The 57671-nt window shown below is 49.4% G+C and carries 43 protein-coding genes and 1 pseudogene (1 of these 44 running past the window's edge); 27 read left to right on the top strand and 17 right to left on the bottom strand.

Features of this window, described 5'->3' with window-relative positions:
- Positions 1-909: the 5' portion of a hypothetical protein gene (locus ACO08I_RS08525; protein WP_421949055.1), read on the bottom strand. It extends 225 nt beyond the left edge of the window; only the first 909 of its 1134 coding nucleotides appear in the window; it begins with the start codon at positions 907-909; its stop codon lies beyond the left edge, outside the window.
- A gap of 92 nt (positions 910-1001) precedes the next feature.
- Between ACO08I_RS08525 and ACO08I_RS08520 the strand changes: the two genes are divergently transcribed.
- Both ACO08I_RS08520 and ACO08I_RS08515 read left to right on the top strand, forming a co-directional pair.
- Positions 1002-1616 (top strand): RNA polymerase sigma factor, encoded by a 615-nt coding sequence (locus ACO08I_RS08520; RefSeq protein WP_282774872.1) that lies wholly within the window; start codon positions 1002-1004, stop codon positions 1614-1616.
- A complete protein-coding gene (locus tag ACO08I_RS08515; protein ID WP_421949054.1) occupies positions 1594-2601 on the top strand; it encodes a hypothetical protein in 1008 nt (335 codons plus the stop codon). The genes ACO08I_RS08520 and ACO08I_RS08515 overlap by 23 nt, the downstream gene beginning before the upstream one ends.
- A gap of 3 nt (positions 2602-2604) precedes the next feature.
- Here the strand turns inward: ACO08I_RS08515 and ACO08I_RS08510 are convergent, their stop codons facing one another.
- On the bottom strand, positions 2605-5463 hold the full coding sequence (locus tag ACO08I_RS08510; RefSeq protein WP_421949053.1) for a CHAT domain-containing protein: 2859 nt from the start codon (positions 5461-5463) through the stop codon (positions 2605-2607).
- 133 nt (positions 5464-5596) lie between these two features.
- Between ACO08I_RS08510 and ACO08I_RS08505 the strand changes: the two genes are divergently transcribed.
- The 3 genes from ACO08I_RS08505 (at position 5597) to tnpC (ending at position 8354) form a co-directional block, all read left to right on the top strand.
- On the top strand, positions 5597-5824 hold the full coding sequence (locus tag ACO08I_RS08505; RefSeq protein WP_044220747.1) for a hypothetical protein: 228 nt from the start codon (positions 5597-5599) through the stop codon (positions 5822-5824).
- Positions 5821-6816 (top strand): UPF0236 family transposase-like protein, encoded by a 996-nt coding sequence (locus ACO08I_RS08500; protein WP_081969018.1) that lies wholly within the window; start codon positions 5821-5823, stop codon positions 6814-6816. Before ACO08I_RS08505 ends, ACO08I_RS08500 begins: the two co-directional genes overlap by 4 nt.
- 71 nt (positions 6817-6887) lie before the next feature.
- Complete coding sequence (gene tnpC / locus ACO08I_RS08495) at positions 6888-8354, top strand: IS66 family transposase (protein WP_421947457.1); 1467 nt, start codon at positions 6888-6890, stop codon at positions 8352-8354.
- 639 nt (positions 8355-8993) lie between these two features.
- Here the strand turns inward: tnpC and ACO08I_RS08490 are convergent.
- Entirely contained in the window at positions 8994-9341 is a 348-nt protein-coding gene (locus ACO08I_RS08490; protein ID WP_044230109.1) for a 4Fe-4S dicluster domain-containing protein, read from the bottom strand.
- A gap of 241 nt (positions 9342-9582) precedes the next feature.
- Between ACO08I_RS08490 and mutS the strand changes: the two genes are divergently transcribed.
- The 4 genes from mutS (at position 9583) to ACO08I_RS08470 (ending at position 14821) form a co-directional block, all read left to right on the top strand.
- Positions 9583-12183, top strand: a complete 2601-nt coding sequence (gene mutS, locus ACO08I_RS08485) for a DNA mismatch repair protein MutS (RefSeq protein WP_345894655.1) — start codon at positions 9583-9585, stop codon at positions 12181-12183.
- Between the two features lie 167 nt (positions 12184-12350).
- The gene (dapB, locus tag ACO08I_RS08480) at positions 12351-13070 is read left to right on the top strand and encodes a 4-hydroxy-tetrahydrodipicolinate reductase (RefSeq protein ID WP_421949052.1); all 720 of its coding nucleotides are present in this window, start codon (positions 12351-12353) and stop codon (positions 13068-13070) included.
- Positions 13071-13094: 24 nt separating this feature from the next.
- Positions 13095-14183 carry an endonuclease/exonuclease/phosphatase family protein gene (locus ACO08I_RS08475; RefSeq protein ID WP_282781644.1) on the top strand — a complete coding sequence of 363 codons (1089 nt, stop codon included), beginning with the start codon at positions 13095-13097 and terminating at the stop codon, positions 14181-14183.
- 26 nt (positions 14184-14209) lie between these two features.
- Positions 14210-14821, top strand: coding sequence for a toxin-antitoxin system YwqK family antitoxin (locus tag ACO08I_RS08470; protein ID WP_282781645.1), 612 nt, complete (start codon positions 14210-14212; stop codon positions 14819-14821).
- Positions 14822-14908: 87 nt separating this feature from the next.
- Here ACO08I_RS08470 and ACO08I_RS08465 read toward each other — a convergent pair whose 3' ends face one another.
- Positions 14909-15115: a hypothetical protein gene (locus ACO08I_RS08465; protein ID WP_282781647.1), complete on the bottom strand. Its 207-nt coding sequence runs from the start codon at positions 15113-15115 to the stop codon at positions 14909-14911.
- Between the two features lie 152 nt (positions 15116-15267).
- Entirely contained in the window at positions 15268-15999 is a 732-nt protein-coding gene (locus tag ACO08I_RS08460; protein WP_282781649.1) for a PAS domain-containing protein, read from the bottom strand.
- A gap of 285 nt (positions 16000-16284) precedes the next feature.
- On the opposite strand from ACO08I_RS08460, the gene ACO08I_RS08455 reads away from it, so the two are divergent.
- On the top strand, positions 16285-19992 hold the full coding sequence (locus ACO08I_RS08455) for a hypothetical protein (protein ID WP_282781650.1): 3708 nt from the start codon (positions 16285-16287) through the stop codon (positions 19990-19992).
- Between the two features lie 155 nt (positions 19993-20147).
- Positions 20148-22976 (top strand): serine hydrolase domain-containing protein, encoded by a 2829-nt coding sequence (locus ACO08I_RS08450; protein WP_421949051.1) that lies wholly within the window; start codon positions 20148-20150, stop codon positions 22974-22976.
- On the opposite strand, the gene ACO08I_RS08445 is transcribed toward ACO08I_RS08450, so the two are convergent.
- Positions 22956-24251 carry an N-acetylmuramoyl-L-alanine amidase family protein gene (locus tag ACO08I_RS08445; protein WP_052516521.1) on the bottom strand — a complete coding sequence of 432 codons (1296 nt, stop codon included), beginning with the start codon at positions 24249-24251 and terminating at the stop codon, positions 22956-22958. The two genes, ACO08I_RS08450 and ACO08I_RS08445, sit on opposite strands and share 21 nt — an antisense overlap.
- 244 nt (positions 24252-24495) lie before the next feature.
- On the opposite strand from ACO08I_RS08445, the gene ACO08I_RS08440 reads away from it, so the two are divergent.
- Positions 24496-25155 carry a heme exporter protein CcmB gene (locus ACO08I_RS08440; protein ID WP_044230094.1) on the top strand — a complete coding sequence of 220 codons (660 nt, stop codon included), beginning with the start codon at positions 24496-24498 and terminating at the stop codon, positions 25153-25155.
- Positions 25156-25157: 2 nt separating this feature from the next.
- Here ACO08I_RS08440 and ACO08I_RS08435 read toward each other — a convergent pair whose 3' ends face one another.
- Positions 25158-26444 carry a sulfatase-like hydrolase/transferase gene (locus ACO08I_RS08435; protein WP_282781655.1) on the bottom strand — a complete coding sequence of 429 codons (1287 nt, stop codon included), beginning with the start codon at positions 26442-26444 and terminating at the stop codon, positions 25158-25160.
- A gap of 152 nt (positions 26445-26596) precedes the next feature.
- The gene (locus ACO08I_RS08430; protein WP_421949050.1) at positions 26597-28258 is read right to left on the bottom strand and encodes a methyltransferase domain-containing protein; all 1662 of its coding nucleotides are present in this window, start codon (positions 28256-28258) and stop codon (positions 26597-26599) included.
- Between the two features lie 220 nt (positions 28259-28478).
- Between ACO08I_RS08430 and trxA the strand changes: the two genes are divergently transcribed.
- From trxA to ACO08I_RS08415, 3 genes are all read left to right on the top strand, one after another.
- Positions 28479-28787 (top strand): thioredoxin, encoded by a 309-nt coding sequence (trxA, locus tag ACO08I_RS08425; RefSeq protein WP_044230089.1) that lies wholly within the window; start codon positions 28479-28481, stop codon positions 28785-28787.
- A gap of 97 nt (positions 28788-28884) precedes the next feature.
- Positions 28885-29481: a YeeE/YedE family protein gene (locus tag ACO08I_RS08420; RefSeq protein WP_282781659.1), complete on the top strand. Its 597-nt coding sequence runs from the start codon at positions 28885-28887 to the stop codon at positions 29479-29481.
- Positions 29482-29517: 36 nt separating this feature from the next.
- A complete protein-coding gene (locus ACO08I_RS08415; RefSeq protein ID WP_044230085.1) occupies positions 29518-29931 on the top strand; it encodes a DUF6691 family protein in 414 nt (137 codons plus the stop codon).
- A 93-nt stretch (positions 29932-30024) separates the two neighbouring features.
- Here ACO08I_RS08415 and ACO08I_RS08410 read toward each other — a convergent pair whose 3' ends face one another.
- From ACO08I_RS08410 to ACO08I_RS08395, 4 genes and pseudogenes are all read right to left on the bottom strand, one after another.
- The gene (locus ACO08I_RS08410; RefSeq protein WP_282781662.1) at positions 30025-30252 is read right to left on the bottom strand and encodes a hypothetical protein; all 228 of its coding nucleotides are present in this window, start codon (positions 30250-30252) and stop codon (positions 30025-30027) included.
- A gap of 14 nt (positions 30253-30266) precedes the next feature.
- Positions 30267-30770, bottom strand: a complete 504-nt coding sequence (locus ACO08I_RS08405) for a hypothetical protein (protein ID WP_282781664.1) — start codon at positions 30768-30770, stop codon at positions 30267-30269.
- A gap of 63 nt (positions 30771-30833) precedes the next feature.
- Positions 30834-32972, bottom strand: a pseudogene (gene metG, locus ACO08I_RS08400) (methionine--tRNA ligase); the annotation flags it as partial.
- A gap of 59 nt (positions 32973-33031) precedes the next feature.
- A complete protein-coding gene (locus ACO08I_RS08395) occupies positions 33032-33319 on the bottom strand; it encodes a hypothetical protein (RefSeq protein ID WP_282781667.1) in 288 nt (95 codons plus the stop codon).
- A 369-nt stretch (positions 33320-33688) separates the two neighbouring features.
- Here ACO08I_RS08395 and ACO08I_RS08390 point away from each other — a divergent pair, with 369 nt between their 5' ends.
- Both ACO08I_RS08390 and ACO08I_RS08385 read left to right on the top strand, forming a co-directional pair.
- Complete coding sequence (locus tag ACO08I_RS08390; RefSeq protein WP_282781669.1) at positions 33689-34822, top strand: DUF1015 domain-containing protein; 1134 nt, start codon at positions 33689-33691, stop codon at positions 34820-34822.
- Positions 34823-34843: 21 nt separating this feature from the next.
- Positions 34844-36025 carry an amidohydrolase family protein gene (locus ACO08I_RS08385; RefSeq protein ID WP_282781670.1) on the top strand — a complete coding sequence of 394 codons (1182 nt, stop codon included), beginning with the start codon at positions 34844-34846 and terminating at the stop codon, positions 36023-36025.
- Here the strand turns inward: ACO08I_RS08385 and ACO08I_RS08380 are convergent.
- Positions 36010-36519 (bottom strand): hypothetical protein, encoded by a 510-nt coding sequence (locus ACO08I_RS08380; protein ID WP_421949049.1) that lies wholly within the window; start codon positions 36517-36519, stop codon positions 36010-36012. The two genes, ACO08I_RS08385 and ACO08I_RS08380, sit on opposite strands and share 16 nt — an antisense overlap.
- A 194-nt stretch (positions 36520-36713) precedes the next feature.
- Between ACO08I_RS08380 and der the strand changes: the two genes are divergently transcribed.
- On the top strand, positions 36714-38018 hold the full coding sequence (gene der / locus ACO08I_RS08375) for a ribosome biogenesis GTPase Der (protein ID WP_282781672.1): 1305 nt from the start codon (positions 36714-36716) through the stop codon (positions 38016-38018).
- A 69-nt stretch (positions 38019-38087) separates the two neighbouring features.
- A complete protein-coding gene (rfbC, locus tag ACO08I_RS08370) occupies positions 38088-38636 on the top strand; it encodes a dTDP-4-dehydrorhamnose 3,5-epimerase (RefSeq protein ID WP_282781673.1) in 549 nt (182 codons plus the stop codon).
- Between the two features lie 7 nt (positions 38637-38643).
- Here the strand turns inward: rfbC and ACO08I_RS08365 are convergent, their stop codons facing one another.
- Entirely contained in the window at positions 38644-40233 is a 1590-nt protein-coding gene (locus ACO08I_RS08365) for a sodium:solute symporter family protein (RefSeq protein ID WP_282781674.1), read from the bottom strand.
- 62 nt (positions 40234-40295) lie between these two features.
- On the opposite strand from ACO08I_RS08365, the gene ACO08I_RS08360 reads away from it, so the two are divergent.
- Together ACO08I_RS08360 and ACO08I_RS08355 are read left to right on the top strand one after the other, a co-directional pair.
- Positions 40296-41009, top strand: a complete 714-nt coding sequence (locus ACO08I_RS08360; protein ID WP_282781675.1) for a CDP-alcohol phosphatidyltransferase family protein — start codon at positions 40296-40298, stop codon at positions 41007-41009.
- Between the two features lie 154 nt (positions 41010-41163).
- Entirely contained in the window at positions 41164-41976 is an 813-nt protein-coding gene (locus ACO08I_RS08355; RefSeq protein ID WP_282781676.1) for a tetratricopeptide repeat protein, read from the top strand.
- 82 nt (positions 41977-42058) lie between these two features.
- Here the strand turns inward: ACO08I_RS08355 and ACO08I_RS08350 are convergent, their stop codons facing one another.
- From ACO08I_RS08350 to ACO08I_RS08340, 3 genes are all read right to left on the bottom strand, one after another.
- Positions 42059-44860: a gliding motility-associated C-terminal domain-containing protein gene (locus tag ACO08I_RS08350; RefSeq protein WP_421949048.1), complete on the bottom strand. Its 2802-nt coding sequence runs from the start codon at positions 44858-44860 to the stop codon at positions 42059-42061.
- 244 nt (positions 44861-45104) lie between these two features.
- Complete coding sequence (locus ACO08I_RS08345) at positions 45105-46871, bottom strand: hypothetical protein (RefSeq protein WP_421949047.1); 1767 nt, start codon at positions 46869-46871, stop codon at positions 45105-45107.
- Between the two features lie 36 nt (positions 46872-46907).
- On the bottom strand, positions 46908-47606 hold the full coding sequence (locus ACO08I_RS08340) for a hypothetical protein (RefSeq protein ID WP_421949046.1): 699 nt from the start codon (positions 47604-47606) through the stop codon (positions 46908-46910).
- A 655-nt stretch (positions 47607-48261) separates the two neighbouring features.
- Between ACO08I_RS08340 and ACO08I_RS08335 the strand changes: the two genes are divergently transcribed.
- From ACO08I_RS08335 to ACO08I_RS08310, 6 genes are all read left to right on the top strand, one after another.
- Positions 48262-49467: a serine hydrolase domain-containing protein gene (locus ACO08I_RS08335; RefSeq protein WP_282781680.1), complete on the top strand. Its 1206-nt coding sequence runs from the start codon at positions 48262-48264 to the stop codon at positions 49465-49467.
- The gene (locus tag ACO08I_RS08330) at positions 49467-50066 is read left to right on the top strand and encodes a nucleotidyltransferase family protein (protein WP_421949045.1); all 600 of its coding nucleotides are present in this window, start codon (positions 49467-49469) and stop codon (positions 50064-50066) included. The genes ACO08I_RS08335 and ACO08I_RS08330 overlap by 1 nt, the downstream gene beginning before the upstream one ends.
- A 282-nt stretch (positions 50067-50348) precedes the next feature.
- Positions 50349-50960: a TetR/AcrR family transcriptional regulator gene (locus ACO08I_RS08325; RefSeq protein WP_282781682.1), complete on the top strand. Its 612-nt coding sequence runs from the start codon at positions 50349-50351 to the stop codon at positions 50958-50960.
- Positions 50961-50984: 24 nt separating this feature from the next.
- Positions 50985-52397 carry a TolC family protein gene (locus tag ACO08I_RS08320; protein WP_282781684.1) on the top strand — a complete coding sequence of 471 codons (1413 nt, stop codon included), beginning with the start codon at positions 50985-50987 and terminating at the stop codon, positions 52395-52397.
- Positions 52398-52428: 31 nt separating this feature from the next.
- A complete protein-coding gene (locus ACO08I_RS08315; protein ID WP_282781685.1) occupies positions 52429-53595 on the top strand; it encodes an efflux RND transporter periplasmic adaptor subunit in 1167 nt (388 codons plus the stop codon).
- Positions 53596-53667: 72 nt separating this feature from the next.
- A complete protein-coding gene (locus ACO08I_RS08310) occupies positions 53668-57108 on the top strand; it encodes an efflux RND transporter permease subunit (RefSeq protein WP_282781687.1) in 3441 nt (1146 codons plus the stop codon).
- Positions 57109-57671: the final 563 nt, after the last annotated feature.

Below are 57671 nucleotides of genomic sequence, written 5' to 3'. Positions count from 1 at the left end.
AATTTCTTTTTCAGCTAATGGCAGCTCTCCTTTGTCGTATATCTGAACTCTTAGCTGCTCGGTAAAGTGTACCGTCCTTCCATTCACCTGATTGAAAATTTGAATTCCTCGGTTATTGTGCACCCGATGGGTTTTTGTGCGGTGTTCAAAAATAGTGTCGGGGCCTAATACGGCAAAGGAAAACCGGATATTATTGCTCCTGTTCAAATTGGAGTCCAGGAGGTATATGGCTGCTTGTTGGTAACGATTGTAAGGGTTGAAATCTACAATTTTTACTGTAATCTCACAGTGCGTACAATCCAGTTTTCTATAAACAAAGTTATGGACTGTGGAGTCAATCAGGTTGCTGGAGTAGTCTCCATATTGGGTGAATAAAGTTAAAGACCCATCTCTAATTTGATTCCAGTAAGTACTGTCAAAATCAATAATTTCCCAGCCGCGGTGCTGTAGCTCTGCAGGCGAATTGGTGTGAAACTCTTCCAGCCAGATATGCTTCTCTGATTTTTTGGGTTGCATTGAGAAAAGAACTGCTGCTAATATTGTGAAGCACACAGGCAGCAGGATAAAAACCAGCTTTTTCTTTCCCTGATCATCAGATAAAGCGCCCGATGGCGTTTGGTTTTCTGCAACGTTGGTTTCCCGCTGTTGGCAACGCTCCAGATAATCCTGAAAGGTAAAGGGGTTACCCTGAGAGCCGCCAAGCAGGAATGTAGCGTAAATATCCAGCGTTCTGGGGCTGGGCTTATTGCGGTCCTCAATCAGGTTGCGAATGGTGTCTTTAGACAGGAGGAAGCCGGTCTGTTCTTTGATGGCATAACAGATATCCCGGTAGTAGTGGTTATGTTTTACGATCGATTCGTTGCAGAAAACCTTTTTCCAGAGGTCTTTTTTGAGTTGTTCGTTTGGCATAGGTCAAGCCTGGAGTTTAGTTTTTCAGGGTAAAGTACCTGGTATCGTTTCTTCGGTGACCCCTTTTGGGCCTGTTTTTTTAAATTTACAGGATGAAAAACCCTCCGAGTACTACATCATGGGGCTGGTATACGGCGCTTAAACGCTCTGATAAGCGCGCTTCGGACTATTTGGTGGATCACCTTCTGCCAATTGTAATCAGAAAATTAAAACCCTTTGGTGCACAAAAGGCGGATGCTGAAGACGTATTCATGGATGTTGCGGAGTCCATTTTTCGAAGAGTCAGAAAGACGGAGCACGCCTTTTTTGACGAGGAAAAGTTCCAGGCTTATTTTGTTCAGGCTTGTGTTTGGTGTTGGCTCAAAAAATCCGGCAGGAAAAGCCTCTTTTCAGAGGTCACCAATCATGAAATGGAGGTACTATTCACAGAACAGGATATTGTACAGGAACTCATAGAGACGGAGCAGTCTAAGTTGTTTTGGTCGGTTTTTCATAAAATGGGAGAAGCTTGTCAGCAGGTACTTCGGCTTTTTTTTATTGAAGGGGCATCCCTTCAGGAAATTGCAACGGAAATGGGGTACAAATACCAATATGCCAAAAAGAAAAAGTACACATGTTATCATAAGTTGGTCGAGATGATTGAGCAAGACCCGCTATACACGGAGTTAACAGATAAAAAGGAATATGGCAAAACCGGAAGAAAATAGCCGTCGTATACAAGATTACCTTAATGGGGAAATGCCTGAAGCAGAGCAGCTGAGCTTTGAAAAGTCATGCGCTGAAGATAAATCCCTTGCTGATGCCCTGGCTTTGCATCAATCGGTAGCACAAACCTTGAAAGATAAAGAGGCATTAGCTTTTCGCCATCAGTTGGAGAGCCGTATAGCAGCCTCACGGCCATCAGGGGATACTTCAGGCGGTAAGCCTACTTCCTCCCAGCGTAACGTACTGCTGCTGTTGTTTATCCTGGCGGTTTTGACTGCAGCAGGCCTGGTCTTTTTTGGCGATAAGGAGCAGCCTCCCCTCCCGGAAACGATAGCGGAACCGGAGGTTGCCGCCCCGGCTCTACCCAATGATGCAGGAGAAAAGGTTCCTGATCCATCTACGCAGATAGTCGGCGAGGAGAGGATCCCACCCAATGCTCAGGATGCGTCTAATGTCAAAAAGCGTATAGCCGCAGGCTCTGCAAGCGGGGAGAAACAAGCTCAGGCTTTTGGCAATCCGGCTTACCAACAGTTAGCCCTTTCGGAATACAGGGCCACAACTTTCGTATTCCGTGGCATTAATGCAAACAAGGAGCCAACCGATACCGCACAGCAAGCCCTGCTCTTGTTTGCGCAGGCTAATGCAGCGAAAGATGCTAGCGAACAGGAAAACTACTTGGAACAGGCCCTTGAAATACTGAACGATAACCAGGTGGCCAAAGACCAAAGGCTACTGCTAACCCGCGCACAGGCTTACTTCCAAATGGGGCAGTACGCACAGGCTGCATCTGACTTCAAAGCCCTGCAAAACAGCTTCATCTACGGTGGGGATGCCGATTGGGGGCTTGCACTTTGCTATCTGGCACAAATGCCGGCTGAGGCCGCTGCTTTTCAGGATGCTATGTCCTTCATGCTGAAAGATGATTCCCATAGCTTTCATGCTAAAGCCTCACAGCTCAGCAAACAGGTGGAAGCTATAGAGGAATAGAAGTCAGTCAATTGGGCTCATATCCCCAATGGCGATGATGCCGCCCCAGAAGAAGGGGTGGGATTGGAAGCCGGGTGTTTCTGCCAGATAATTTAGCTTAGCGTTTCTAAGTGCTTCGCTTTTATTTACTCCCTGCTTCAGTTCCTTGTGGAAGTTTAACATTAGTCTGCTGGTTAGTTGATTCTCCATTGGCCAAATACTGGTTACCGCACTCTTCGTTCCTGCGTGGGTGAATGCGCGGGTGATTGAGATAATTCCTTCTCCTTTTAGAAACTGGCCATTTGCTGTTTCACAAGCGCTGAGAACCACCATTTCTGTATTCATACGCAGGGCTAATAGATCCTCCACATATAGCCTGTTGGTTTTACTTTTCGGTGAAGCTGTAAATGTAAGGTAGGACTTTTCCCCCCACAGTGTATCCGATTGTCCATGGGTGGCTATGTGAAGTAATTTGTAGGAAGGCATTAGGGAGCAGAATGCTTCTTTTGTTGCTTCCTTGCCTGTGATTACATCTCCTTTCCATAAACTGGCTATTGCATATGCCTCTTCTTCGTTATCAAGTAAAAAAGAAGATTCAGAAGTTAGTCCATCGCTAGTGCTATACTTCGAATAAGGTAAATTACTTAAGGGTACGGAAGGGGCTACAGCAAGCATACTTTTGGGGGATAAGGGGCCGTTTGCACGTAGCATCTGAGTTTCAAGTACTCGTAGACTAAAAGCATATCCAATTTTTTTGTCTTTTATCCAGTAGGGGTAACTGACAAAGTTTTTGATATTTTTTGGAGCTTCTGACAGCAGTAGGCCAAAAGGAATAAACTGTAGCTTTTCATCGGGTATGATGAGAGGTTCCTCGGTTATCCTGTCCTCAATTGGACGAATAAGCTGATTGTAGAGGACATGGGCACTATGAATATACTGTCTGGTAAGCGTTTCAATATCTGGTTTGCTGCTCTGTCCTCGGGCGGAAAGGAAGTAGGCATAGATTCCGTCTTGCATATTTGCTATGACTTTATCTATATCGCTTGTTAAAGGTATGGAAATAAGGTCAACCTCATCTTTACGGATAAGAAAGATGAATATTGAGGAATCCCCGATATAGTATTCTAGAATGGTCTGCGAAGACTGCTCTCTGATAAAGAGTAGCTTCTGGAACCGTTCCACCGCCATGTCCCGCCCCAGCTGAAACCGGTCTTCGTAATATTTGGCAAATTGGCTGGCATAGGTAGCCTTGAGGCTTCGAAGAGCTTCTTGTTGTGCGTATTGCTGATCGAGAAGGCCTGCCTTTATTTGCGGGTCGGTTGAAGCCTGAATTTCGCGATCGAGCATATTTAGCTGTCGTTTGATTTTCCATTCCAGCACCCTAAGACTATCGGGCACGCGATAGACTTCTTTTTGAGAAAGGTCTTTTAATTCGCTAAAGAGATTAACAGATTTGTTCCACTCACTAATGGACAATGCTATGTTATAAGCATCTAAATCACCGGTCTGCCGATAGAGAGACGCAGTTGTATTTACGCAAATATTTAGTGTTGGTTTTAGTTTAAGCCGCATAGCTCTTGATGCTTTGGCGTTGTAGGTGTTACGATGAAGGTATTCAATTGAAGCGGCTAAAGTCCCGCAAGGTTTACAGGAATGTTGAAGCATATCCTGCGATAACTCTTGCTCCGAGAGCAATCGGACTTCGGTTTCCAAAGCTTGAATGAGCAAAGGGAAGTAAGAAACATCAGCCAAGCTTAATTTGTCATCTGGATCGAAAAGTATAGCCTGATAGGTGGTGTCGATGTACTTTAGGGCCAGAGGTAGTTCCCCTTTTGCTGCATAGTATTCTGCCAGCCCCAGGTAGGCAAACCCTGTCATAAAGTGCTGCAGGCCCAGGCTAAAGAGCCGGCCGTTCCGTGCTTTTGTCAAATATGGCTCTGCAAGATCGTACTGGCCAAGCTGCGTGTAATTCCTGCCCAGCTCAAGATAATAAGTACAGGTAAAAGGGTGCAAGACACCCAGTTCTTCTTCTGATATCTTGGCCCCCTTTTTTAACAGAGGTATCGCTTCTGCGTGCCGTTGTTGATCGAAAAGCAAAGATGCCATGTTGTTAAGAACATTAGCTGTAGCGCTGCTCTTTGACCCCGATATTTTTAAGCTCAGTTCCAGGGCAGCCGAATAGTACTTTCCTGCCTGTAGGGTATCGCCCTCTTTTTGGTAGAGGTAGCCAATATTATTCATTGCATTAAGCACCCTTTTTGATTCGGGACCTTCCCATTTAATATACTCTTGCAAAGCCTTTTCTACGTATACTCTTGCAGAGCCTTGATCCCCCATAGCTGAATAGGTCACGGCTATGGTATTATACACCTCACTTATGTCAATGCTAAAGCCAATAGCTTCCCTCACCTCCAAAGCCTTAAAAGAATACTCAAGTGCCTGCTCATTGAATCGGAACCGTCCGTAAATTTTTCCTGCCTCCTGATAAGCCAGAGCCAATGGTTCGGAAACCGGCATCCTTTCAAAATAACGAACTGAGTTTTTAATCGCCTGGAGCGCATACTGAAGGTGGCTTTTCTCCTGCAAGCGAGAAGTAAAGTCAAATACAGTATTCCAGGCCTGCGACCAACAAACAGTATCAGAAGATTGGGTAGCTTGATCAAGGTATATATCAAGAACATTTAGCGCCGCCTGGAAATGTATGTCGGTGCTATCCGTACGTTGTGCCTCCCAATGGCACTGCCCTTGCTCAAAATGCAGAGTTAGGGCTGCGGTATCTGGTGATATGCAGGAGGGCGCCTTAGAGCCTGAGTTTTGCCCGTGGCCATAAAGTGGGAGTAAGATGAAGATGGCTATGATGGGGAGTAGGGTTGGGGTTGGCATGGTGGTTGGTTTTTTGATGGGGGGCTTTCTATATTGCTGTAGGGTTTTGGGTTGTAGCTGAACGTTAAAAGTATCGTAACTATTCAGCACGCCGTGTGTATAACAAATTGCACAAGTTAGCTATCTTTAAAGTATGAAGAAGCCAACCCCCACCCCGAGCGAGCTAGAACAAGTTGCCGACGAGATACTAAGTGGCATGCGTGCCGAGCTACTCGACTTTCTGCAATCTCAAGCCAACGCGACCTCATCGTCAGCTTATGAGAATAGCGTTTTAGATTTAGCCCGCCAATTTGCCCAAAAGGTAGCTACCCAACAAGATGGGCCACTGCCAAAGAGCCGCAACGCTAAAAAAAAGTCTTGACAAGTTTTGGGCAGCTTACGCTGTCTAAAAACCACGTGCTATGCCAAGGCACAAAACGCTTTGCCCTCAGTGAGCGCCTGCGGGAGCTGTGCTGCCTGCTAGGACAGGGCAGTGTTTACGAGCAGGCTAGCGAGACACTGGAAGAACTGCTTAGGCTAGACTTATCTGGTATGCAAATACAGCGTGTCTGTATGCACTATGGCAGTTTAGTAGGCCCATTGGTCAGCGCGGATGCGGAAGGGGCCATACCCAGTTTAGAAATTACTGATGAGCAAGCGCCTACTTATGTGATGATGGATGGCATGATGCTCCCTACACGAGAGGAAAAGAGCTGGAAAGAAATTAAGCTCGGCCGCATATTTCAACACCAAGATGTGGTACAACTGTCGGCCAAGCGCAGACAAATACGCCAATCCGTCTATGTGTCCCATTTTGGCAGTGTCGACCAGTTTTTCCCTAAACTGGAGCGCCATCTAGTACCCTATCAAAAAAAGGTCATTTTGGGAGATGGAGCCCCATGGATATGGCGTTGGGCCGAGGACAACTTCCCTGGGGCTCGTCAAATATTAGACTTCTATCACGCCAAAGAAAAACTGGTGCTCTTTGCAAAACATCAGTTTAGAGTAGATGAAAAACGCAAAGCCTGGGTGGCTGGCCAGTGTGAAGTACTCTCAGCCAATAGAGTGCACGAGGTAGTGGATAACGTAAGCTGCCTCAGAGCGAGAAATCACGAAGCCCGGGAAGCTAAGGCGAAACTGCTATCTTATTACGAAGAGCATGAAGACCGTATGCAGTACAAAACCTACAGGGATGAAGGGCTGCTCATCGGCTCTGGACCAGTAGAGGCCGCTCATCGTAGTGTCTTGCAGCAGCGGCTCAAATTATCCGGCCAACGCTGGACGGTTGATGGGGCGCAAGCCATCGCGGATTTGCGGTGCTATCGTAAAAGTGGAGCGTGGAGTACGATCCAGCAACTTGTCGCAGCGGCATAGCTGTGCAATTTGTTATACACACCAGCACGCCTGTGTGCTGAGGATTTAAAATAAAGTTATTATTTTTTGGGATGCTTCCAGAACCACTACAACAAGCCATCAAGAGATTGCCCGAAGAAGCCCGAGTGCTCGTCGAGGCTATAGTAGTGTTCTATGACCATCACTATAAATCGAAGATCGAGGAATTAGAAGCCAGGATCAAAGAACTGGAAGATCAGATATCCAAGAACAGCAGGAATAGCAGCAAGCCTCCTTCTTCGGATGAGTTTGACAAGCCTGCCCCCAAAAGCCAGCGCAAAACGACTGGCCGCAAGGCTGGCGGGCAAAAGGGCCACGAGGGGGCTAATCTAAAGATGGTGGATTCCCCAGGCGAAAAAGAGCTTCATAAAGTGGAGGTTTGTGCCTGTTGCCAAAAAAGCCTTTGCAGGCAAAAAGCCGATTCCATAGAATGCCGCCAGGTATATGACTTACCCCCGTTGGAGTTGGTCATAACCGAACACCAGGCTGAAGTTAAACGCTGTTCCTGCGGGCATGTCAACCGAGCCGATTTTCCGGCGGGTGTTAACCATTATGTGCAATACGGCCCCAACATAAAGAGCCTTTTGGTGTATATGCAAGATTACCAACTGCTGCCTTACGAACGGACCAAAGAGTTTGTCCAGGATATTTTCGGCCATCAGCTCAGTACTGGCACCTTATATAATATCCGTCATACGGCCTTTGGCCAACTGGACACTTTTGAAGAGCGGCTCAAGGCACTGTTGACAACAGCAGTTGTGGCCGGCTTTGATGAAACCGGTATCCGGATAATGGCCCAGCGGTTGTGGCTGCACAGCTGTTCGACTAGCCAGCATGCGTATTATAAGCCTCATGCCAAGCGGGGACAGGCTGCCATGGATGATATTGGCATTTTGCCCAAATTCGAAGGCATTGCCATTCATGACTTTTGGAAGAGCTATTACCGCTACGGCCGTGAACACGGCCTGTGCAATGCACACCTGCTAAGAGAACTAACCTTTGTCAAAGAACGCCATAAGCAAGCTTGGGCGGATGAACTTGCAGGCCTGCTCCTCAAAATGAAAGCTACTAAAGAAAGGGCTATTGCCAAAGGCAAGGAGTTCTTGTCCCCGGCAACTTTAAGCCGGTATCGAAGCCTCTATGAAAGCCTGGTACAAAAAGGGCTTAAAGCCAACCCCTACAAACCTCCTCCGAAAAAGAAAAGAGGCCGGGATAAAAAAACGAAGCCTCGAAACCTAATAGAACGCTTTAGAGACTACGCTGACGATATTTTGAGGTTCTTCTACGATTTTAAAGTGCCATTTGACAATAACTTCTCTGAACGGGACATCCGAATGATGAAAGTCAAACAAAAGATCTCGGGTTGTTTCAGAAGTTTTGACGGCGCCAGGTTCTTCGCAAGAATCCGCAGTTTTATCGTCACGGCTCGTAAACAAAATATCAATGTTTTCAAGGCATTGAAGAATTTGTTTATGGATAATTCTATCGTTTTTCAATTAACCAGCACGCAGGCGTGCTGAATAGTTACGAATTAAAAATCAAAAGTACAGAAGATTTAGAGGGAACTTTGAAGGAATTAAGAACTGAGATAAGTTTTACCTCAAGTTTGTTTAACGAATTCATTCTACTTTTCGGAAGATATAAGGACATCAAAAATCCGTCACACCCTCTTCATAAGTCGTTAATTTACTCTCATTAGAGTTTATTAAGGTAAGTTTTGTATAGGGTATGGATGAGTATTTTTTGCCAGATCAAAGAACGCCCGGAACCTCGTAGCCTAAGCTACGAAGGTGAGGACGAGATGCAGAGCTGGTGAAAAAAACCATTCAGAAACATACAAAATTTGCGTTAATAAACTCTATTAGTTGAAGAAGATTGACGTTCTTCTAAAGTCTCTCCCAAAAAATCTTCATACGTAATTTTAAATTCTTTAACCAAATCAAAAAATTGTTCTTTATTCAGGCCAGTTGAAGCTCTCTATTGTCGATCATTGCGGATATCTTTGTAGCTTATTTCCATTATTCCTTTTTTAGCCTAAATATACGATCTTTGATTTTCAATGAGTTAGCTTACAACAACTCTACTTAACACAAAATCAACAGAGCGCTAACAGCCATTCACCGTTAGCGCTCTACACTTTATTCTGTATGATGTAAGCATCAAAGGTGCAGCCGCTCTTTGCGCTCAAGCAGTTTCTCTTCAGACTCTCTGCGATCGGGGTCATCTACACAACAATCAACCGGGCAGACGGCAGCACACTGTGGTTCCTCGTGAAAACCTACGCACTCCGTACACTTATCTGGCACAATATAGTACAAGTCGTCAGAGATTGGATCATGTTGAGCATTTGCATCAACCTCTGAGCCATCTTCCAGCTTATAAGAACCATTTACTCCTGTACCGTCAGCAATAGCCCATTCCACACCGCCTTCATAAATGGCGTTATTAGGGCATTCCGGCTCGCAAGCGCCGCAGTTAATACATTCATCTGTGATTATAATAGCCATATCTGGATTGCTTTTGTTCTTCTGTTCTTAATTCCAACACGGGCAGTTCCGGTTGGTTGTCCAATGGGGCAAAAATAAGCCAAGGGGTTAGATTTTGCAAAGCCTTCTCTAGTAGTCTTATCTTTGGATAGCTTCCCTTTATGGCAACCCAAATGGAACAACTATATTTGTGGACTAACGAAAATGATCCACATTGGCAAAGGCAAAGAAAACAAAGGGCGATGGTAAGGTCACGCCTCTGATGCAGCAGTATTTTAAAGTCAAGTCTAAACACCCGGATGCAATCCTGCTTTTCCGGGTGGGGGACTTCTATGAGACCTTTGGGGAGGATGCTATCACCGCCTCTCAGGTGCTGGGTATCGTGCAGACCAAACGGAATAACGGCGGCAGTGACATCGAGCTGGCGGGGTTTCCCTATCACTCCATGGACCTTTATTTGCCACGCCTCGTCCGTGCAGGCTACCGGGTGGCAATTTGTGAACAACTGGAAAAGCCCAGCCCACAGAAAAAAATTGTCCGCCGTGGAGTAACTGAAATCGTCACGCCTGGCGTTGCCGTGGATGACAAACTGCTGGACCATAAGTCTAATAACTTCCTGGCTTCCCTGTACTTTGGTAAGAAAGACCAGGTCGGGGTCTCCTTCCTGGATGTTTCCACCGGGGAGTTCATGGTCTGTGAGGGCAGCCTGACCTATGCCGATAAGCTCATCCAAAGCTTCAAGCCATCGGAAGTCCTCTTCCCTAAAGATCGCCAAAAAGACTTCCTGAAGCAGTTTGGGGATAAGCTCTACACTTTTATGCTTGATGAGTGGGTCTACACTTTCGATTATGCCCGGGAAAAGCTGCTTGAACATTTCGAAGTCCAAAACCTCAAAGGCTTTGGGGTGGAAGAGATGGAGCTCGGGCAGATCGCTGCCGGTGCAACCCTTCACTACCTGGCTACGACTGAGAATAAAAATCTGCAACACATCAATGCCATCAGCCGCCTGCAGCCCGATCGATACGTGTGGCTCGACCGCTTCACCATCCGCAATCTGGAGCTGGTCTACAGCAACCACGAAACCGGAGTGGCGCTAATCGATGTCCTCGATCAGACCGTTTCGCCAATGGGGGCCCGCTTGCTGAAAAAATGGGTGGTCCTGCCCCTGACCATACCTTCTGCGATTGATAACCGCCTGAATATCGTTGACCACTTCTATAAGGATACTGAACTGGAAGGCGCCCTCACTCAGTATATCCAGCAAATTGGTGACCTGGAACGCCTGATTTCTAAAGTCCCGCTCGGAAAGATCAACCCACGGGAAATCAAGCAAGTGCAAAGGGCTCTCGAGCTTATCAGGCCCATCAAAGAGACTCTGCAAAACAGTAACCTGGAGCAACTGGCAAAAATAGGGGAGGGGCTAAACCCTTGTGCTCTGCTGAGGGATGAGATCGAAAAACGGCTGATTGATGACCCCCCCGTCAATTTATCCAAGGGGGGAGTCATGGCGGATGGCTTCAATGAAGAGTTGGATGAGTTGCGCAATATTGTCAACAACAGTAAGGACCTGCTACTGGGCATTCAGCAAAGAGAAGTTGAAAATACAAGCATATCGAGTCTTAAAATTGGGTTCAACAATGTGTTCGGCTACTACCTGGAGGTGACCAATAAACATAAAAACAAAGTACCGAAGGAGTGGATGCGTAAACAAACCCTGACCAATTCCGAGCGCTATATTACCGATGAGCTCAAACAACTGGAGTCTAAAATCCTCGGCGCAGAAGAAAAAATCCTCGCGTTGGAGGAAAAGCTGTTCTCAGAGCTGGTCTTCACCCTCGCAGACTATATTCAGCCTATTCAGCACAATGCAGCCCTGATCGCCCGCATCGACTGCCTGCTCGGGTTTGCTAAAGTAGCACGCAAACAAAATTACTGCCGCCCGGAAATTAATGATGGTACGGTTATCGACATCAAACAGGGGCGGCACCCGGTTATCGAGCAACAGTTGTCTATCGATGAGCCCTACGTGCCCAATGATGTCTACCTGGATACAGAAACCCAGCAAGTCATGATGATTACCGGGCCGAATATGGCGGGTAAGTCAGCTTTGCTCCGGCAAACGGCCCTGATCGGCCTTATGGCACAAATGGGTAGCTTTGTTCCTGCCGAAAAAGCTTCTATTGGCCTCATTGATAAAGTCTTTACCCGCGTTGGGGCTTCAGATAACATCTCCTCCGGAGAGTCGACCTTTATGGTGGAAATGAATGAAACGGCTTCCATCATGAATAACATCTCAGACCGCAGCCTCATTCTGCTGGACGAGATTGGGCGGGGCACTAGTACCTATGATGGGATTTCCATTGCCTGGTCCATTGCTGAATTTCTTCACAACAATGGCACCGCCCGGCCCAAAACGCTCTTCGCTACCCACTACCACGAGCTGAATGAGCTGGCCAATAAATTTGAGCGGATTAAAAACTTCAATATCGCTACCCGGGAAGTCGGCCAGAAGGTCATTTTCCTGCGCAAGCTCGTACCAGGGGGCAGTCAGCATAGCTTTGGTATACATGTGGCCAAAATGGCAGGTATGCCACGTACTATCGTGGAACGGGCTGCTCATATCCTCACTCAGCTGGAGCAAAAATCCATTAATAATGAAGATAACGGCAACGGTGCAATAACGGCAGCCAAACCAGACACGGGAAGGATTTCAACGGAGACCCTGCAACTCAGTATTTTCGAAACGGTGGACCCAACAGCGGGTAAAATCAAAGAGGCGCTTACCGACCTGAATATTAATAATATGACACCGATCGAATGCATGATGAAGCTAAATGAGCTAAAGGGCCTGTTGGAAGAATAAAAAAAGCCCCGGCGTTGTTACCAGGGCTCCTGTCAAACGTTTTTGGGATTCATTTGGCTATATAAAGCTGTGTTTATTTGCTTGATGTTTGCCTTTTAGACGAGTGCTCTTCGAAAAGTCACAACTTTGAATGAAGTTCTTTACCTTCGGTATTAAAAGGACCTGCGATGCCAAAGATTGCACTACTTGGTTATGGAAAGATGGGAAAAGCCATCGAGCAACTGGCGATCAGTGCTGGTGATGAAATTGTCATGCGGCTTAGTGCTGATAATGAAGCGGTATTGACCACAACTAATCTGAAACAAGCGGATGTCGCTATTGATTTTAGCCACCCAGATACCGGTTTCAGGCATATCGAGGCCTGTTTGAAGGCCAACGTACCGGTCGTTAGCGGCACTACAGGCTGGCTGCACCGTTTTGAGGAAGCTAAGGCGCTTTGCCTGGAAAAGGAGGGCGCTTTTTTCTATGCCTCCAACTTCAGCATTGGGGTCAACCTCTTCTTCGCTCTCAACCAAAAGCTGACAGAGCTGATGAATGACTGGCCAGCTTATCAGCCCTCCATGACAGAAATCCACCATACCCAAAAGCTGGATGCCCCAAGCGGCACAGCCATTACCCTTGCGGAGGATATGATCGAAAGGCTGGAGCGCGTAAAAGGCTGGCAGGAGGGTACAAATGCGGAAGCCGGGCACATCCCTATCGAAGCCATTCGGGAAGGGGACGTGAAAGGTACGCATGAAATCCGCTATGCCTCTGCTGTGGATACCCTCACTATCCGTCACGAAGCACACAGCCGGGAGGGGTTTGCCAGAGGCGCTCTGCAGGCAGCCCATTGGCTGATCGGTAAGAAAGGGGTGTTTGGAATGCGGGACATGCTGGGGCTGTAAAAATATAGACAAAGAGACAGGCTTATGAAAAAATTAATCGCCAGAGTTGCCATCACTTTTACTTTGCTTTTGGTGCTTTATGTGGGCGGGGTGTTGCTCTACGGCACGCTAAATGATTGGGTCCCTGAAGCAAAAGCTCCATTGGCTAATTCAGGAGCAGAGCCCACAGCGCTTATCGAAGACAGCTTACTGACCTTCGTGACCTGGAATCTGGGCTTCGGTGGGCTGGGAGAAGAGTCGGAGTTCTTTTTCGACCATGGGAACATGTACTTGTCCAAAGGGCGGATGGTGCGTGCCCCTAAGGAAGCCGTACAAAAAAACAACGAAGGCGTTGAGCAATTTGTAGGTTCCACCGCCTCAGACTTTTTCCTCTTCCAGGAAGTCGATTACCACTCCAAGCGCAGCTATTTTACCAATCAGCATGAGCTTGTTAAGGAGCAAAAGCCGGATTACAGTGCTTTTTTTGCGACCAATTATCGATCGCCACTCGTGCCGATCCCCGTTTTTGAGCCCTGGCATCTTTACGGAGAAGTAGAGAGCGGCCTGGGTACCTACAGCAAGTACCAGCCCTACGAGTCGGTCCGGTTGCAACTGCCGGGTGCATTTCCCTGGCCGGTCCGTCTTTTTCAGTTGGACCGCTGCGTGGCTTTGCACCGCTTCCGCGTAAAAGGCGACAAAGAGCTTGTGGTCATGAATGTACACAACTCAGCCTACGATGCTGATGGGTCGCTGAAACAACAACAGATGGCTTTTTTGAAGGAGTTATTCCTTAAAGAATATCAGGCGGGGCATTATGTAGTAGTCGGTGGCGACTGGAATCAGGTGCCGCCTTTTTTCCGCTTTGATGGCTATATGCCAGGCCGCACACAGGGGTACACTCAAATCAATATCGGCCCGGAATACCTGCCTGCGGACTGGCAGTGGGCGTATGACCCCAGGGTGCCCACCAACCGGAAGACCAAAACACCCTACCGCCCGGGCGAGACTTTCATTACCCTGATCGACTTCTTCCTGGTCAGCCCCAATGTGCAAATCAGGAAGGTAAAAGGGATGGATCAGAAATTCCGCTATTCAGACCATCAGCCCGTCTATTTAGAAGTAGAGTTGAAATAATTTTCGAAAACAAAAATCATAGTAGCATGTACAAATTCTTCATGATGCTTGCTTTGGCAGCATTTTTCACCGCTTGTGAGCAGCCCGCTAAAAGCCCTCAGTCCGGCGCTTTAACTGGCGACACCGCCAATAAAGCTGCGACAGAAGGGTATGAGGTCACTTACATCGAGAACTCTCCCGCACAGCGCCTGGTGAAGCGCAACGCAGAAGGTGCTATTATCGAAGAAGGAATGCTTTACGACGGCAAGAAGATTGGCGCCTGGATCGAATACGGCCCGGAGGGCAAATTCCCGGCCAAGCTCACCACCTATGCAGATGGGAATTACAATGGGACTTATCTGGAGTTCAATACCCGGGGGCATATCACCCTGAGGGCTACTTACAAGAATAACAAACTAGACGGCCCATGGGCAGCTTATAGCTTTGGACGGGTCGAAAAGCAGGCCAATTACAAGAACGGAGAACTCGATGGGACTTATCTCGAATACAATAAGAAGACCGGGGATCTGCAAAAGGAAGTCAATTACAAGGACGGCAGGCAGCATGGTGCCTACCGCTTTTATGACGAAGAGGGCAATGTTATGCTGGAGTACGAATACCGGGATGGTGAGAAGGTCGAAGGAGGTGTAGTGGAGTAGCTAACAATACAAAAGCCGAAGCCCAAGGGGCTTCGGCTAATGAAATGATGATAATTCTCCAATGCCTTAAAAAAAGACTTAGAGACCTCAATTGTAATGATTTACCTGAGAATCTCCAATTTTTTCTGTTGTCCTTTTAAGGATATTTCTAATATTTTCTTTCTCAAGGTCATGCATAATAGTAGTCCTTTCCTTGGAATAACCATTATGGCCGTTGAGCAGTGCTTCCATCGGTTCTCTCTTGGTGTTGTTCACCCAGAAAGCAAAGCCGATCATTTCTCTGATACCGCTCATAACTTAAACTTTAAATGATGAAGCTTGCACTTGAGCAAGCCATTTGCAATCTTGCTACACTCAAGGTGCTGTTTATTAAGCGGTAAGGCAAGTTTAAGCGGAAGGGAAGGGTCCGTATTCGCGAATATGGAACAAAGCACTCATTTTCAGAGCTATTGCTTAAGGTATTTGCGGGGCGTCATCCCGGTCACCTCCTTGAATACTTTATAAAACGTAGACTTGTTTTTGAAGCCACATTGCCGGGCGATCCCAAATAGCGTGAGGTTGTAAAATTTTGGGTCCTTAATTTTCTCTTTGACCTCTATTACCCGGTAGAAGTTGATAAACTGCTGGAAGTTGCATTTTGCATTGTGATTGACCACCTGAGAAAGGTATTTGGTATTTGTGCTCAGTCGGTCGGCAACACTGCGAAGGGAGAGGTTAGGGTCCAAAAACAAAGATTCTTCCTCTATTGTCTGTTTCATGCGCAGATAAAGCCGGAGTTCTTCCATGCCTTTAAGGCTGCTTGAGCTGTATTTCTCTTCCAGATTAAGCAGAGGAATCGGTAATTCTGTTTCCACCGCATTGCCGTCCACTTCAAATGCTATGAAGTTGGTCAGGTTTTGAGACTCATCGTACACCGGGTGGATGACCAGGCGGCACAGGTATTCCTCTCCGTTCTTGCGGTAGTTTGTAATTTCTCCCCGGAATGGAAGCTCATTGGCCAGACCCTGCCTGATTTGATTGACTGCTTCAGGTTCTGTCTTTGGCCCCTGCAATATCCCCCCGGGGCTTTTCCCAACCACCTCGGGCAAAGAATAGCCCGTGATGTGGGTAAAGTCATCATTGACCCAGAGAATGCGCTTTTGGGCATTGGTTAATATGACGGCGATGTTTGGAATCATGTTGTTTTTTGTCTGTTTTGTTTAACCTTTGATGGTGTTTGCCTCTAAAAGGTTAAACATTTGATAGCCAGTGGCTTATGAAGACAATATAGGCTATTGGCAGGCCTTTTCCAAGTTTTTTAGAAGCTTAGAAGACTCAGGTTTGTTTCAAATAGTGGACAAGGATACAAGATGACATTACCGTGACTAAAAAGGGGGCGTTTAAAAGACTTTCCAAAAAAGTTATTGGATTCGGGAAAATGGCGATAAATTAAGACCCTACTAACAGTAAAAAATACGATGAAGATGCAGGCGAGTGCCCAGGAAATGATTCAGTATGCCTGGAGTGAAAGCAGCACACACCTTAATACACATCCTGATTTTGAGGTTGCCCTTGATTTTGTCAGCCTACCGGATAAACAGGGCGAGTCTTTACTCCAGCAATTGATACAGGGCGATTTTCGAAGTATCATTGCCACAGGTGTGGACCAGGAGCCTGGATTAAGGCAGGTGTACTTTGAAAGCCGGGCCTGGGAGCGGTCCCGGGGCGGGGCAGCCGTTGGCATCGGCTATCCTTTCTTTCAGGATGAAGAAGCCGAATCCGGCAGAGTGGTTTTTGCTCCGCTGCTGATCTGGGAAGTACACCTGGAGCCGGGAAATCAGTACAATAGCCCCTGGCGCCTGTCCAGGACACCGACTCACCGCCTGCGGCCTAATGTCTATCTTATTTCGTACTGGAAAAATAAAACAGGGAAAGACCTCGCTCCTGTTTTTGACCGGTTTCTCAACCAGCAGTCCTTTGGATTAAAACATCTGCAGCAATTTTGTCAAAATGTAGCTACCGAGCTGGAATTGCCGTCACCTGCCCTGAAGGGTTTGCCCATAATGACTGACAGCCACGCCTTTGTTCGTACTGAAAGAGGCAATGGTGCTTTTGTGGAAGCTGCTATTCTGAGCTGTTTCCCGCATCAACCGCCCTGTACCATTGGCCTCCCACAGGCAACGCCTGCTCATAGAGAGGGTATGTCAGATACTTTTGGGCCCTATACCCTGGACCCCTTTCAGGCTACTGTAGCAGAACAATTACAGCAAAAGGGCTGCAGCTGGGCAGACGGCCACAGTGGGACAGGCAAATCGGCTCTGGGGGTCCACCTCCTGGTCAATCAGTTAGCTCATGGAAAACCCTGCCTTGTTGTTTCGCCCCGGACCGGTACCCTTAAGGAGTATGAAATGGCCATCGATCAGCAGGGGCTTTCAAGGCTGGCTTTCCTTCTCCGTGATACTGCAGCTGATAAGATGCTAATGCTCGATATTCTGCGTGCCTCTGCTTCAAACCGGGGCGCGCAACAGCCCGGGGATCACCGAAGGCTAAAGCAAATTATGAACAAGGGACAGCGCCTCCACGCCAAGCTCACGGAGAGCTATCGGGCTTACCGGGCTGTTACCGTTGCCGGGCAACCCTGGGCACAGACAGTGGGGCAGTACCTGGAGAGCGCTCAAACGGAAGGTAAAGAACTTTTGGGTACGCAGCTCAATGCGCAGGACTATACATTCAATTCAGAGGCCTACGATGCACTCTCCGAAGTAGTGGAGCGCTGCTATCAGCTGTTCAAAAAGACCCACACCATCCGCAGCCCGTTGGGAAAGCTTAGCCCGGGCCTGTTTTTGAGAATGGAGGAAGAAGATGCCAGGATGTTTGCAGAGACACAGGTCCGGCAACTCCTGGATAAAGCGACCCGGCTGCAATTGTGGTTCATCAACCGCATTGATGCCTACGCCGATCAGCTTTCAGCTCACTACGAACAATATTACCAAAAGTTTGCCCGACAGCTTATTGAGCTCAAAGATACGATGGCGGAGCAGGAGTCCGAGCATGGCAAAGAGTTTTGGAGTGCCGGAGCAGGTTCCCTTCGCCTCAGACAAGTCTTCTCAGACCGGGCTAAGGCGCTGCGTGCTGCCCGAAAAGAGATTCTGGAAGGATACCGCAAATTGAAGGTGGACTTTCAGCGGCAGTCCTACTTTGATGCTGAATTCCCCAGCTGGGATGAGGCAGAAATGCCCGGGCTGAACCAGTGGCTGAAAGCTTTTGAATCTAGATTGCAGCAATGGCGGATGAACCTGCGGGAGCAGGTTCAGGATGAAGTAACCCGCCTCAGCCGTAAGTCCGTGAATCCCCGTTTGGGCTTTGACAATCAGGTGGAGGAGTTAGAAAAAAGTCTCGACCGCCTACTCGATGATATTAATGAAACCGGGCTTTATCACTTGCCCCTAAGCCACAATACCCTCACGTTGCCCAAACGGCAGCGGTTTTTGGATGAGGTGGTGGAGCAACTTGAAGAAACCAAGCGCGCACTGCCTGAATTTGGCAACTTCTATGCCTGGCAGCGCAATTGGCTGCAATTGGATGAGCACGCCCGACGGATGGTCAAAGGCCTCCTCAGGGTGAAACCTGATAACTGGATGGCGGCCTTCCGGACCTGGTTCCTTGATAATGTGCTTAGCCAATCTTACGAAGCAGTATTGCCGCCAGATTTGGATGCGCTGGAAGAATATGCAAAGGTAACGGAAAGCCTAAAGGAAAACCTGCCCGCGCATATCCTGCAGCTTTGGCAGTCCAGAAAGGAGCAGGCCGTACAGGATTTGCGCCGCCGCCGTAAAATCGCCTACAAATGGCTGATGCAGGGCGGAACAGTTGAAGAGCGGATACAGTTTGCCCGTCATCTGCGCACCCTGGGAGACGTTCCCGTTGCCACCAGCCCGGCTTTGCTGACGGTGCCCCATTTAGCCGATGAGCTATTCTCAGAAAGCAAACAGCGCTTTGGCCTGGTAATCATCGAAGAAGCACATCTGGTGCCGGCAGCTATGCTGGAACGCTTATCCGCAATGGGGCACCGTACCCTTATGTTAAGCCCCAGAGGATGGGATGATCAGTCGCTGCAGCCGCAGGAGCTTCAGGGAGAAGTGCCGGCTTTTCAACTGCGGCACATGCACGGAACCAGCACTTTGCACTTTCGAAACGCAGCACAACCTGCTCCCGTATTGCCCACCAAAGAACAGGTGGCTTTCGAACAGGTAGATGGTATTTACGATGAAGCGCTTGAGCAGAACGACGCGGAAGCGCGCTCCGTATTAGCTATGCTTGCCAAAATTGAAAGGACCCCACAGCGTACCTACCCCTCGGTTGGCATCGTTTGTCTCACGACAGGGCAGCGGTTGTTGCTGGCCGACTACCTGCTGGGCATCAAGCAAAGGCGGAGCACCGGTGTGGAAACCATTCAGCAGCTCGACCGTAATGGCCTTACACTGATGGATTTGTCTGAAGTAGAAGGGCAGAAATTTGATATTTTGATTGTCTCTGCCACTTTCGGGCCAGTAGGGCCTAACGGGCCTGTCACAGGGCATGTACACCGGCTGGATCAGCCCGGTGTACAGCAACAATTAGAAGCACTGATGAGCGCAGCCCGGCAAAAAGCATGGGTAGTCAACTCCCTGCCTGTTGATTGGCTGGAGGAAGGAGAAAAACTGTTCGAAGCCGGACAGCGCCTGCCGGTTTATTTCGCATTTTTGAAAGCTTGCGCAAATAATGATGTATCTAAAATCGAACAGTTGTCCGCTCGTTTTGCAGGCCAATTGCAACAACCACCTGCTTTTCCGCCTCCCTACAATTTACTGCGGCAGGTACAGCATTATCTGAAGCCTTATTTGACCCCGGGGCGCCTGCACCTGGCCGAACGTACACCTGATGACCAGATAGCCTTAACCATTGATCCGGCACCCGGCTTTTCCAGGAGATTTGGCCTTTTGGTGGATGGCTTTAAGGCCCACACTCCGTACACTAGTTTTGCGTGGGAGGCTCAACAGCGGCAATGCTGGCAGGGACAAGGTTACGAACTCCACCAAATCTGGTCGCCGGAGTGGTGGCGCAACCCCGAGTTGCAGGCCCGGAAGCTGGCCAGTATTCTGATTCAGGAGGAACCCCCACTGCCGTTTTTAACAGCAGAAGAGGAAGAGTAGAGCTTAGCAGTATAAAATGCAACTTTAATCCTTTCTTAACGGCCGCAGGGTTTTATTTTGCGTTTTCTCTATTAGGTGAGCAACTCATTGCGGAGCTGCTTCGTATATTGGAATATAATCAGGTAGCGAGGATGATGAGGAATAAGTTAATTTTAGTGGTTGTAGGACTGAGTTTGGCATGGTCTTGCCAAAAGGAAGCCCCTTTGCCTGATGTAGAGCTGCCCGGGCTGTCACTCTTTTTACAGTCTGCTCCCCCGGGAATTGATCAGTACCTGAAAGAAAAAACAACGGATGAAAAGCTACAGCAGTTATTGGTCTTGAAAACGGATGCAGCTCAGGTAAGTGCTGCCCGCCTGGGTGCGGCTTCCGGTTGCTGGCTTACTGCAGCTGCTCCGGAGGATTTGGACCGTATAGACCGTCTTTGGGAAACCCGGACTTCCTTCCCGCCTTTAAAGGTGACTGAGCCTAATCGTTTGCCCGGTTATCTGTTTGGGGCGCAACAAGCCTTCCCTTCCTTAGAGGCCATCTCTTCAATTGGAGACGATAGTCTGCGCATCCGGTTGGAACAAGCCTATATTCATCAGGCGAATGCATTACAGCTGAGCTGGCTAAGTTTGCCTGGCTACGGTATGGAAGGAGGAGCAACCTTGCTGCCGGAAGCGGGTATCCAAAATCAGGCTCGCTGGATCAATCAAATGAACAAAGCCCATTTGCTTTCTGTCGCCGCTCCTTTTTCAGATACAGATTTACTTTCGGTAGACACCACCAAAGCTTTTCTGAAGTCCTTAGCCTACCATAAAACTTTAATTGAAGCAGGCTTGGGTGGTTTCTGGCTGCCGGTGGAACAACTCGGGCGGAGTGGTCGCCTGGCAGATCTTTTCCGCAACCGGCTTCAGTTTGGCGGGCTGCTCATCGCAGAGGTAACGACAGAAGCTCAAATCGCCAACTGGCTTGAACAGGATGTTGACTTGCTGGTGATTGAGGCCGGTCAATACACCCCTGCGCTGAAAGCGCTAAAGCAAGCCTACCGCAGAGGCGTACTTAGCGAAGAACAGCTCAATCAAAAGCTGACAAGAATTCTTAAAGCCCGCGCCTGGGCAGGGGATAAACCTGAGCCCGAGCCCCGTCCTGCTGCCTCAAAACCAGCGTTGGAGGCTTCTGTAGCGGGCGCAACAGTGGAAGCACAGCCCGAACGGCTTTCCAGAGAAGAATACTTCAGTGCCACAAGCTGGGCGGTATGGCAGCGCAAAGCCTATGCTTCTTCGATTGTCCTGGCTGCCAACCCCGAACAGCGGGTCCCTCTCGAAGCAGGGGAGAAAGACTGGACGATTCTGCACCTGCCAGGTACGGTCTACGACCGGCATTTTGAACAGCGCTTCGGGCACTATGCCAATTATCGGCTGGTGCGCTCATGGGCGGAAGCAGCAACTGCCGACCGCCTTATTGTGCTGCTGGATCAATACCTTTTACAAGCGCCTGACCTGGGCCAGCTGGACCGTATCAGGCAGCAGGCAGAAGTGGTGGTGGTCAACCTTGGGCACCCCGTTAACCTTCAACAGCTGAGCCGGAATGAAGTGGTGGTACAGGCTTTTGGCAATAGCGATCTTGAAAAAGAACTGGCAGCACAACTCCTATTCGGGGGGATTGCTGCAAGAGGGCGATTGCCATTGACCTACAGCCCCGATTTCCTGATCGGGCAGGGGGAGAAAACAGAGGCCGTACGCCTGGAGTATGCTTTGCCTCAGCAGGTGGGGGTATTGCCTCAACGCCTGGTTGGTATCGACGCGATTGTGCAGTCAGCCATTGACGAGGGGGCAACGCCCGGGGCACAGGTGCTGGTTGCGAAATCCGGGAAGGTCATTTATAATAAGGCTTTTGGCCACCATACCTATAAAAAGGAACAAAAGATACAGCACTCGGATCTGTACGATGTGGCCTCCATTACAAAAATTGCAGCGACTACCCTGATGGCGATGCAGCAATATGAAGCCGGTCAGTTGCAGCCCAAAGGCCAGCTCCGGGAATATTTAGACCTGCCATCCAACAGCCGCCTGCGCAACCTGACTCTTCAAAAAATAATGACCCATCGCAGCGGGTTGCAACCTCACCTGCCAGTAATCCCTTATTTGCTCGCCCGCGAAGCAGACAACGATAATTGCGCTGATTACTTTTGTAAAACCAGCTCACCTGATTTTGCCGTGCCGGTATCGAAGAACTTCTTCTTCTCTACACAGTTTCACGACAAGATTTGGGAAGACATGCAACGCCTGCGCGGCCGCCGTACCCGATACCGTTACAGCGACGCCAATTTTGTGCTGGCCCAACGAGTGGTGGAAGCCCTCGGCGGGCACCGCCTGGATACACTTGCAACCATGCACTTTTACGAGCCCCTCGGGTTACGCTTTACCCGCTTTACACCGCTTGCGCACTACCCTGCAGATCAGATTGTACCTACAGAAGATGATTATCGCTGGCGGCATCAGCTGGTACATGGATTCGTACACGATGAAACAGCGGCGCTTTTGGGAGGCGTGGCCGGTCATGCGGGCTTATTCAGTAACGCAGAGGACCTGGCGGTAATGTTTCAAATGCTGCTCAATGGCGGTACTTATGGCGGGAAGCAGTTCCTTAAGTCAGAGACGATTGAGTACTTCACTAGTGCCAGTCATGGTAACCACCGTGGGCTGGGCTTTGATAAACCAGAGGAAGATGATATCGAAGAGGGAGGTTACCCGGAAGCCATCAGTGAGCGGACTTATGGGCATACCGGTTTTACGGGCACTTGTGTCTGGGTAGACCCGGACGAAGAGCTGATTTATATATTCCTATCCAACCGGATTCACCCGGACCGCAGCAACCGCAAACTTTTCAAGGATAAAGTGAGAGAGCGTATCCATAATGTGATCTACGATGCCCTCGGTACGTTTGAACCGGAATGGCCGGAAATGGAGCGCCCGCTGGCCTCAGTCCAAAATCCCCTCTAGCAGCCAATCGGCAAGTGCCTGCCGGTTGCTTTCCAGAATGACCCGCTGTTGGTCGAACTTATTCCTGATATTAGCCAGCTCAACGTACACGGAAGGTGTTAGTGTTTCCCTCAGCATGTGCAGGTCGCGGGGAGTGACCGTACCATGGTACTGACCGTTGGCGCGGTATTTGCGGTACTTTTTGCGCAGTGCATGCTGTAGGTCCAAAGCCACTGTTTTACTCTCAGAGCTGGTCGGGTGATAGTAGAAAAAGACGTCTTTGCGCTCGCCTTTGTTTCTGGAATCTACGTGCACGATGATGGTCGTTTGTTCGGTAACTCCTGCGGCCTTGTTTTTTTCGTACAGTTCGTTAATGGCATTAGACCGCTGGAACAGCCGGGGCTTTTGTTGCCGCATTATTTTCTGACCGCCCCAGACCACTTCGTCATAGTCGCAGTCCAGGAATTTGTCGCTTCGTATCCCATCGTTGTCGTCGCGGATGATCATATAGGCGGTTGCACCATGGGCTACAAGGTTCCGGCAAAGGCGCAGCGCCACGTCATAGGCGTATTCATCTTCACAAAGGCTATACTCGCCACGCCGGCCTATGGCGCCGGGGTCCGGGCCGCCATGCCCACTTACAATGTAAAAAACCTTGCCTTTGAGCCGGGTGCTTTCCAGAGGAGTGTAGGCATATTTAGGGCCGAAAATAGGGAACCGGCGATTGCCGCTGCCGGACTTGTCAACAGCTTCCTCTGGCTGCCGCTCGGTTATAGGCTCCGGGATCTTGAGGTCTGGCTCCGGACAGTAAAGCTCATGGTAGGGCACCCAAAGGACCCGGTTGTCTTTAAAGGATTGATCGCGCTGTTTTTCTGCCAGCATACGCTCATTGTAGTCCTGAATCCGAACGGCAAGATTCCAGTCATCAATGCCAATGGTGGACCTGATCGTACGCCCGTTGAACTCATAGAGGAGGATGGGCAGCTCGTAGGTCCGCCCTACAATGAGATGCGAATTTTTCTTAAGACTGTTGAGGGTATAAAATTTGGTGAAGTTACAGGAATTGCCGTCGAGCCCGTATCGTCGCATAAGCGCGTAAATCCCATCACCGGACACGGCTTTGACCGTAAAATACCGGTTGCTTTCCGGTACAGTAGCTTTTGGGAGTTGAGCTTGTGCTGGCTGTATGGTCAGCCAGTAAGTCATTAGTATTGTCAGGGATATAATTTTCTGCATCATTGCAAACCCTTTGTAGTCCATATTAATGACTACCAGTTCATTTTGGTTTATATGCAATACGAAGTGGTTTGCAACATCGACCACTGACGAAGCGTAGCTTGTCAGGACAGGCCACTGACGAGGCATAGCTTGTCAGGGCAAGCGCAAGCCACTTCGTATTGCGTGAATGCTGACCCGCCTGCCTTAGTATTAAGTACGGCGGACAGGCATTCAGTAGGTTTGCTATGGCAAACCACTTAATCGTCAGTATAGTTGGGGGCAAAATATACTCATTAACCCCCAAATTCCCTACCTTCGCGCCATGGGATTGATGAAAGAAGTGGTTTTTCTGTTGCGCAAGGACCTCCGCCTGGAGCTCAGGTCGAGCTATGCCATCAGCGGTATATTGCTTTACGTGTTTTCCACCATTTTTATTGTCTACTCCTCTTTTCAGCGGGTACAGCCGGATGTTTGGAATGCCTTATTTTGGGTGATCGTGCTGTTTGCCTCCATTAGCGCTGTGGTCAAAAGCTTTGTGCAGGAGCATGGTGCCCGGGAATTGTACTACTACACCCTGGCAAACCCGACCTCCATTCTATTGTCCAAGATGCTCTACAATATCCTGCTCCTGAGCCTGCTGAGCCTGCTCACCTGGCTGGGCTTTAGCTTTGTGGCGGGCAATCCGGTCAAGGAAACGGCGCAGTTTTTTGGCATAATTTTTCTGGGGGCAACGGGGTTTTCTATTACATTCACCTTTGTTTCCGCTATCGCTTCCAAAGCAGACAGCAGCGCTACGCTTATGGCCATACTGGGTTTTCCGCTTGTCATCCCGGTCCTGCTGACCCTCATCAAGCTCTCGGCTAACGCCCTGCGGCTGATGCGGGATACCGGCATTGAGAAAGATGTGATGATCCTGGTGTCGATCGATTTGCTGTTGCTGGGTATTGCACTGGTCCTTTTTCCCTTCCTTTGGCGGGATTAGGTTTAATTTCTGATGGCTGATAATGCTGCCTCCAAAACGCTTTTGGCTTCAGCTGCCTCTGCGGGTAATACACCTAAGAGTAAATTATTGTTTTCGTAGGGGTCTTGCTCGAGCTGGTACAATTCTTCATTCCCATCAGCGCCGGTAATGAGCTTATACTTTCCGTTACTGATTGCCCAGGCATTGGTAGTGCCATTGTCCATTTCTGCATACTGAAATGTCCTGCTTCCCTGGCCCCCGGTGAGGAGGTTGGCAAAACTGTAGCTATCCTGATAAACAGCTTCGTTAATGCCCGTCAGGTTGGCAATAGTGCTGAACAGGTCTGTGCTGCATAAAAGACTGTTATCCTCCCCCTGACGTGTAACGCCTTTGCCGGAGACAAACATAGGGACATTCACTCCTCCCTGGTACAGACTGCCCTTGACGGTACTGCCAGAGTAAGGAGCTTGTGCCACCTGGGCAGGCGTACCGTTATCCGCTAAGAAAATGATGAGGGTGTTGTCCAGCACTTCTGTCGGAATGCCCTCGAGCAGGCGTCCGATTTGAAAGTCCATCGCTTCAATAGCTGCCATATAATAAGGTGTGGGGTCAAGCCCATCGGCATAGTCTGGAAGCGCCCCCTGAGTATGCATAGCAGCCGGTGGCGTATGAAAAGGCGTGTGAGGGGCATTGTACGCCAGCCATAAAAACCAGGGTTTAGACTGGCTGTTGACCCAATCTATTGAAAGGTCCGTGAATACCTGAGTGATGTATTCGGTTTGAAGGCTGCCGCTGCCATCCTCTGTCAGTTGCCATTGGTAATAGTTTTGGACTGCCCCACGGGCCAGGCCTGCATAGTAATCAATGCCAAAGCTTTCCGGGGTCGCCACCGCCCCTTCCTCTGATAAATGCCATTTGCCGATCAGTGCAGTAGCGTAGGCACCATCTGTACCGTCCTTTATATATTGGTGCAGTGATTTTTCAGTTATCGGTAAAGGGTCGCCGGCCCACTTAACACCTGTACGGTAGCCGTACCTGCCTGTCAGGATGGAAGCCCGGGTAGGAGAACAGGTTGGATTGACCCAAAGACGGTTGAAAGTGAGGCCTTCTGTGCGAAGACGGTCAAGATTGGGCGTGCCGGGCTTCGTGTTACCTTCCGTAAACCCGGAGGTGGCATCCTTGCCCATATCGTCTGCCAGGATCAAAAGGATGTTGGGCTGAGCTGTAGCCGTTGGGGTGGGGGCCTCCGGTTCGTCATTGCAGCCGAGTGTGAATGCCAGAGCAAATAGCAGTATTGTGAAGTACTTCATGTAAGCGCCGCTTTAAAGATAAAGGAAGATAAGCCAGGAATTGTACTCAGGCAGAGGGGACTTATTTAGGCTTTTTTAGACTCGATGCGTTGGAGAAAACGAGCGGGTTTAATCACAAGATATTCCTCCAAAACATCAAGTCTATCTAGCTACTAAAGCGCTTTCTGCGCCACCACAAAGTAGCGGGTACTCTTACAGCTGTCTGCCTCTTCGGGTATAAGCCCAAGGCTGTAGGCATCGTAGAGCAGTACATTACCTCCGAATGCGCGCTCAAAGTAGGTGCGTACCCGGTGCAAAGGAGGCAGGAAACGCTTGTGCCGGCCGGCGTAGTTGAGATCCATTTGGCCATTCCTGAATTCAATATTAAGAATTTCGCTTTCCTGGTACATGCGCCCTTCTTCTTCAATGAGCCTGGGCGTGCGCAGTGAGATGATGGACTGATCTTCGGCGTACATCACATTGGGGTACCAGCGGATGTGGTCGGGCGTGATAAAGTCGCCCAGGAAGTAGCCACCGGGCTTGACCAGCGCGGCGGTCTTCTCAATGGCTTCCTGCAGGTGGCTGCTTGGCAGATAGTGGAAGACATTCAGGCCTGTGAAGGCAATATCCCATTGTTTGCCATCTGCGTCAAAAGCAAGAATATCGCCCTGTTCGGCACGGATCCGCTGCCGGGCCTCCTGTACCATTGCCTCCGAAAGGTCCATGCCGAGGAGTTGATCGTAGGGCAGTCCCAGTTCATCAATGATATACCGTTCCACCAGGCCTGTGCCGGCACCAATGGACAGGAAGCGCTTGTCTGAAAAATCCGGGGCGAATTTTTGTTTGAAAAATTCGAGCCCGCCGGCAATGAAGCCTTTCAGGCAGGGACGGCAGATAAGTTCGTCGTAGAGCGCTGCATATTTGTGGAATTGGTCGCCCTGTGTTGCTGTTTCGGCGAGCTCGTTCTGTAGTAGAGCAGCCGCACGAAGTTCCTGATTAAGGATACGCCAAAATACGGAGTTGTCGGCATGATTGTCCGCGTTGGTATGTGCTTTAAGGTCTTTGAGTAGCTGAGACTGAGCAGCATCAGAAAACAGGCGTTGCGCAGCGGCATCCAATTGCTCGCGGGCACCCGGCAGTCCCGCCTCTGCCATTCGCTTTAAGCGCCGGGTCAGTTCCACCTGATAGCGCAGCAGGGTAGGAAAATCTGCTTTTGGGCCGGGCTCCTTCCATTTAACTTCACTTTCCGGCAGGGCGAAGAACACACCGCCGTCAACGCGCTGAATGGTTTGATTTTCCAAATCGTACACCCGGGCATCGCCGGTGACATTCTCAATGTCTTCTGGCCTGCCATAGACATGCAGTGTTTGGAAAGGCTCAGCGGTAGGGTTGCCCATTTGGTGAACCAGGGTGTGGCTTACGCCGACGACATCACCGGGCTCAAAGGGAAAGCGTGCCAAGGTTGAAATACGCCCTTCCTCAATTCGGAAGGTAGCATGCTCTGCGGGCCCGAAAACCTGCACGGCGCCCCATTCTGTATATCCATGGTCGTGGATGCCGGAAAAATCGCCAGGCTGCCAGCTCATAGCCATGATTTCAAAATGATCACCTTCGTAAATCAGTTTACGGCCGTAGCTGTCGGTAGCAGGATGGCCATAGTCGGCCCAGGGTGCTATATCTTCAGGTTGAACACCGGCTTCCAGGACGATCCTGCGCATATCCGCAGGTTTTAAGGCGCGTTTGGCTTCCAGTTGCCGGGCGATGTATTGTAAGGCTTTGGGGAGTGCTTCGATGGTCTTCGCTGGGGGGAGTGGATGGCTCACCGTTTTTTGCATAGCTTAAAAGTTTCGTTATTGACGCCTCAATATCTGAAATTCAGTATAAAGTTTTGGTGACTGTCGTCACAAATCAGTGAAAGCGAACAAATTTATACCAGATACCATTCCCTATCTGTTAAGTAGGTTTTAAATTTATGCAGAGTGTGACTGCCGTCACTGAATGGAGGTGGGCATCGTTGCATCTTTGCACTGTGATCGTCATAAAATACAACTGAACATGAGCAAGAAAATGTCTTTCAACGACTTGATCAACGGCGAAAAGCCAGTCCTTATTGATTTCTCAGCCGAGTGGTGCGGGCCTTGTAAGGCAATGGCGCCTATCTTGAAAGAGGTGGCAGGAGAAATTGATGGCAAAGCGTCCATCGTAAAAATAGATGTAGACCGCAACCGCGCGCTCGCTACTAAGATGCAAATTCAGGGCGTCCCTACATTCGTGCTGTTTAAAAACGGTGAAATCATGTGGCGGCAGTCGGGCATGCAGTCCGCGCATCAGCTGAAGCATGTGATCAATCAATTTGCCAATTAAAGACGCTGTTTGCCCGAGGTGTTGCCGTGCTGGCAAAATTGCGGCACCCTGACCGGAGCAATTAAGCTTTTTGATAATACCAACAAATAGAATAACTATGAATTTAGCGGTAAATGCTTCATCTCTCGTCCAGTTCATCAGCCAACCCTGGCACTGGGCGGTTTCCGGTACTGCCATAGCACTGGTGCTCGCTTTGATGACATGGATGGGACGCAGCTTTGGCGTTTCTACTACTTTTAAAGCCTTCTGCAGTGCTGCAGGTGCAGGAAAAGTGTCTGACTTTTTCAAAATGGATGTCAAAGAAGAAATGTGGCGGATCGCCTTCGTGATCGGTGGCCTGATCGGTGGCTATATTGCCACTCATTTCTTACAGAGTCCTGAGCCTGTCGCGATTAGCCCGGAAACAGTCGACTACCTGGCAACGATCGGGATCAATTACCCGGAGGCAGATGCCAAGGGTATTGGTTTTGTGCCGACTTCCCTGTTCAACTTTGAGAGCCTGAGTGGTATCCTCATGGCAGTGGGAGGGGGTTTTCTGGTTGGCTTTGGTGCCCGCTATGGCGATGGCTGTACTTCAGGGCATGCGATCTCAGGTCTGGCGCACTTTCAGTTGCCTTCACTCATTACGGTGATCGGCTTCTTTATCGGTGGGCTGGCAATGACCCATTTCATCTTCCCATTCCTGGTGGGATAATCATTTTTTAAGCAAAAAGTCGTAGAACACAACGATATGAAAAACTTATCATTCCTGACAGTGGGCGTCTTTTTTGGGATTGTAATGGCCAAATCAGAGGCTGTTTCCTGGTTCCGTATTCACGAGATGTTCCGCTTCGAGAGCTTCCATATGTATGGCATTATTGGTACCGCAGTGGTATTGGGTGCTGCCTCTATGTGGCTGATGAAGAAAACGAAAATGACCACCCTTCGGGGCACACTGGTCGGTTATAATCCTATGAATTTGAACATTAAGCGGCACTTGCTTGCCGGCACGATCTTTGGATTGGGCTGGGCGCTGGTAGGTTGCTGCCCCGGGCCTATGTATGTTTTGCTGGGCAGCGGCTACACCATTATGCTGCTGATACTAGCAGGCGCTACGCTGGGTACCTTTACCTACGGGCTGGTCATAAAGTACCTGCCGCACTAAAGATAATTTCAGTTGGGTGATTTATTGGGTTACGGATGGGCTGTGCTTATGGCTCATCCTCCATTAATTGGGCTCGCAAAGCAATTTGTGAGCCTAATTTTTTTGCTGCCGGTTCCGCCAGGCGCCAAAGAACAGCAAACCTGCTCCAACCAGACTGCTGACCAAACCTGCCCTCACAAAGGTGAGGCTGAGCGGCTCCTGCCCAAATTCACGCTCGATCTGCAAAATATCCTCAATGATCAACTGACTGAAGCATACGGCTGCAATGCCAAGGAGCAAGAGGAATAAGCCAAAGGCAAAAAAAACGGTATTGTTGCGCATGTATTTGATGAGTATCAGGCACCCTCCAAAGAAGCTTGAAGCCGGAAGCATTGCCACTTCAGCTGCTGAAGGACCAGCCAGCTGTCGCAGAAAGCGGTAAGCACAAGCTCAGGAGTACGGCCCATTTTTTCGTATGGGATTTCAGTGGCAGCATTGCCCTTCGTAGTTGATTTCAGTAGCTTGCCGGCACGATAGTAGAAATAATGTTTGAACTCGAATTGTTCATTCAGCGTGAAACAGAAAACATCAGTACCGGAAGTGCGGGTGAAGTCCTGCAGGGCTTCGTCCGTAGCATTTTTGCTTCCAGGCTCTGATTTCCGGATCAGCATAGGTTGTCCGTTATGTACGGTAGCGAGGAGGAAATGAGGTGTTGGCGACTTCGATAATTTCAGAAACCCTTCTTTGAGGGTCATTGTTTTTTCGGCAGGTTCGGCGTCTATGCGCACGTGGTCGAGAAACCCTTCAGCGTTGAGTACGATATTTTTACCGGCCAGGATCAACTCATAATGGTCAGTCATGTAGCTCCAAATGGTTTAGGATTGGGCAGGCCTGGAGGAGCCTGCCCAATCTGGGTCCGAAAATTAGCGGACAATCCAACCGTTTCCGAAACCATCCTGTGGCTGAATAAAGGCAAGTTCACCTTCCTGGTTTTCGGCCATCAGGACCATACCCTGAGATTCCACACCCCGTAGTTTGCGAGGGGCGAGATTAGCCACTAATACTACGGTTTGCCCGGGCAGATCCTCAGGTTTGAAAAACTTGGCGATACCGGAAACGACGGTCCGCTTTTCACTACCAATATCAACGGTAAGCTTCAGGAGCTTGTTCGCTTTTGGCATTTTCTCGGCTGCTACAATCGTTCCTGTACGTAAGTCCAGCTTAGTGAAGTCATCAAACTCGATATTGGGTTTGACCGGCTCGCGTTCCTGCGCCTGAGCGGCTGTTTCAATAGCTTCCAGTTTTTCCTTTTGCCGGTTCACGATTTGCAGGCGGCTGTCGTCTTTGCGGTCGTGGATTTTGGCAAAAAGCAGCTCCGGTTGTCCAATCTTGTGGCCCGCCGGGAGCAGAGGCTCTTTATTGGCCAGTTGCTCCAGCGCTTTTTGGAGGTCGCCGTTTTCCAATTCCGGTAAACCCGCCAGCCTGCGCAGTTTCGGGCTGGTAAACGGAATGAAGGGGGCGGTTAGCAGGCTGAGCAGGGCAACGACCTGCAGGCCTGTAAACATGATATCCCGTATGGCCGGGTCTTCCGGGTTTGCCTTGTAGAGGGCCCATGGTGCTGCATCTTGCAGGTAAGCATTGCCCCAGGCGGATAGTTCCATGACGCCCTGAGCTGCCGTGCGGAAGCTGAAGCGGTCCAGATCCTGTACGATACGGTCCACAATCTCAAGGGCAGGGGCCAGGATTGCCTGGGTATCGGTGTTTGGAGTAGGGACAGTTCCTTCAAAATACTTATTGGACAATACAATCACCCGGTTAACAAAGTTGCCAAGGTTGTCTGCCAGTTCTTTATCGTGAAAATCCACAAACTCGTCCCATTTGAAGTCGGCGTCCCGGTTTTCCGGCATATTGCGGGTCAGGGCGTAGCGCAGAGCATCCTCCTTATTAGGGAAGTCTTTAAACTCTTCCAGGTATTGGTGCTGTTCGAGTCCCCAGCCACGGGATTTGGAAAATTTCTCACCTTCGAAGTTGAGGAACTGATTGGCCGGCACATTGACCGGAAGGTTATAGTCTCCATAGGCTTTGAGCATGGCCGGGAAGACGATGCAGTGGAACACAATATTGTCCTTGCCGATGAAGTGGATCAGCTCGCTGTCTTCGCTTTTCCAGTAGTCTTCCCAGTTCTTACCATTTTGTTTGGCCCATTCGCGGGTAGCTGAGATATAGCCGATGGTGGCATCAAACCAAACGTAGAGTACTTTGCCTTCTGCATTTTCTACCGGTACAGGTATGCCCCAGTCAAGGTCGCGGGTGATAGCCCGGGGCTGCAGCCCGCCATCCAGCCAGCTCAGGCATTGCCCAACTACATGTCGTTTCCAGGCCTTGGGATCGTGGTGCGTTTTGCCATCCAGTACGCCTTTATCGATCCATTCCCGAAGCCAGTCTTCGTGTTTGTCGAGTTTGAAGTACCAGTGGGTGGTTTTGCGCAGAGTGGGTGCGTTTCCGCTAAGGGTGGATTTGGGGTCGATGAGCTCGGTAGGGGAGAGGTCGGACCCGCAGTTTTCGCATTGGTCACCGAAGGCAGCGCCGTGGCCGCACTTGGGGCAGGTACCTGTGATATACCGGTCAGCCAGGAACTGATCGTAGTCCTCATCGTAGTATTGTTCCTGCTCTCGCTCTTCAAATTCTCCGCCTTTATTATAAAGGGTGGTAAAAAAGTCCTGGGCGGTCTCGTGGTGTATGGGAGCGCTTGTTCGGTGATAGATGTCAAAGGAAATACCGAGTTGCTCAAAGGTCTGTTTGTTGAGCCCGTGGTATTTGTCGATAATAGCCTGAGGGGAGATGCCCTCTTTTTTGGCCCGGATGGTGATGGCAGCACCGTGCTCGTCGGAGCCACACACCCAGACTACATCTCTGCCAAGCAGGCGAAGGTAGCGGACATAAATGTCAGCGGGAAGGTATGCGCCTGCGAGGTGGCCAAGGTGTAGCGCACCGTTGGCGTAAGGTAATGCGGAAGTAACGATATATCTCTTGCTCATGCTTAGTCGGCTTTGTCGGCGAAGATAATATTTCTTTCACCGTTTATTAATGGCTAAAGCAAAAGCAGAGTTCCCGGAAAAGGCTACATAAAAGAGCAGGTGCTAATTTCCCAGCGGTTGCGCGGCAGAAAATTGGTCAGCTTTATAAGCAGGGCCTGACCTTCATAGAGCAGGACGTACTGGGCGGTTCGTATATCCTTGCCAATACTGCGCACACCGGTGCACCTCATTCCAAGAAAGGAGCCCAAAGGGATCGGGCTGCCGTTAATGGACTGCCGCAGCCGGTTGAGCACTTCTTCGGGGGTACGGCCGAAAGGGCTACGGTTCATCGTCAGGTGGGTGAGTTCTGTTTTCAGAGCTAAGGTGTTCATAGGTACTCTTTTTTGCAGATTAATCGGGTGACATCTTTAAATGTTACAGTAATGACATACGATGTATGCAGAGACGTTGGATCATTGAAGAGAATTTTTTTTCTTTGCGGCGCAATAAGATTTTTTGGATCGTCGTTTTTCTATTCCTCGGCGCCGGGATTGGGATTTAGCCAAAAAAATTTAACATTTGGCAGGCAACAATCCGAAAATTCCAGGCGTTACTAAGGCGAAACATGATTAAAACAGCGTAAATTCGCTGACAAGAATTATAACTGGGGTTTAGTTTTTTAGGAGTGTAGCGGCGTAATGCTGCTACACTTTCTTTTTTTTGTAATTTCCCGCCCGAATTACAGCCATATAAAACCATTTATGCAGCTGCTACCATTCAGGGCAACTTTCCCTAAACTTGAAAAAATACAGACTCCCGAACAATTCTTTGGGACTGTAAAGCAGGAGTATGATAAATACTTCGAGGAGGGCTTCTTTCACGAAATTGAAGAGCCTTCTATGTTTGTATACCAGATTACCAAGGGGGGCAGAAGCTTCACTGGTGTAATCTCGGGAGTGCACATGGCAGACTACCTGAATGACCGGGTCCGAAAGCATGAGGAGACCCTGGCCGAAAAGGAAGAAAAGCAGCTACAGTTGCTACTGCGCCGAAAAGCGGCAGTGAAGCCGGTATTACTGGCTCATCACCCGGTACCCCTCATCAGGAACTGGCTGGAGCAATACAAGCAGGACCACGTACCGCTTATGCAGTTCAAGCTCAGCAGGGATAAAGAGCACCACAAAATATGGCGTGTTTCAGCTCCCGATCAGTTATCCAGCTTACAGGGCCTCTTTCGGGATCACGTCCCGGTTACCTATATCGCTGATGGGCACCATCGCACTTCCACAGCATTAAGGCTGTTTGATCAGACGGGGGGCGACAAAGAAGACTACGCCAGTCTTTTTGCGGCATTCTTTCCCATTCATGATATTCAGATACAGGATTTCAACCGGGTAGTCAACAGCCTTAACGGGCACTCCCCTGCGCAATTTATAGCACGGTTATCCCAGGTTTTTGAAATTGAGCCACTTGTACAGGCTGCCAAGCCCAGCTGTAAATTTGAACTGACGATGTGCCTGCGCGGAGAATGGTACCGGTTGCGTTGGAAAGAGCGGATTATGCTGGAGTATGCGAGCCAGCCGGTAGTGCTTGATGCCATGCTGCTGAATCATAAAGTGATGAGCAAGCTACTGGGTATTGAGGATGTGCGTAACGACCAACGGGTTAAATACATTGAGGGGCCTAAAGGAATACAAGGCGTGATTAAACAAGCTGAAAAAGAGCCCGACAGTGTGGCTTTCTGCCTGTATCCGGTACAAATGGAAGAAGTGATTAAGGTGGCGGATATAGGACAGGTACTGCCACCCAAGTCAACCTGGTTCGAGCCCCGAATGAAAAATGGTCTGCTGGTCAAGCGGATCGGAAAACAGGTCGGTGCAGAAGTAAAAGGATAATAGATTGAAAAAAGTAATGCAATGCGAAAGCTAACTGCGGATTATATTTTCCCTGTGGTGGGAACTCCTGTCAAACAAGGTGTTGTGGTCCTTGACGACCAAGGTATCGTTCAGTCTGTTGATGCCCGCGAGGCACATGACCCGGTCACGCTTGAGGTGCACCGTGGCGTTATTGTGCCGGGCTTCGTTAATACCCACTGCCATCTGGAACTTTCCCATATGAAAGACCGCGTGGATACAGGGACGGGTTTGTTGCCTTTTCTGCAGCAGGTGGTCAAGTTCCGGGATATTCCCATGGAGGAGATACTCGACGCTATCGACCGGGCCGATAAGGAAATGCAAGAGGAAGGCATAGTTGCTGTAGGCGATATCTCCAATAAGACTGATACTGCGGCCCGCAAAGCTGAAAGCCCGATCCGGTATTATACTTTCGTTGAGATGTTCGACTTCCTGCAGGATACCATGGCCGGGCAAACTTTTGATAACTATAAAGAAGTCTACGACAGCCAGGCATCGGGCAATGGCAACAAGAAATCGGCCGTGCCTCATGCGCCCTATACCGTCTCTCCGACGCTTTTCGGAAAAATCAATGCCCTTAATAGCCCGGATACAGACAGCACTGTTAGCATACACAATCAGGAAACGGTGCACGAGAACCGGTTTTTCCTCTCTAAAAAAGGCGGTTTCGTGGATTTTTACAATGCCTTTGGCTTTTCAGTCGAGCAGTTGAAGCCTACCGGTCAGCCATCCATCTACTACGCGATGCAGCATATGAACCCCGCTTGCCGTACCCTTTTTGTACATAATACCATGACTACGGCAGAGGATATTCAGGCTGCACAAGCCTGGAGCGATAGGGTCTACTGGGCCACTTGCGCCAATGCCAATCTTTACATCGAGAACCGCCTGCCTAACTACAAAGCCTTCCTGGACAACGGTGCGCGCATGACTATTGGTACGGATAGCCTAACCTCTAACTGGCAGCTATCGGTTCTGGAGGAAATGAAGACCATTGCTAAATATCAATCCTATGTGCCCTTCGAGACCCTGCTGCAGTGGGCAACGCTCAACGGTGCAGAAGCATTGGGGTACGAAGCAGAACTGGGCAGCATCGAGCCGGGAAAAGCACCCGGGCTCAACTTGCTGAGTATGGATGAAAGCCTGAAGCTACAGGATTCCACTCAGGTTCAGCGGTTGGCCTGATCTGCCCCGGCTTGACTGAGTAGCTGCGGGTGGTCTTGTCTTTCAGAGCCTTCCGGCAGTTTTGATTGTAAAAACTCAAAAGCTACTTCCTGTAAGTTTTCCAACTGGCAATCACTGCACGAGATTTTAAAATGGATACGCTCTGCCAGCAGCGTCTGTGCAGCGATGCCCTCCTGTTCAGGAAAATCATCTGTTGACGGTAAAGGCCCAAAGTTGTAGGCGGTGAGTGGGCAGGGCGCGAGCGGCAGGTCCATCAGCTCAAGGACCCTGATCAGGGGCGCATTCTTAACGAAGATCGTTTGGGGCCCAATGGCCAGTGCTGAAGCCTGTTGCTCAAGGGCTAAACCAACCTGAATGTTCATCAGCCCGTACGCTGTATTGAGCTGGTGTGTGCCAAATAAGTCGGTAGACGTTGCGCTTAATCCGGGCTGCGCCATAGGGCATGCCGAAAGCAAGGCAATACTGATTGCCTTCACAATTGTTAGGGTGTACATGGTTTTTTTAGGGTTGTTTTCTACTTATATGTCGCGCAAATCGTCAAATTCCATAACCGGTCAGGGAAAAAAGTTGAATTTTAACATTTGGAGCGTGCCGGAAGGCCAACTTCTGTGCAGATATGCGAGCCAGTCCACCAAGTTCTCAGATTAACCCGTATCTTTGTGGGCTGTAAAAATTTGAATACAAAGCAATGAGTAATAATATTGTAGCGGTTGTCGGCCGGCCCAACGTAGGTAAATCGACGCTATACAACCGGTTGATCGGAGAGCGGCAGGCCATTATTGATGATATCAGTGGCGTCACGCGCGATCGGCAATACGGCACCAGCTACTGGAATGGGAAAACCTTCACGGTGGTCGATACCGGCGGTTTCGTAAAGCATTCTGAAGATATTTTTGAGGCAGCTATCCGCTCTCAGGTACAGATCGCTATCGAGGAAGCGAAGGTGATTATCTTCATGGTTGATGTGACCACGGGCATTACAGACCTCGACGAAGAGGTAGCGAGTATGCTTCGCCGTACCGACAAGCCAGTCTATCTCGCTGTGAATAAGGTAGACAACCACAACCGCATGATGGAAGCAAATGAATTCTGGAGCCTGGGCTTCGAGAATACCTACTTCCTGTCCTCGCTTACGGGTAGTGGCTCTGGTGACCTGCTGGATTCGGTAGTGGAGCATATTGAAGAAAAGGAAGAGGAGCCAAGTCAGCTGCCGCGCTTTGCCATCGTGGGCCAGCCTAATGTCGGGAAGTCTTCTCTGACAAATGCGCTATTGGGGGAAGATCGTAATATCGTTACTGATATTGCGGGGACCACCCGTGATTCTATCCATTCCAAATACTCCAAATTTGATAAGGAGTTTCTGCTTATTGATACAGCAGGAATACGTAAAAAGTCAAGGGTACACGAAGACCTTGAGTTTTATTCTGTCATGCGCGCCATTAAAGCCATTGAGGAGGCCGATGTGTGCCTGCTGATGATCGATGCACAAACGGGTATGGAGACGCAGGATATGAGTATTTTCCGCCTGGCACAGCGCCGCAATAAAGGTATTGTCATCCTGGTGAATAAGTGGGACCTGGTAGAAAAGGAAACCAATACTGCCCGCGACTATGAGAAAGAGCTACGCAGCCGGATCGCGCCATTTTCCGATGTGCCTGTTCTTTTTATTTCTGTTTCGGATAAGCAGCGGATTTTCCAGGCTGTGGAGGCGGGGCTGGAGGTTTATGAAAACCGTAGCCGGAAAATCAAAACCTCCACACTCAATGAAGTTATGCTGGAGGCCATTGAGCGCTATCCGCCACCTTCTCACCGTGGGCGTTTTGTCAAAATCAAGTACGTCACTCAGTTGCCTACCTACTATCCGGCATTTGCCTTTTTCTGCAACAACCCTAAACATGTGAAAGATAACTACCGGCACTATCTGGAGAATCAGCTTCGCAAGCAGTTTAATTTCTCCGGCGTGCCTATTGGTGTGTTTTTCCGTAAAAAATAGTGATTTACCGCTGTGCTTTGGGAAAACCCGCAGTCAGCAGCTATATTGCAGGCGTAAAGTCAAACTAATATGCCATTTCTGGATACGCCCATCGAGGGGTTGAAAATATTTGAGCCTCAGGTTTGGAAAGATGACCGGGGTTATTTTTACGAAGCTTTTAACCAGCAAAGGTTCGAGGAAGCAGGTATTACTGTGCCCTTCGTGCAGGACAATCAGGCACGCTCTACCCGAGGTGTACTGCGGGGTTTGCACTATCAGGTCGGTGATATGGCTCAGGCCAAGCTGGTCCGTGTACTCGAAGGGGAAGTCCTGGACATGGTGGTGGATATCCGCCCCGGGTCAGCAACCTATGGCAAGTGGTTCAGCCTTCGGCTAAGTGCTGAAAACAAAAGGCAGCTTTTCGTACCTCGTGGCTTCGCACATGGCTATCTTGTACTCAGCCCTACGGCTGAATTCTTCTATAAATGCGATAATTTCTACTCTAAAGCGCACGAAGGTGGTATCCTTTTTAATGATGCCGAACTGGGTATTGACTGGGAGTTTGACCTCAACGAGGTAATCCTGTCTGAAAAGGATAAAGTACAGCCTGAATTCGGGGAGCACCGTCCGGTTTGGTAGACCCGTATCAGTCGATCTTTTTCAATTGCTGCGGAGGGTTCCACCGCAGAGTTAGCCTTGAAACAATTACGATGGCCAGTAACCCTGATAACATCGCCGTAGTTCGGAAAGGAAATAGCGACACCCCATCTTCAACCATTGGATAAGGGAGCAGTAAAGGTATACCAAGGGTGGCATCTCCACCTCCAAATCTCAGAAAAGCTGCAACCAATAATCCGGCAATAGCCCCGGTTGAATTGGCTTTGGGGTCGAATAATGCGCACACCAGGGCCGGAAACAGCAGGCAGTACACAAAGTCACTGCATAGGAACCACAACTCATAGACACTCTGAATATTCAAAGCAATCAGGGTAGCTGCTATGCCAATGATCCAAATCATGCGCTGCACGACCTTGCCCAGTCTGCCCGGGGAGGCTTTGGGCTGAAGCAAAGGCCGGAAAATATTCCAACTTGCCATAGAGGACGCCGAAAGAATGGACGAATCAGCCGAGGACATGACGGCCGCTGCGATGGCACCCAGCCCAATAATGCCTACCCACGATGGTGTAAGATAACGGACTACCCACGGTAAAGTAGAGGCAGCGTCCGGAGGGGAGGGTAAACCCAGTGCCGTCCAGTCGGCGGCATGGGCAGCAATACCAATCATTACAGCCGGCACTGCAGCCAGGAGGCAAACCACTCCCGCAATCAGGGACAACCGGACAGCAGTATCTGCATCTTTAGAAGAGAGGACCCTTTGAAAGTATACCTGCCAGGGTATTCCGCCAAAAATGAGCAGCAACGCGTAATCCCACCAATTCCAGTAATAAACACCAAGTGCTTCCCGACTAGGCAGCAGGCTTGCAGCCGCACCGTAAGCTTGCTGATAATTGGCCCATGCGGTTGTCCAGCCGCCAGTTTGGGCCAGCGCATAGGGCGTGACCAGCCATAAACCACCGAAGAGGAGAAGCAGCTGTACCACATCGGTTAGCGCAACAGCCCACAGCCCCCCAAGGGCAGTATAAGCGATGGTAATTACTGCCGAAACCATAATAGCTGTAGGGGTGTCCAGCCCTGCAATGGCCCCGAAGGTCGTACCCAACGCGGTCAGAATAGCAGCAGTCCAAAAAAGCTCTCCGGATAAGGCAGGCAAAAACAGCAGGGCTGTGGTACGCTTGCCAAACCGCTGTTCCAGCGGGTCCAGTAAGGTGTGAAAACGGTAGGACCGCATCCGGCGGGCAAAAAAGAGGCCACCTATAACCAGGCTTAGCGCATAACCCCATGGAGCCTGCACCCATACGAGCCCTGCACTTGATGTATACTCAGCAGTACCGTTGATGTAGCCGCCGCCAACCCAGGTGGCACTCATAGTGAAAATAGCCAGGAAAAGTGGCAACTGACGGCCAGCGAGCATCAGGCTTTCACTATCGTTGTTTTGCCTCAGGCTGGCAGCATAGGCACCTATGCCAAAGATGAGTGCATAAAAAAGCATCATTGCAAGGTAGGCGGGCCAGCTCAGCGGCTGATCGGTAAAAAAGTGCAGGTAGGCTCCACCCAGTCCCAGGAGTAGTAACAGCAGGAATGGGGGGCGGAGTAAACGCCAGGTTTGTAAGGGCATAGACTGGTTATTCTGAAATGCCGAAAATTACTCATATTTTAGCGCTACAGCAAGATCAATCTATGGGGAAACCGTACACCACTGGTCAGCGGGCTCAGGCTTGGGCCGTCCACCTCTTTACCGCAAGTGGCATTATCACTGTGTTCATGGCAATGGTGGAGGGCACGCAGCACAACTACACCAACGCTATGTGGTGGCTACTGGCTGCTCAGGTCATTGATGGAGTGGATGGTACGCTGGCCCGGTACTTCAAAGTCACGGAAGTGTTGCCGGAAATGAGTGGCAAGAGCATAGATTTTGTCATCGACTTTGCCGGGTACGCCATTATCCCGGCATTCCTCATCTATCAGGCGGGAATTATTGCTGCCCCGTATGATTTGTGGGCCGCATTTCTCATTTTGGTCACTTCGGCCATTTATTATGGTAAATCAGGTATGATTTCGGAGGATTACTACTTCATTGGCTTTCCGGTGATGTGGAATATGGTGGCTTTTTACCTGCTCTTCGTATTTGAATGGGAAAGTGCCATTAACCTTTTGTTTATAATAATGCTGGCCGTGCTGCAGTTTGTACCGGTGAAGTTTGCTTACCCAAGCCGGACAGAACGCTGGCGGGCAGGCAATTTGACAGCCACGGTGGTTTTTATCGTTTCTATGACAGGGCTGCTGTGGTATCAGCCCCGGGAGGTGCCGGTTTTTTGGTGGGGCAGTGTGTTGTCTCTGCTTTATTTCGGCATTTTTGCTGTAGTAGCTACTTTTTGGTTTGAGCGCCGATAATAATTGGGGGCAAATGGGCTTAGAGGCGCAGTTCCTAAACCCAGAACCGGAATACGACGTTACAAATTCGGCATTTATGCGTCTTAAGGGCAAATAAATGTTGAAGTCGATACCATTGTATATATTTTTAAACTAACAAAACGTGTTTGTTATCGTGAAAAGAACAATCATTTTAACGGGTGTTTTTGCAATTTTTGGACTGTTTGCCAATACGCTCAACGCACAGGAAGAAGAACAAACGGCTTCGGCTGCCAGCCTCTACAACGATGGCCTGGCCAAGCTCAAAGCGAAAGAGTATGATGCAGCGTTCGAGCTTATGGGCCAGGCGCTGGAGGCAGCAGATTCTTCCTCAGAGACCGATATCAAGGTCATGCAACTGGCCAAGAAAAATGGGGCCATTGCAGCTTACTACGTGGGCAATAGTGCACGTAAAGCCGATGACCACGAAAAGGCGCTCGAAGCTTATCAGCAGGGCGTAGACTATAACCCTGGCTTCTATGCTAATTATATTGGCAAGGCACAGGCGCTTGAAGGTATGGAGATGATGGCGAAGGCTGTTGGTGCTTACCAAACTGCTGGCGCGGCTTGCGAAAAGGCAGGCAAAGCGGACAAGGCTGAGCAAATGATCAGTAAAGCCGAGAACATGGTTGCTGTGGCCTGGGGCGACAAGGACTGGGCTTTGGTCAAGGATATGGCTGCTGCTTATCTCGAAGGTGGCGAGAGTGCAGATGTCCACTACTACCTTAGCGATGCACTGCTAAGCGATGGTAGCAAGGATGATGCGCTCATGCATGCCGAAAAAGCGATTGAGCTGGCAGTTGATGGCGCAGATAAGTACCTGATGCAGAAGGCCGAAATCCTGAAGTCTAAAGGTGATACAGCTGGCGCTATTGAAGCCTATAAGATGATCACAGACAGTAAGTACGTTGAACGCGCCAAGTACGAAATCGGACAGCTGGGCGGCTAATTCAAATTTGCCTGCTGAAAAAAAGCCCCGGACTGCCTGATTGGCGGTTCCGGGGCTTCTGTTTTTAGCTTATATCTTATGGTCAACGGTTGTTCGTAATCAGCTCAATGTAGCCTTTAAGGATTTCAGGGCCGGGCTGAATGCCGGTAACTCGTTGTTCAAAGTAGCGGCAATTGTAGAAGTAGGTCCCGTCCTCAAGTGCCTGTCCTTGCAAGTTGGTGCCGTCCCAGTTGAGATCAGGGTCATTGGTGGTGAATACGACTTGCCCCCAGCGGTTGAACACGGTGAATTCCACGCGGTCAATGAAGCAGTAGGGGTAAGGGCGGAAGATGTCATTTTGGCCGTCCCCGTTGGGCGTAAAGGCGTTCGGGAGCTGGTAGAACGGGCAGTTGTCGACGCAAATGATATTGCTGAATTCACTTTCGTTGGCAAAGGTGTCCACCGCAGTGACGGCGTAGCAGCCTGCAATGCCTATTTCTGGTTTATGGTCATAAACGGTGAGCCTGGAATCGTCAATGGAAGCGATAAACTCAAAGTCACTGCCTTCGAATGGGGCATAGTAAATCCGGTAGCCAACCACATCGTCGGTTTCCTCGCAAATATCCATCGGGTTGACCCAATCCAGCGTATTGGCAAGGGCTTCTTCATCCGAACAGTCGGTTTGGGTATCACAGCCATTTGTCACCTCGAGGGTAGGAGGGCAGGGCGCGATATTATCGATGGGAATACTGCAATTCCGTTGGGAGTTGTTCAGCAGTGGCCCTGGGATGCCCTCTATGCCATAGGTGCCGGCCGAGCGGACGTAGTAGCAGTATTCGGTGCCGTTGATGAGGCCTTCGTCCCGGTAAGGGGGCTCTGTTACGGTGGTCAGGGAATCGTAGCTCCCGCTGTCGTTTTCTCTGAAAATCGTGTATTCAAAGTTGTTCCATGGCACATTTTCTGACCAGGAAAGGATGTTGGTGTTGTCCGTTGGCTCAATGCTCAGGAATACGGAAGATGCGGGGTTGGTCAGGCCAAGCGGCTCACTCTCGTTATTCACGTAGAAAGCAACGATATAGCTGTAAGATTGCTCAGCGGTATTTAGACCAGTATCCACAAAGCAAGTGTCATTAGCCCCGGCAAAAGTCGGACTGCTGAAAATGATCCCGATCGGCTGGAAGGCATCCTCAGGAGGGTTTTGGCCCTCAGCACGTAGTACTTCGTAGACGTACGGGCCTGGGTTGAGCAAGGTGTCCAAATCCTCCGCTACCGGTTTAGACCAACAGACCTCCATTTCTCCGCCACCGGTATCGGTCGTGAGCACGCTCACATTGGTAATCAATGGGATATCCCGGTTAAGCTGCACACAGATAGAATCCGAGGCGAGGCTTTCCACCGGGTTATAGGTGGTACTGCCGGTCGGAGTGGTAAGTGCGAACTCGGCCAGGATGCGGTAGCAATAGGTCCGGCCCCGCTCCACATCAGTATCGGTATAGACATACCTGCCGTCTTCCATGTCCATGATGGGCACATTGAAAAGCTTGGTATACCCGCTGCCGTCTAGTCCGGGGGTGCAGGTATCGCGCACGAAGTTGGCATTGCCTTCCCGCCTCCATACGGTGAAGCCGCGGAAGTAATTATTTTCGGTATCCTCGCAAGCGTAAGGCATTTGCCAGGAGACATTGACTTCATTAGACTGCGGCTCGGCTTGCACATCCTCGGGAGGCGGCCCCACTACTTTTATACGCACGGTTTTGAGGGTAGCCAGTCCCGTGGTGTCGCCAAAGCCATTATCGGTCGCTTTGAAGACGACCTGGTAGAATTGGGCACTGATGGCTTCGCAAGGGACATCCCAGCGGAAAGTCTTGACAACGGGGTCTTCTTCAAAAGTTTCGGTATTGGGCGTGAAGGTCGCCGGGCCGTAGGTGACCTCGAAAGGGCCGCCAAGCGCGGTCAGGCGGACCAGCTGTTCGTCTTCGGAGAGCGGTGCGGTAGCCCGCACATCAAACTCCAGCACATTGCCGGCGATGACGCAGACTTCATCGAAGGGGACCTCCACGACAGGAGGGAGGTTTTCGCATTCTTCTACCAGTATCTGCATATCCCGGACAATGGATCCGATCTGCTGCCCATTGCGGTATTCGCGGATGAGAATGGCGATGTTGTACTCGCCTGCCCGCTGTGGGGCATCCCAAACGATATCACCCGTAAACCGGTCAATGGTAATTTGATTGTTGGGCCCCGGGTTGATCGCGGTAACCTCCTGATAATTGGGTACCGGGAGGTTCACATCCTGCATGGGGGTTATAAACTCATAGGTCAGGCTATCATTGTCGGCATCGAAGGCATTAGGGTTGTGGGTGAATACCCGGCCTACGCAGCCGATATCAATCGGGGGCTGCAGGAGTATGGGGGAGTTGTTGCAGCCCTGTACCTGAGGATTGAGAAAGGTGTATTCTGTTTGTATGTGAAAACGGACCTGATCGGAATTGGGAAAGTTGACATTCAGGATGCCCCCGTTCCGGTTGGGGTCGGTCATGGAGATGGTGTAGGTTGTCCTTGCCGGATAAGTATGAGTGGCAATATAAAAGTTGCGCTTGGTATCATTTTCCAAAATGACTCCTTGCGGTGGGCTGCCGGGGCCATTGGAGCGTGCCACCCGCTCGCAGGTGCCATCTCCCCAACAGATAGTGAGTGTGTCCCGGTCGGCAGGAATACTGCTAGCCTTGGTGTAAGTGATCACAGTAGCGCGGACCGTCAGCCCGTTTGGGCCTGTGCAATCACCATCCACAAGTTCTACTCTGATTTCACCAGCCCGGTTGTGGGTGGCAAGCAGGGTGGAAGCCCCTGCCGTTAGAAACAGCAGGAAAAGCAGAAAGCGGAGTGTATAGGATCGGTAAGACATAGGCGTAGGTATTTGTACAGTTTTCTGATAAGGCGGCCCTGGCGTTAGGCGCTCACACTCATAGTCATTGTCAATTTACTGATTTACAAACTTTAAAACGGCCATTGAGAGGAAATAGTTTGTAAACTGTACGGCCTATGTGCTAATATTTCAAGGGAAAGGAGGCAGGTGATGAAATAAAAAAGTAACGCCCCAAAACGGAGCGTTACCTAAGAATAATACTACTTAAACCTGTCGAAAAAACTTAGTTGATCGGAGCGTTCAGGAAATCGATATACTCCTGGCACGCCTGATCAGGTACGTTGATATTAGTGTAGTTGAAGAAAACAGTTTCTTCTATGCCGTCGTTGTCCGTATCTACGTAGTCCACGTCAATGGTTTCCATAAAGGGCATTCCCGGACCGTAGTTGTATACAGAACTTTCGATGATTACAGTTGAGTCTGCGGTTGGCACCTGAAGGTTAAACACACAGCGTTCGAGTGTCCGGTAGGAAATTCGGAAATCATAGTACTCTCCTTTTTCAAGCGCCATCGTGGAGCCCTCACCTTCATCCAGCCATCCTAGCGGGTTCCAAGCTGTATTGCCGGAAGGACGGAATTGAATAGGTAAGGTCGGCCGAACAACCAGGTTACTGAACGTGGAGCTGCAAGTGCCTGCAACATCTACAAAGAAGGTAGTACCTAACCCCACAGGAGGAGCTAGCACATCATCCAGGTTGATCGTCAGCTGATCGCCACAGGGAGCGAATAAGGGAGAAGTGTACAATGGTGTAGCATCTCCTTCAAATTGGTATATTTCAAACTGCACGACTGCTGGTGCATTCTGGAAGTTTGCTGGCACGATGAGGGTGATGACTTCACCATCGTAAAAGCGGGTGTTGTTAAATGTGCCTACCACGTTGCCGTTAACGGTATTGATTACTTCTACGTAGTAAAATGTTTGAGGACCATTTTGTGGCTGATTGACGTTTTCAATCAGGAACCGGGTTGGTGGGTTACAGTAGAAACGGCCACCAAAGAACCAGGTGGATAAGTGGGTCTGCTCAAACTCAGCGATGAGCTTGCCACCATTTTCACTGATTACGGAAGCCCGGCCTTCTTCCTGCCAGTCACCGATGCTTTCGTTGAAACTCCAGGCTTCCAGTTCATCACCTGTTTTTATAGGGGCTCCGGTTTCAGGGTGAGGTGTGCCGGAAGGTATTTCGACCTGCACTTTAACCGGCTTGTCAAACTGCTTAACTTCTCCTTCTGCGCCGTACATATCAATGGAGTAGACCGCAACCGGGGCAAAGTTAAGCTGGCCTAAGCTTTCGCCGTTTTTAGCACGTGCGTTATTGGCAAACAAGCTGGCAGGCGCCACTTTATTGGTGATCCGGTTCGTGTAATCATAGCTCACAACGTATGCATCGACATTACCGGAAATGGTCTTGCCGTTGCTGTCCATCATGCGGGTGTTGGGCGCAACCTCAATGCTGACCCGCTGTTTGTTATTGGCAGAAGGCGTGCGGGCGCTATACCGTTCAGTTGTGCCGTTGCTGCCCTGCTGAATGGATACCGTTTCCTGGTTCAACCCATCGAGGTTTGCACCGATCGGTAACATCCGAATGTTGTGCATTCTTCGGTCCGTATTATTAGTCAGCCGGAAAGTGCGGAACAAAGGCATATACCCTTCGGCCTCAAACTTAAGCGTAAATTCGAGCGGGTCTTCTTCGTCGAATTCAACAATTCTGCGGACAGCCAGCGACAGGAATGCAGCTTTCTTATCCACATCAGAGTAGCTAAGAGTGAGTTCGCGCTCGCCCAGTACGGTGAAAATCTGGTCCTTGTCAGCACCATAAGCTGTTACGCTTATGTCTTTAGGGACTTCAGCGCCATCGTAGTTGAGCACCTGAATGGTGATTGGGTTGATGAGCAGGTCGGTTTGTACATTGACAAACGTCCCTTCAAGCAAATCTTCCGGCTTGGTACAAGAGAAGGCAACCCATGCCATGATGGCAAATAAGGTATACATTCTCAAATTTTGTAGATGTAATCTTTTCATGATTAATTAAGGATTATCTTTAGGATCAATGGAATAGCCAAAACGTAAATTAAAGACTGGAAACCAGCGGTAGCCAGACATATTATTAGTCAGGATTTCAGCATTGTGTTCGTTGTTGCGGATTAGTGCTGTCCCGTTAATGAAAACTTCAGGGGCGCCTTTATAAAAGGTACCCATATCAAGGCTTACGGTCAGGCGGCGGGCAGGGTGTACCAGACGCCCCAGCGCAATACCAAAATAAGGGTTGAACCTAAGGTTGTAACGCAAGCCTCCGTATACATAGCCCAATTCGTCAGGCTCGAAATAAATGTCGTTGATTTTCAGAGGGTCTCTTAGTTTGATGGAGCCGCTAAAATCATTCATTAGAAATAGCCCCAGACCAGTCACCAACCGCAAATTGAGTTTGGAAGCAATAAGATGATCAACCAGTAGGCTTAAAGAAGAATTCCTGACGTTAAGGTTGATGGAGGCATATTGCTCGTAACGATTGAAGTTTGTTTCCCAGTCTCTGACATTAAAGTCCATGTAGCTAAAACAGCTTCGCAGCCAGGTCTTTCTGCCAATTGGGCGAGCGTAGTCAATACCTATCAGAGCAGTAGAACCCGTGAAAATACCCAGTGAATGCCTGCCGGTATCCAGGGGGCGTAGTGCTTCAGATTGCGCATACCCCTCTGCCGCCGCTGTAAGGCACAGCAGCAAGATCATTGGTTTAATGAGGGATAATACTCTAATCATGGGGCAAATTATTTCTAATACGCTAAGTAACCGAATCAACGGATACGTATTCGTTTGTGGCTTTAGTTTTAATTGGTAGAGTTGGAATTGTCTGGTAAAACGCCCAACATAACCCTTAGCCTCTTTTATAGCTCCTGAACAGGCAAAAGGCTGACATTCAGGTATCCCTGCCTGCCGCTTTCTTTTTTGGTTTTGTTCCTGGCTTTTTAGCCTGAGTGTTTGCTTAACGTAGAAGATGCGAATTGCCTAAGTGAAATCAAGGATTTCGCAGACTTTTTGAAACGCTTATCCCAGTGTGGATAAGCGGATTTATAATCGGTGGATGGGATTACCTTTGGCTTTAAGCTTAGGCGATTATGTGGTATGTATTATAGCTTCCGGTACATCAAACGAATCATAAAACTTTAAGTTTGTACTGTCAATTTCGTTTGTGTGCCTGCTAAGTTTACGTCAAAGCTACAAAAAAGGTTACAATAACAAAAAGAGAATTTGTTTAATCAGATAAAATCATTTGGGGAGCTGCCTCCTTTTTGAAGCTAAACAATGTTGTGCCTTAGGTCATTAGATTCTTGGGATTCTCGATTAGGACGCTTAAAATTGCAGTTGCGGAAGAAAAAAAGAGGATATGTTATCAAAGCGGATTACCGTTTTTGGGATGCTGTTAGGTATAGTCAGCCTGTTCATGTCGGTGGACATTATGGTCGCTGAAGGCGGGAGTATGGTGGTGCGTTCAGTTGAAAGACGAGCTGCTGTAACGAATGAGCCATTCCGGTCTTTCCTCAGCGGGTATGAAAAGGCACTGAGGCAGCAGTTGGAACAGGAAGGCGTACCCGGGGCTGCATGGGCCATCGTTAAAGATGGTGTTGTGGCAGCCATAGGGACCTACGGGGTTAAATCCTCAGAAGCGGACGATGCTGTAACGCCCGGCACGCTGTTCAGAATCGCCTCTCTGTCAAAAGGAGTAACCGGCGTGATCGCCGGGCAGTTAGTGGACGCGGGGCTGATAGACTGGTCTTCACCTTTTTGCGCTTATGCTCCCCGGCAGGCAGGCCATGCAGTTGAAGGGCTGGAAACACTGGAGTTGCAGCACTTTCTAACCCACACCACCGGACTGCCAAGGCATACTTATTCCAACTTGTTGAATATGGGGCGGCCTTATTCCAATATTTTAAGCCTTCTCCCATTGGTGAAGCCGGTACACCCTCCCGGCAGCTTTCACAATTATCAGAATGTGCTCTTTAACCTTGGGGCCGATATGCTCCGGGAATCCACGGGGCAAACCTTTGGTGCACTGGCGGAGGAATGGCTGTTCAGCCCGTTAGGCATGTACAGGGCTTCTGTGGGGTATGCTGCTTTTGTTGAGGACAGGGACAAAGCGATGCCCCACCGGCGGCTGGCTGAAGGGTACGCGACAGCGGCGGTAGAGCCTAACTTTTATGAAGTGCCCGGGGCGGCGGGAGTCAATGCTAGTATTATTGACATGGCAAAATGGTTGGTTGCCGTTAGTGGGCATCGCCCGGGTGTGCTGCCGGAACGGGTGTTGTCTGACGTGCTTTGCCCGGCAATCCCTATCCCGGCTGCCCGTATTATGCACCGCAACTGGACCGGGCTACAAGCCGGCTATTACGCAATGGGCTGGCGTGTTTTTGAAATTGATGATCAGTGGATCGTTGGCCATAGCGGTTACGTCAATGGCTTCCGTGCAGAAATTGCTTTCCTTCCAGAGGAGGATATAGGCATAGTAATACTCACCAACGCACCTAACCAAACGGTAGGAAATGCAGTCCCTTTCTTTTTTGACTTGTACAAAGAGCAAATTGCAGAACCGTGATGCCATCTGAAACAGCAACAGTCGGTGTGGTGCTCGCTGCCGGGGCTTCTTCCCGTATGGGGAAAGCCAAGCAATTGCTGGAACTCAATGGCCAGCCGTTGGTAGAACGGGTGAGCCGTCTGGCGCTTGAGGCTGGCTTCGGAGCGGTTGTCGTGGTGACCGGAGCCCGGCGGGTGGCTGTTGAAAGAGCGCTCCCTGATTTTGTGCATACAGTTTACAATCCCGATTGGGCTTCAGGGATGGGCAGTTCGGTTCATGCCGGCCTGTCTGCCGCCATTAGTCTTTTCCCGGAGCTTCAATATTCAGGCTTTTTGCTCACAGACCAACCTTATCTTACATCGGGCTTACTCCGGGATATGCTAAGCCAGTTACAGCAGAGTAGTGCACCGGGTGTCGCTGCCTGTTACAATGGAGGATTAGGAGTGCCTGCTGTCTTTCGTGCTACGCTTTTTTCGGACCTTTTGGCGCTTAATGGACAAAAAGGGGCCAAATCTGTCTTGCACAAATACCACGATACCCTGCTCTCTGTGCCGTTTCCTGAGGGTGCACTTGACCTGGACCTCCCCGAAGACTGGGAGCGGTTCATCAGGCAAGAATAGCCTAGCCTGTTTAAATGTTGATTTGGTTTAGGCTGACAGGCGGGAATTCATATCTTGCGCCCCTGTTTGTCCCGAAATTATATTTTGATCTAGGGTTTTCTGCTTGAATATTTTAGAACTTTTGCGGGTGTTTTGGGTTTCGTCGGCGAGCAGCAGCTGTTTGTCGGATAAGAGAAGCGCCTGGGCATAAATTTTAAAAAACTCAGGAAACTTTTAAACTCCTGCTGGTTTCCTATGTTTTTTGCTTGTAATTTTGCCACGGGCTACAAAACAAGCGTGCAATTGAAACAAGACATTATTAAGGCTTCATTTGATTTGTTCATGCGCTACGGCATAAAAAGCGTGACGATGGATGATATTGCCCGCGAACTGGGGATCTCCAAAAAAACGCTTTATCAGTACGTGAGCAATAAAGCGGAGCTGATAGAGCAGATATTTCATGCACATATAAGCGAGGAGAAATGCATGACGGAGGAAATCCGTTCCACCTCTTCAGATGCACTGGAAGAGATGCTGAGGATTGGCCGGTACGTAGTGGAGAAGCTTCGGTCGATGTCACCGACTACAGTTTACGACCTGCGGAAATACTATGGTACGATTTGGAAGAGAATGGAGTCGCAGATGAAGCAGCATGTATACGGCGTGATTAGTGACAATATTGAGCGGGGTATCAGGCAAGGCATATACCGCTCAGAGCTTAATCCGGAAATTATCGCCCGGCTTTATGTGGGCAAATCTGTACTCGTTGCTGATGAAGACGTTTTTGAAAGTGGAAAATACGACCTGGCTACTTTGCATCAGGAGTACATCCGCTACCATATACACGGTATTGCCTCCGAAAAGGGGCGGCAGCTATTGGCCAAACACCTGGCTGCAGAAGAACAAGAACAATAAACATCCAAAACCATAGCATAAAGAATGAAAATAAGGATTCACTCGACCTTTATGATGTTGCTGCTGGCTCTGCCATTGCTGGCACAGCAACAGGCTGTACAAATGTCATTAGATGATGCTATTGACTATGCGCTGGAGAACAGCCTTACTATCAAGGATGCCCAGATTGCAATTGCGGACGCAGAGCAGCAAATCGTAGAACGGCGTTCCACAGGTTTGCCACAAGTCAATGGCTCTCTCAATTACCAGCATTACCTTGCAGTGCCCCGGCAGCCATTGCCGGAGGGCTTTGACATCTTCGGGCTTTTTGGCCAGGTGCTGGCGGTAGATCTTTACGATCAATTGTCAAACCAAACACAGATGGCCGTTGACGATTCGTTTTCCGGTAATGGTGGCGGTGGTGGTGATGAGGGCATTGCCTTTTTCCTGCGCAATAACTTCACGGCCGGTATTGACGTCAATGCCATGATTTTTGACGGATCTTTCTTCGTGGCGCTGAAAGCTGCACGTGCTTACCGTCAGTATACCCTGCGTGATTTTGCTACTACACAGCGCGAAGTAGAGAACGCTGTCATTGAGGCTTACCTGCCTGTGCTTCTGGTGCAGGAAAACATCGGGCTCCTCGAAAAAAATATAAAAAATCTGGAGCAACTGCTTTTTGAAACCCGGGAGCTGTATAAAGCCGGGTTTGCGGAACAACTGGATATTGACCGGCAGGAGCTTTCATTGTCAAACCTGCGCATCGAGCGCGAAAACCTGGTGCGCCAGAAAGAGGTATCTCTGACCAACCTGAAATACACTATTGGTTTCCCGATTGACCAGCCCCTTGTCATTTCTGATGACCTCAATGCCATGACGATTGAAGCAGAGGCCTTGCTAAGTGAAGAAGCCAGCCCGGGTTCCAGGCCGGAAGTAGCTCTAATTGATCAGGCTATCCGAATGAATGAGCTGAACATTAAGCTTAATCAGGCGGGGTATTTACCAAGCCTGAACGCTTTCGGTGCCGTGCAGCAACAGTATCAGGGCAACGACTTTGAAACCGGCTTTTGGGCGCCTGCTGCCTATGTAGGGCTAAACATGAGCGTGCCTATCTTTGACGGGCTCAACAAGAAAGCCAAAATTCAGCGGGCACGCCTCGACCTCGAGAAGGCGAGAAACCAACGGGAGGACCTGATCCGGGGCATCAGTCTGGAAGTGGCGAATGCACAGACCAATTTCCGCAATGCTTCCAACCGCCTGAGCAGCCAGCAAAAGAACCTCGATCTGGCAGAGCGGATATACGAAACCGCTCAGGTGAAATACCGTGAAGGTGTAGGCTCCAGCCTAGAAGTAACTCAGGCAGAACAGAGCCTCTACACCACACAAAGTAACTACATGCAGGCACTCTATGACGTACTGCAGTCCAAAGCGCGTCTGGAGATGGCGCTCGGCAAGTAAATTTTATCCACAAAAACACCAATATCACATCATGAAATACATCATCCCGATTGTCGCACTTTTGATGGCCCTGCTCGTAGGTTGTCAGCCTGCTGCCAATGAAGAAGGGGAACTGCCGGAATCGCTGGAAGAAAAGCGCACCCTGCTCAAGGAAAAGCGCAGTGAGCTCAGCAAGCTTACCCAGGAAGTGGAAAAACTTGAAAAAGCTATTGCCGTTCAGGACCCTACTATGGTGGCTAAAAACAGAAAGCTGGTCACCACCGCACCAGTGGAGCGTACGAACTTTGAGCACTTTGTGGAAATCCAGGCTTCAGTCGCTGCCGATGACTACATCAATGTCACAAGTGAAGTGGCCGGGCGCATTCTCAACCTGACCGTGGAAGAAGGAGATAATGTCCGCAAAGGGCAGTTGATTGCTGAGTTGGACCTGGAACAGCTGGATAAGCAAATGGCGGAGCTCGAAAAGTCGTTGGAGCTGGCAAGTACGGTCTTCGAGCGTCAAAAGCGCCTCTGGGACCAGAATATCGGTTCTGAAATACAGTACCTGGAAGCTAAAAACAGCAAGGAGCGCCTGGAGAAAAGTATGGAGACGCTGGAATTCCAGATGACTAAGTCTAAGGTGTACGCTCCTGTAAGCGGGGTAGTGGAAGAAGTTTACCTAAAGAGCGGCGAGCTGGCTTCTCCGGGTATGCCCATTGTTCAGTTGCTGAACCCCAACCGGCTGAAAGCCGTTGCTGATGTACCCGAATCTTACCTGCGCGCCGTTAAACAGGGTGAACAGGTGAAGGTGGCTTTCCCTGCTCTGGACGAGGAGCAGATGGCCATTATCACCATGATTGGCCGCACTATCGACCCTTCCAACCGGACCTTTGATGTGGAAGCCCGGATTTCGGCATCCAGCCCGCTGATTAAGCCTAATTTACTGGCAACGATGTTCATCAAGGACAAGGAAGCAGAGGATGTCGTAACTATCCCTCTGGAAATGGTTCAGCAGGAAGTAGGCGGAAAAGACTATGTCTATATTTTGGAAGACAGCAATTCTGGTGCCTTCGCCCGAAAGGTATATGTGAAAACCGGCGATGCTTACGATGGGCAGATTGTTATTAAATCTGGCCTGAAGGGTGGAGAAACCCTGATAATGGAAGGAGCACGTGGCCTGGCTAATAATGAGCCCGTTGAAGTAAAGCAGGAAGGTTAAGCACTCACTAAAAGCAGTACTTCAGTTGGGCGGCCTGCCCGCATAGCTGAATACTGGCACAAAATCACGCACATGGCTGAAGAAAATAAGCAAAAAGATAAATTACGGCAGTTTAGCCTGTCTTCACTGGCCGTAGATAATGGGACAAGTGTGTTCATCCTCACGCTAATGATCCTGATTTTCGGGATTCAGTCTTACCAGAATATGCCCAAAGAGCAATTTCCGGAAGTAGACTGGCCAACGGTATATGTCAATACGCCTTACTTTGGCAACTCTGCTGCGGATATTGAAAACCTGGTAACCCGGCCTATCGAAAAAGAGCTGCAGTCGATTACCGGCATTAAGGACATCAAATCCACCTCTATCCAGGATTATTCGGTGATTACGGCGGAATTCTCTGCTGATATGGATTTGGATGACGCCGTCCGTAAGGTTAAGGACGCTGTGGATAAAGCCAAAAGCGAATTGCCCAATGATCTGGACCAAGAGCCTACCGTCCTGGATATCAACCTGTCTGAAATTCCGATCGTCACGGTAAATATATCCGGTGACTATACCAACGATGAACTTCGCAGCTATGCCGAGTTCCTGCAGGATGAGATTGAAACCCTGGACGAAATCTCGGAAGTAGAGCTCAAGGGCGCCAGGGAGCGGGAGGTTAAGGTGGATATCGACCTGCCTAAGATGGAGTCTATGCAGGTCACTTTTCGGGATATTGAGAATGCAATCACTTCAGAGAACATTACGATGTCCGGAGGGGAATTGCTTAATGACGACTTCCGCCGTGCCATTCGGGTAAAGGGGGAGTTTGAGGACGTTTCTGAGCTGGAGGAGATGATCGTCAAGAGTGAGAATCAGCGCCCGATATACCTGCGGGAAATTGCTAATGTGACATTTGGCTACAAAGACCCCACCAGTATAGCCCGTTCGGATGGCTTTCCGGTCATTTCTCTGGATGTCATCAAGCGGCAGGGCGAAAACCTCCTCGATGCTTCTGATAAGATTAAGGTCATTGTGGATGATGCACGTGCAGAGTTGCCGGAAGACCTGAAAATCAGCCTGTTCAATGATCAGTCTGTCAATACCCGTGATCAGGTGAGCAACCTTGAAAACAGTATCATCTCCGGGGTGATCCTGGTGGTGGTGGTACTGTTGTTCTTCTTAGGTTTGCGCAATGCTTTGTTTGTCGGGCTTGCTATTCCGTTGTCTATGCTCATGGGGATACTGTTCCTGTCGCTGACCGGGGTTACCATGAATATTGTGGTACTCTTTGCCCTCATACTGGCATTAGGGCTTCTTGTAGACAATGCAATTGTAGTCGTGGAGAATATCTACCGATACATGCAGATTGGTTATAATGGCTGGGACGCTGCCAAATATGGGGCGGGCGAGGTAGCCATGCCAATTATCGCTTCTACAGCGACCACGCTGGCGGCTTTCCTGCCACTGGCGTTCTGGCCTGGTATTATGGGAGAATTCCTCAAGTACCTGCCCATCACTTTGATTATTGTGCTGACTTCCTCACTCATTGTGGCATTGGTGATCAATACTGTCTTTACCAGCCGTTTTATGAAAGTGGACGAGCGGGCGGATGACCCCGCAGTGCGTAAGCGCAGACAAACAAATGTGCTGATCGGGGCAGCTGTAATGCTCGTCCTGGCAGTGGTTTTTCACTTCACTGGGTTTGATGCTGGGCGCAATTTACTGGGCATTGCCCTCATTGTAACCCTGATCAACTGGTTCCTGCTAAGACCGGCAGCATTTAAGTTTCAGAATAACTTTTTGCCGGTATTGGAGAACTCGTACGACAAGTTTATCCGTGGCGCCCTGCGTGTGCCTGGGGTAATCTTCGGAGGCACCTTCGTGCTGTTGTTTGCAGCCCTTGCGCTATTGGCGGTGAATATGCCGAAGGTTGAGTTTTTCCCTTCCGCTGATCCCTTGTATGTCAATGTTTTTGTGGATATGCCGCTGGGTACAGATATCAATGCTACCTACGAATCGGTACAGGAAGTCGAGGCGCGGGTAAGCAAAGCAATTGAACCCTATCAGGGCATTGTTGAGGCTGTACTGACTCAGATAGGTGAGAATACAGCAGACCCCAATGGCCCACCAGAGCCCGGTGCTTCTCCGCAGAAAGCCCGTCTGACCGTTTCCTTTGTGCCGTCTAAGGACCGGGGCGAACTGTCTACCTTTGATGCAATGGAGGATATTCGGGAAGCCGTTCGTGGTATCCCCGGCGTGAAAATCACCGTTGATAAAAATGCCGATGGCCCTAACGCGGGTAAACCGATCAACCTGGAAATCCAGGGAGAGGATATTGATCAGCTGGCTATTCTTTCTGAAGATGTGATCAATTATATCAACTCCAAAAACATCCCAGGTATTGAAGAGTTGCAGGCCGATATAAAAATTGGCAAGCCCGAGTTGATTATAAATGTCGACAGGGAAGCGGCCCGCCGTTATGGGGTATCCACGTTTGATATTGCAAATGCAGTGCGTACGGCTGTCTTCGGTAAAGAAGTCTCTAAGTTTAAGGAAGGAGAGGATGAGTATCCCATCTTTATCCGTTTGGATGAAAAGTACCGCTACGATATTGATGACCTGCTCAATCAGCGTATCACCTTCCGCAGCCCGGCCACGGGGCAGATTTCTCAGGTGCCGATTTCTGCAGTTGCAGACATTAAGTTTACGTCTACTTACAGCTCCATTAAGCGGAAAAACCTGGACCGGGTGATTACCATTTACTCGAATGTACTCGAAGGATATTATCCTAATGAAATCATCCCTGAGATAGACCGATGGATGGCGGCCTACGATCTGCCGGAAGGGTTTACCTACGAGTTTACCGGGGAGCAGCAGCAGCAGGCGGAAGATATGGACTTCCTTTACACGGCTTTCGGGATAGCGCTATTCTCCATATTCCTGATTATCGTAGCGCAGTTTAACTCTGTTGCCTCGCCCTTTATTATTATCCTTTCAGTGCTCTTCAGCACGATTGGGGTATTTCTGGGGTATGCCTTCGGTGGGCGCGATATCTCCGTGATCTTCACCGGGGTAGGGATTATTTCTCTGGCCGGTGTTGTCGTGAATAATGCTATTGTTTTGATCGATTTTACGAACATACTGGTAGACCGCAAACAGAAAGAGCTGGGCTACTCGAAAAATCAATTCCTGGAATCAGAGGATATGAAGGAGGCGATTATTCAGGGCGGTGCGACCCGTCTGCGGCCGGTATTGCTGACGGCTATCACTACAGTTCTTGGTCTTGTTCCATTGGCGGTTGGGTTTAACTTCAACTTCTTCACGCTGATCACCGACCTGGACCCGCAAATATTTATTGGAGGGGATAATACAGCCATTTGGGGCCCTATGGCCTGGACTGTCATCTATGGTTTGGTATTCGCTACTTTCCTGACTTTGATTGTGGTGCCGGTAATGTACTATCTGGCCTACCGCCTGAAAGTGGGCGTATTGAAAGTCTTTGGAAAAGAGCCTGCACCTTCGGCAGTCTAATCAGCTGAGTGGATTCGAGGCGAATCAGAGCCCACTACCGCACTTTATGGTGTTGTAGTGGGCTTGTTATTTTAGGTTGCTTGTATTTTTTGCTTGGGTGTATACGTTGCAGGGGCTGGAAGGCGTTTTTTAAAACGTAAACTGTGATGGGATAAGTCTGATGGGAATCAGATTCATGTAGCCAACTTATAAGGAGAAAAAAGTTGGGGCTTTTTTTCGCAGAAACGGACTTTAAATCAACCGGGAAGGCTTGTATTTTTGTTACCGATTGTCAGAAAAATATAGAGGTTGGAATAGTTTAAACCTCTTTTTAATTAAGGGTTTTGAGAGCCGGAAAGCGCTGACTACTCAAAATGCTCCGTTGTTTTTTTGTTTTTTCCATGTCACATTTTTTAGATAATTGTTATCAGGGGGTTCTCTAAAACTTTCATATTTGTATTGCAATTGTTAAGGAACGGACTTAGCAAGATTTGAAAAAGAGACTGGCGCATAACTGCGTTAAAAATATAAGAGTCGGGTGAGTGTTTGTTCATAGTTTTTGTAATCGTATCCCCCGAGTGTTC

The organism is Phaeodactylibacter xiamenensis, assembly GCF_965229835.1.
Lineage (GTDB): Bacteria > Bacteroidota > Bacteroidia > Chitinophagales > Saprospiraceae > Phaeodactylibacter > Phaeodactylibacter xiamenensis.
This window is presented reverse-complemented; position numbering and strand designations above follow the sequence as displayed.

What these genes read in the sequence shown, in the direction of transcription:
- ACO08I_RS08430 (WP_421949050.1), bottom strand. Translation starts at nt 28,258, where the DNA reads ATGCAAAAAACGGTGAGCCATCCACTCCCCCCAGCGAAGACCATCGAA.
- ACO08I_RS08335 (WP_282781680.1), top strand. Translation starts at nt 48,262, where the DNA reads ATGTTATCAAAGCGGATTACCGTTTTTGGGATGCTGTTAGGTATAGTC.
- ACO08I_RS08455 (WP_282781650.1), top strand. Translation starts at nt 16,285, where the DNA reads ATGCAGGCGAGTGCCCAGGAAATGATTCAGTATGCCTGGAGTGAAAGC.
- ACO08I_RS08395 (WP_282781667.1), bottom strand. Translation starts at nt 33,319, where the DNA reads ATGAACACCTTAGCTCTGAAAACAGAACTCACCCACCTGACGATGAAC.
- ACO08I_RS08345 (WP_421949047.1), bottom strand. Translation starts at nt 46,871, where the DNA reads ATGTATACCTTATTTGCCATCATGGCATGGGTTGCCTTCTCTTGTACC.
- ACO08I_RS08470 (WP_282781645.1), top strand. Translation starts at nt 14,210, where the DNA reads ATGTACAAATTCTTCATGATGCTTGCTTTGGCAGCATTTTTCACCGCT.
- ACO08I_RS08460 (WP_282781649.1), bottom strand. Translation starts at nt 15,999, where the DNA reads ATGATTCCAAACATCGCCGTCATATTAACCAATGCCCAAAAGCGCATT.
- ACO08I_RS08365 (WP_282781674.1), bottom strand. Translation starts at nt 40,233, where the DNA reads ATGCCCTTACAAACCTGGCGTTTACTCCGCCCCCCATTCCTGCTGTTA.
- ACO08I_RS08465 (WP_282781647.1), bottom strand. Translation starts at nt 15,115, where the DNA reads ATGAGCGGTATCAGAGAAATGATCGGCTTTGCTTTCTGGGTGAACAAC.
- dapB (WP_421949052.1), top strand. Translation starts at nt 12,351, where the DNA reads ATGCCAAAGATTGCACTACTTGGTTATGGAAAGATGGGAAAAGCCATC.
- ACO08I_RS08515 (WP_421949054.1), top strand. Translation starts at nt 1,594, where the DNA reads ATGGCAAAACCGGAAGAAAATAGCCGTCGTATACAAGATTACCTTAAT.
- rfbC (WP_282781673.1), top strand. Translation starts at nt 38,088, where the DNA reads ATGCCATTTCTGGATACGCCCATCGAGGGGTTGAAAATATTTGAGCCT.
- ACO08I_RS08360 (WP_282781675.1), top strand. Translation starts at nt 40,296, where the DNA reads ATGGGGAAACCGTACACCACTGGTCAGCGGGCTCAGGCTTGGGCCGTC.
- ACO08I_RS08405 (WP_282781664.1), bottom strand. Translation starts at nt 30,770, where the DNA reads ATGACTGACCATTATGAGTTGATCCTGGCCGGTAAAAATATCGTACTC.
- ACO08I_RS08475 (WP_282781644.1), top strand. Translation starts at nt 13,095, where the DNA reads ATGAAAAAATTAATCGCCAGAGTTGCCATCACTTTTACTTTGCTTTTG.
- ACO08I_RS08520 (WP_282774872.1), top strand. Translation starts at nt 1,002, where the DNA reads ATGAAAAACCCTCCGAGTACTACATCATGGGGCTGGTATACGGCGCTT.
- tnpC (WP_421947457.1), top strand. Translation starts at nt 6,888, where the DNA reads ATGCTTCCAGAACCACTACAACAAGCCATCAAGAGATTGCCCGAAGAA.
- ACO08I_RS08410 (WP_282781662.1), bottom strand. Translation starts at nt 30,252, where the DNA reads ATGCGCAACAATACCGTTTTTTTTGCCTTTGGCTTATTCCTCTTGCTC.
- ACO08I_RS08415 (WP_044230085.1), top strand. Translation starts at nt 29,518, where the DNA reads ATGAAAAACTTATCATTCCTGACAGTGGGCGTCTTTTTTGGGATTGTA.
- ACO08I_RS08350 (WP_421949048.1), bottom strand. Translation starts at nt 44,860, where the DNA reads ATGTCTTACCGATCCTATACACTCCGCTTTCTGCTTTTCCTGCTGTTT.
- ACO08I_RS08315 (WP_282781685.1), top strand. Translation starts at nt 52,429, where the DNA reads ATGAAATACATCATCCCGATTGTCGCACTTTTGATGGCCCTGCTCGTA.
- ACO08I_RS08505 (WP_044220747.1), top strand. Translation starts at nt 5,597, where the DNA reads ATGAAGAAGCCAACCCCCACCCCGAGCGAGCTAGAACAAGTTGCCGAC.
- ACO08I_RS08440 (WP_044230094.1), top strand. Translation starts at nt 24,496, where the DNA reads ATGGGATTGATGAAAGAAGTGGTTTTTCTGTTGCGCAAGGACCTCCGC.
- ACO08I_RS08330 (WP_421949045.1), top strand. Translation starts at nt 49,467, where the DNA reads ATGCCATCTGAAACAGCAACAGTCGGTGTGGTGCTCGCTGCCGGGGCT.
- ACO08I_RS08490 (WP_044230109.1), bottom strand. Translation starts at nt 9,341, where the DNA reads ATGGCTATTATAATCACAGATGAATGTATTAACTGCGGCGCTTGCGAG.
- ACO08I_RS08380 (WP_421949049.1), bottom strand. Translation starts at nt 36,519, where the DNA reads ATGTACACCCTAACAATTGTGAAGGCAATCAGTATTGCCTTGCTTTCG.
- ACO08I_RS08420 (WP_282781659.1), top strand. Translation starts at nt 28,885, where the DNA reads ATGAATTTAGCGGTAAATGCTTCATCTCTCGTCCAGTTCATCAGCCAA.
- ACO08I_RS08390 (WP_282781669.1), top strand. Translation starts at nt 33,689, where the DNA reads ATGCAGCTGCTACCATTCAGGGCAACTTTCCCTAAACTTGAAAAAATA.
- ACO08I_RS08510 (WP_421949053.1), bottom strand. Translation starts at nt 5,463, where the DNA reads ATGCCAACCCCAACCCTACTCCCCATCATAGCCATCTTCATCTTACTC.
- ACO08I_RS08435 (WP_282781655.1), bottom strand. Translation starts at nt 26,444, where the DNA reads ATGAAGTACTTCACAATACTGCTATTTGCTCTGGCATTCACACTCGGC.
- ACO08I_RS08310 (WP_282781687.1), top strand. Translation starts at nt 53,668, where the DNA reads ATGGCTGAAGAAAATAAGCAAAAAGATAAATTACGGCAGTTTAGCCTG.
- trxA (WP_044230089.1), top strand. Translation starts at nt 28,479, where the DNA reads ATGAGCAAGAAAATGTCTTTCAACGACTTGATCAACGGCGAAAAGCCA.
- mutS (WP_345894655.1), top strand. Translation starts at nt 9,583, where the DNA reads ATGCAGCAGTATTTTAAAGTCAAGTCTAAACACCCGGATGCAATCCTG.
- ACO08I_RS08320 (WP_282781684.1), top strand. Translation starts at nt 50,985, where the DNA reads ATGAAAATAAGGATTCACTCGACCTTTATGATGTTGCTGCTGGCTCTG.
- ACO08I_RS08340 (WP_421949046.1), bottom strand. Translation starts at nt 47,606, where the DNA reads ATGATCTTGCTGCTGTGCCTTACAGCGGCGGCAGAGGGGTATGCGCAA.
- der (WP_282781672.1), top strand. Translation starts at nt 36,714, where the DNA reads ATGAGTAATAATATTGTAGCGGTTGTCGGCCGGCCCAACGTAGGTAAA.
- ACO08I_RS08385 (WP_282781670.1), top strand. Translation starts at nt 34,844, where the DNA reads ATGCGAAAGCTAACTGCGGATTATATTTTCCCTGTGGTGGGAACTCCT.